General features: G+C 71.3%; 41 protein-coding genes. 23 read left to right on the forward strand and 18 right to left on the reverse strand.

What is annotated here, in order from left to right; genetic code table 11:
- The 3 genes from HV824_RS16180 to HV824_RS16190 form a co-directional block, all read left to right on the forward strand.
- On the forward strand, nucleotides 1-886 hold an 886-nt coding region (locus HV824_RS16180), incomplete at its 5' end, for a fatty acid desaturase (protein WP_176423673.1).
- A gap of 80 nt (nucleotides 887-966) precedes the next feature.
- Entirely contained in the window at nucleotides 967-1,740 is a 774-nt protein-coding gene (locus HV824_RS16185) for a helix-turn-helix transcriptional regulator (protein ID WP_176418060.1), read from the forward strand.
- A gap of 312 nt (nucleotides 1,741-2,052) precedes the next feature.
- Nucleotides 2,053-2,709, forward strand: a complete 657-nt coding sequence (locus HV824_RS16190) for an ABC transporter ATP-binding protein (protein WP_176418055.1) — start codon at nucleotides 2,053-2,055, stop codon at nucleotides 2,707-2,709.
- A 4-nt stretch (nucleotides 2,710-2,713) separates the two neighbouring features.
- Here the strand turns inward: HV824_RS16190 and HV824_RS16195 are convergent, their stop codons facing one another.
- The gene (locus HV824_RS16195; protein ID WP_176418054.1) at nucleotides 2,714-4,045 is read right to left on the reverse strand and encodes an ATP-binding protein; all 1,332 of its coding nucleotides are present in this window, start codon (nucleotides 4,043-4,045) and stop codon (nucleotides 2,714-2,716) included.
- Between the two features lie 135 nt (nucleotides 4,046-4,180).
- Nucleotides 4,181-4,813, reverse strand: coding sequence for a phospholipase D-like domain-containing protein (locus HV824_RS16200; RefSeq protein ID WP_176418053.1), 633 nt, complete (start codon nucleotides 4,811-4,813; stop codon nucleotides 4,181-4,183).
- 98 nt (nucleotides 4,814-4,911) lie between these two features.
- On the opposite strand from HV824_RS16200, the gene HV824_RS16205 reads away from it, so the two are divergent.
- The 6 genes from HV824_RS16205 (at nucleotide 4,912) to HV824_RS16230 (ending at nucleotide 11,467) form a co-directional block, all read left to right on the forward strand.
- Complete coding sequence (locus tag HV824_RS16205) at nucleotides 4,912-5,595, forward strand: TetR/AcrR family transcriptional regulator (protein ID WP_176423674.1); 684 nt, start codon at nucleotides 4,912-4,914, stop codon at nucleotides 5,593-5,595.
- Nucleotides 5,596-5,623: 28 nt separating this feature from the next.
- On the forward strand, nucleotides 5,624-7,075 hold the full coding sequence (locus tag HV824_RS16210) for an aldehyde dehydrogenase family protein (RefSeq protein WP_176423675.1): 1,452 nt from the start codon (nucleotides 5,624-5,626) through the stop codon (nucleotides 7,073-7,075).
- Between the two features lie 38 nt (nucleotides 7,076-7,113).
- Entirely contained in the window at nucleotides 7,114-8,553 is a 1,440-nt protein-coding gene (locus HV824_RS16215) for an aldehyde dehydrogenase family protein (RefSeq protein ID WP_176423676.1), read from the forward strand.
- A gap of 50 nt (nucleotides 8,554-8,603) precedes the next feature.
- On the forward strand, nucleotides 8,604-10,007 hold the full coding sequence (locus HV824_RS16220) for a hypothetical protein (protein WP_176423677.1): 1,404 nt from the start codon (nucleotides 8,604-8,606) through the stop codon (nucleotides 10,005-10,007).
- A 124-nt stretch (nucleotides 10,008-10,131) separates the two neighbouring features.
- Nucleotides 10,132-10,713: a PH domain-containing protein gene (locus HV824_RS16225; RefSeq protein WP_176423678.1), complete on the forward strand. Its 582-nt coding sequence runs from the start codon at nucleotides 10,132-10,134 to the stop codon at nucleotides 10,711-10,713.
- On the forward strand, nucleotides 10,706-11,467 hold the full coding sequence (locus tag HV824_RS16230) for a PH domain-containing protein (protein WP_176418047.1): 762 nt from the start codon (nucleotides 10,706-10,708) through the stop codon (nucleotides 11,465-11,467). The genes HV824_RS16225 and HV824_RS16230 overlap by 8 nt, the downstream gene beginning before the upstream one ends.
- Nucleotides 11,468-11,561: 94 nt before the next feature.
- On the opposite strand, the gene HV824_RS16235 is transcribed toward HV824_RS16230, so the two are convergent.
- The gene (locus HV824_RS16235; RefSeq protein WP_176423679.1) at nucleotides 11,562-13,184 is read right to left on the reverse strand and encodes an ABC-F family ATP-binding cassette domain-containing protein; all 1,623 of its coding nucleotides are present in this window, start codon (nucleotides 13,182-13,184) and stop codon (nucleotides 11,562-11,564) included.
- 185 nt (nucleotides 13,185-13,369) lie between these two features.
- On the opposite strand from HV824_RS16235, the gene HV824_RS16240 reads away from it, so the two are divergent.
- From HV824_RS16240 to HV824_RS16250, 3 genes are all read left to right on the forward strand, one after another.
- Nucleotides 13,370-13,996 carry a hypothetical protein gene (locus HV824_RS16240; protein ID WP_176418046.1) on the forward strand — a complete coding sequence of 209 codons (627 nt, stop codon included), beginning with the start codon at nucleotides 13,370-13,372 and terminating at the stop codon, nucleotides 13,994-13,996.
- A 50-nt stretch (nucleotides 13,997-14,046) separates the two neighbouring features.
- Nucleotides 14,047-14,826 (forward strand): YdiY family protein, encoded by a 780-nt coding sequence (locus HV824_RS16245; RefSeq protein WP_176418045.1) that lies wholly within the window; start codon nucleotides 14,047-14,049, stop codon nucleotides 14,824-14,826.
- 159 nt (nucleotides 14,827-14,985) lie between these two features.
- Nucleotides 14,986-15,324 carry a CBS domain-containing protein gene (locus HV824_RS16250; RefSeq protein WP_176418044.1) on the forward strand — a complete coding sequence of 113 codons (339 nt, stop codon included), beginning with the start codon at nucleotides 14,986-14,988 and terminating at the stop codon, nucleotides 15,322-15,324.
- A 24-nt stretch (nucleotides 15,325-15,348) separates the two neighbouring features.
- Here HV824_RS16250 and HV824_RS16255 read toward each other — a convergent pair whose 3' ends face one another.
- From HV824_RS16255 to HV824_RS16265, 3 genes are all read right to left on the reverse strand, one after another.
- Entirely contained in the window at nucleotides 15,349-17,049 is a 1,701-nt protein-coding gene (locus HV824_RS16255; RefSeq protein WP_176418043.1) for a dihydroxyacetone kinase family protein, read from the reverse strand.
- 14 nt (nucleotides 17,050-17,063) lie between these two features.
- Complete coding sequence (locus tag HV824_RS16260; RefSeq protein WP_176418042.1) at nucleotides 17,064-17,705, reverse strand: carbonic anhydrase; 642 nt, start codon at nucleotides 17,703-17,705, stop codon at nucleotides 17,064-17,066.
- Nucleotides 17,706-17,821: 116 nt separating this feature from the next.
- Nucleotides 17,822-18,310 carry a gluconokinase gene (locus HV824_RS16265; RefSeq protein ID WP_163783467.1) on the reverse strand — a complete coding sequence of 163 codons (489 nt, stop codon included), beginning with the start codon at nucleotides 18,308-18,310 and terminating at the stop codon, nucleotides 17,822-17,824.
- 170 nt (nucleotides 18,311-18,480) lie between these two features.
- Here HV824_RS16265 and HV824_RS16270 point away from each other — a divergent pair, with 170 nt between their 5' ends.
- Nucleotides 18,481-19,533 (forward strand): DNA ligase, encoded by a 1,053-nt coding sequence (locus tag HV824_RS16270; RefSeq protein ID WP_176423680.1) that lies wholly within the window; start codon nucleotides 18,481-18,483, stop codon nucleotides 19,531-19,533.
- A gap of 132 nt (nucleotides 19,534-19,665) precedes the next feature.
- Nucleotides 19,666-21,075 (forward strand): serine/threonine-protein kinase, encoded by a 1,410-nt coding sequence (locus HV824_RS16275; protein ID WP_176423681.1) that lies wholly within the window; start codon nucleotides 19,666-19,668, stop codon nucleotides 21,073-21,075.
- A 13-nt stretch (nucleotides 21,076-21,088) separates the two neighbouring features.
- Here the strand turns inward: HV824_RS16275 and HV824_RS16280 are convergent, their stop codons facing one another.
- From HV824_RS16280 to HV824_RS16305, 6 genes are all read right to left on the reverse strand, one after another.
- A complete protein-coding gene (locus HV824_RS16280; RefSeq protein WP_176418039.1) occupies nucleotides 21,089-23,155 on the reverse strand; it encodes a neutral/alkaline ceramidase in 2,067 nt (688 codons plus the stop codon).
- A gap of 145 nt (nucleotides 23,156-23,300) precedes the next feature.
- Nucleotides 23,301-25,472 (reverse strand): ATP-binding protein, encoded by a 2,172-nt coding sequence (locus tag HV824_RS16285; RefSeq protein WP_176423682.1) that lies wholly within the window; start codon nucleotides 25,470-25,472, stop codon nucleotides 23,301-23,303.
- 161 nt (nucleotides 25,473-25,633) lie between these two features.
- The gene (locus tag HV824_RS16290; RefSeq protein ID WP_163783462.1) at nucleotides 25,634-26,293 is read right to left on the reverse strand and encodes a DapH/DapD/GlmU-related protein; all 660 of its coding nucleotides are present in this window, start codon (nucleotides 26,291-26,293) and stop codon (nucleotides 25,634-25,636) included.
- A 12-nt stretch (nucleotides 26,294-26,305) separates the two neighbouring features.
- Nucleotides 26,306-28,066 (reverse strand): histone deacetylase, encoded by a 1,761-nt coding sequence (locus HV824_RS16295; RefSeq protein ID WP_176423683.1) that lies wholly within the window; start codon nucleotides 28,064-28,066, stop codon nucleotides 26,306-26,308.
- A gap of 182 nt (nucleotides 28,067-28,248) precedes the next feature.
- Nucleotides 28,249-28,953, reverse strand: coding sequence for a phosphatase PAP2 family protein (locus HV824_RS16300; protein WP_255208083.1), 705 nt, complete (start codon nucleotides 28,951-28,953; stop codon nucleotides 28,249-28,251).
- An 81-nt stretch (nucleotides 28,954-29,034) separates the two neighbouring features.
- Nucleotides 29,035-29,274 carry a hypothetical protein gene (locus tag HV824_RS16305; RefSeq protein WP_176418035.1) on the reverse strand — a complete coding sequence of 80 codons (240 nt, stop codon included), beginning with the start codon at nucleotides 29,272-29,274 and terminating at the stop codon, nucleotides 29,035-29,037.
- 142 nt (nucleotides 29,275-29,416) lie between these two features.
- On the opposite strand from HV824_RS16305, the gene HV824_RS16310 reads away from it, so the two are divergent.
- The 6 genes from HV824_RS16310 to HV824_RS16335 all read left to right on the forward strand — a co-directional run bounded on the left by HV824_RS16310 (nucleotide 29,417) and on the right by HV824_RS16335 (nucleotide 36,057).
- Complete coding sequence (locus tag HV824_RS16310; RefSeq protein ID WP_176423684.1) at nucleotides 29,417-30,832, forward strand: NAD-dependent succinate-semialdehyde dehydrogenase; 1,416 nt, start codon at nucleotides 29,417-29,419, stop codon at nucleotides 30,830-30,832.
- Nucleotides 30,833-31,111: 279 nt separating this feature from the next.
- Nucleotides 31,112-32,593: a DUF2380 domain-containing protein gene (locus HV824_RS16315; protein WP_255208084.1), complete on the forward strand. Its 1,482-nt coding sequence runs from the start codon at nucleotides 31,112-31,114 to the stop codon at nucleotides 32,591-32,593.
- The gene (locus HV824_RS16320) at nucleotides 32,590-33,060 is read left to right on the forward strand and encodes an NUDIX hydrolase (RefSeq protein WP_176423685.1); all 471 of its coding nucleotides are present in this window, start codon (nucleotides 32,590-32,592) and stop codon (nucleotides 33,058-33,060) included. The genes HV824_RS16315 and HV824_RS16320 overlap by 4 nt, the downstream gene beginning before the upstream one ends.
- A 38-nt stretch (nucleotides 33,061-33,098) precedes the next feature.
- Nucleotides 33,099-34,784: a mechanosensitive ion channel family protein gene (locus tag HV824_RS16325; RefSeq protein WP_176423686.1), complete on the forward strand. Its 1,686-nt coding sequence runs from the start codon at nucleotides 33,099-33,101 to the stop codon at nucleotides 34,782-34,784.
- A 157-nt stretch (nucleotides 34,785-34,941) separates the two neighbouring features.
- Nucleotides 34,942-35,526 (forward strand): hypothetical protein, encoded by a 585-nt coding sequence (locus HV824_RS16330; protein WP_176423687.1) that lies wholly within the window; start codon nucleotides 34,942-34,944, stop codon nucleotides 35,524-35,526.
- A gap of 3 nt (nucleotides 35,527-35,529) precedes the next feature.
- Entirely contained in the window at nucleotides 35,530-36,057 is a 528-nt protein-coding gene (locus HV824_RS16335; protein ID WP_176423688.1) for a hypothetical protein, read from the forward strand.
- A 16-nt stretch (nucleotides 36,058-36,073) separates the two neighbouring features.
- Here HV824_RS16335 and HV824_RS16340 read toward each other — a convergent pair whose 3' ends face one another.
- On the reverse strand, nucleotides 36,074-37,153 hold the full coding sequence (locus tag HV824_RS16340; protein ID WP_176423694.1) for a hypothetical protein: 1,080 nt from the start codon (nucleotides 37,151-37,153) through the stop codon (nucleotides 36,074-36,076).
- A 97-nt stretch (nucleotides 37,154-37,250) separates the two neighbouring features.
- On the opposite strand from HV824_RS16340, the gene HV824_RS16345 reads away from it, so the two are divergent.
- From HV824_RS16345 to HV824_RS16355, 3 genes are all read left to right on the forward strand, one after another.
- Nucleotides 37,251-40,184 carry a sigma-54 dependent transcriptional regulator gene (locus tag HV824_RS16345; protein ID WP_176423689.1) on the forward strand — a complete coding sequence of 978 codons (2,934 nt, stop codon included), beginning with the start codon at nucleotides 37,251-37,253 and terminating at the stop codon, nucleotides 40,182-40,184.
- A 456-nt stretch (nucleotides 40,185-40,640) separates the two neighbouring features.
- The gene (locus HV824_RS16350; protein ID WP_176418028.1) at nucleotides 40,641-41,612 is read left to right on the forward strand and encodes a COX15/CtaA family protein; all 972 of its coding nucleotides are present in this window, start codon (nucleotides 40,641-40,643) and stop codon (nucleotides 41,610-41,612) included.
- 384 nt (nucleotides 41,613-41,996) lie between these two features.
- Nucleotides 41,997-42,374: a DUSAM domain-containing protein gene (locus tag HV824_RS16355; RefSeq protein ID WP_176418027.1), complete on the forward strand. Its 378-nt coding sequence runs from the start codon at nucleotides 41,997-41,999 to the stop codon at nucleotides 42,372-42,374.
- A 19-nt stretch (nucleotides 42,375-42,393) separates the two neighbouring features.
- On the opposite strand, the gene HV824_RS16360 is transcribed toward HV824_RS16355, so the two are convergent.
- From HV824_RS16360 to HV824_RS16380, 5 genes are all read right to left on the reverse strand, one after another.
- A complete protein-coding gene (locus HV824_RS16360; RefSeq protein ID WP_176423690.1) occupies nucleotides 42,394-43,899 on the reverse strand; it encodes a glycine betaine ABC transporter substrate-binding protein in 1,506 nt (501 codons plus the stop codon).
- A complete protein-coding gene (locus HV824_RS16365) occupies nucleotides 43,896-44,654 on the reverse strand; it encodes an ATP-binding cassette domain-containing protein (protein ID WP_176423691.1) in 759 nt (252 codons plus the stop codon). Before HV824_RS16365 ends, HV824_RS16360 begins: the two co-directional genes overlap by 4 nt.
- Before the next feature lie 22 nt (nucleotides 44,655-44,676).
- Nucleotides 44,677-45,630 carry a hypothetical protein gene (locus HV824_RS16370; RefSeq protein WP_176423692.1) on the reverse strand — a complete coding sequence of 318 codons (954 nt, stop codon included), beginning with the start codon at nucleotides 45,628-45,630 and terminating at the stop codon, nucleotides 44,677-44,679.
- A 67-nt stretch (nucleotides 45,631-45,697) separates the two neighbouring features.
- A complete protein-coding gene (locus HV824_RS16375) occupies nucleotides 45,698-46,369 on the reverse strand; it encodes a DUF4142 domain-containing protein (RefSeq protein WP_176418023.1) in 672 nt (223 codons plus the stop codon).
- Between the two features lie 107 nt (nucleotides 46,370-46,476).
- On the reverse strand, nucleotides 46,477-47,585 hold a 1,109-nt coding region (locus tag HV824_RS16380), incomplete at its 5' end, for a mechanosensitive ion channel family protein (RefSeq protein WP_255208086.1).

A 47,585-nucleotide genomic window follows, 5' to 3' on the forward strand; every position in this document is an offset into this window, starting at 1 on the left:
CCCCTCGCCCCCTGCAGCCGACCTGCCGCAGCTCGCGGTTCATGCGTTGTGGTGGGGGTGGTTCCCAGCCTTCATCCTGAGCTGGGACGCGCTGCCCTGGGTGGGGCGGCTGGCCATGTGCCTGGTGGGCTGGGCCATCTGCTTCTGGAACTACGCCGTCCTGCACAACCACATGCACGTGTCCATTGCCCGGCCCCCCCTGGCGCAATGGGTGGTGTCCCGCTCACTGGGCATGGCGTGTGGGTTCCCCTACCGGGGCTACTTCATCCACCACTTCAACCACCACCGGTACGATGACGGCCCGGGCGACTGGGGCCGCCGCCGTCCCGGAGAGCGCGTCTTGCGCTACTGCCTGCGCTCGGCGCTGACGCCGTGGCTGTGGCCGTATGAGACGCTGGGCCAGGTCTGGCAGTGGGCGAAGAAGAAGCACCAGCGGCTGGAGCTGGCGGTGGACTTCCTGGTGGTGGACGGCGTGCTGCTGGCGCTCATCGTGTGGAAGCCCGCGCTGGGCCTGGCCTGGTGGGGGGTGCTGCTGGTGACGCAGTGCTGCATCCACTGGCTCAACCTGGCGGCCCACTTCGAGACGGACTCCGAGCAGAAGGACGCCCTGGGCACCACGTCCTACTCCGCCTTCTACAACCGGTGGTTCTTCAACGCCGGCTACCACCAGGCCCACCACCTGAAGCCGCAGGTGCCCTGGCACGAGCTTCCGGCCCTCACCGAGGAGCTCGCTCGGACGTCCAGGCTCCGCCCAGAGCTGACTACCGGGCTCTCCCCCATCAATCCGTTCTGGGTCCTCAGGGTGGCGAAGCGCTATTCTGCCAAACCGTGCGATCGGCAGATGGAGTCGAAGATTACCGCCGGGACCCCCACGGCCGTTACCTAGTCGGGGAGGGCTTCCTCCACTGGTACGCCTCGCCGGACCTGTGCGGCTTCGTCCTCTGGGGACGTCCCGGAGAGGCCGAGGTGCGCCGGCTCGTCCAGGTGCTGGACGTGGAGTTGTCCCCCGCCAAGCCACATGCCTCGCTGGTGGACGCGCGCCGGCTGGAGGCCGCGGACCCCATGGCGTTCGCCGCCCTGGTCAAATACATGCAGCCCCGCGAGAAGGACTTCAGCACCTCCGTGTTGAAGCAGGCGCTGGTGCGGCCTGAAGGCGTGGTGGGCGCGGTGGTGGGCGGCTTCTACACGCTGCTGTCCGGGGCCTACCCCAGCCGGGCCTTCACCGCCCCCGACACCGCCCTCCAGTGGTTGGGGCAGCCGGAGGCCGCGGCCGCGGCGCTGGTGGCGGAGCTCAACGGCCTGGTCGCGGAGGCCACCGGGCAGTCGCCCCTGCTGCGCGAGCTGCACCAGGTGATGCGGGGCCGGCTGCCGGAAGTGAACCTGTCGGACGTGGCCCGGGAGATGGGCATGTCCGAACGGACGCTGCAGCGCCGGCTGAAGGAGGCCAGCACGTCCTTCCAGGCGGAGCTCAACGCGGTGCAGGTGCGCATGGCGCAGTCGCTGCTGCGTGAGTCGAACATGAAGCTCACCGCGGTGGCGGTGGAGGTGGGCTGCGCCTCGCTCCAGCACTTCAGCAGCCTCTTCCGCAAGCTGGTGGGCGAGTCCCCCAGCGCGTGGCGAGACAGGCAGAAGCAGCCGCGGGGCAACGGCACGCCGCCACCCGCCGAGGCCCTGGTGGAGGAGGCGGCCGGAGCGCCCGGCAAGGTCCCCGTCCCGGCCACGTCCGACGTCCCCGAGTAGTCACGCTCCGGAGCCGGGAAGCCGCTGGCTCCCGGCAATCCCTGCCAGCCAGCACAGGCGCTCAACATTCCCATACATTGTCAGGTGGGACCGGGCGCCGCAGCGGGTGACGCGCAAGTCTTTGACAGCTCGTGGGTCCGACACCTGGCGCGCGGGACTCCGGGAGTTCCGACTCTCAGCTGACTTTCAGACTGATTCCCGCACTCCGCGGCGAATTGACAATAATTATCCATAGACACTACAAAATCAAAGAACGCGACGCCCACTTCACCGGCGCTTCCCGCCCTCGCATGGAGAAAGGAGCGCAGCGCCATGATTCAAGCCAGGAACCTGGGCGCCGGCTACGGCCCTCGCGCGGTGCTGGCGAAGCTCTCCTTCGATTTGCCCTGGCGGCGCGCCAGCGTGGTGCTGGGCCCGGGTGGCAGTGGCAAGAGCACCCTGCTGCGGACCCTCGTCAACGACCGGCTCGGAGGCGGCGCGGACTTCTGGGTGCGGGGCCAGCTCACCCTCCCCGTGTCGGCGCAGGCGGTGGTGCCCCAATCCCGGCCCGCGGAGTCGCGCCCCCTGGGCGAGCTGCTCGGCGCCCAGGCGCGCCAGACGCTGGAGTCCGTCTGGGCTTGCGCGCCCGCGGCGGCGGTGCGGCTGGACCGCCTGCGCGAGCGGCCCATCGCGCTGCTGCCCGAAGGGCTGTGGCGGCTGGCGCTGCTCACCGTCGCCATCGCGAACAAGGCGCCCCTGGTCCTCCTGGACGAGCCCGAAGTCGGGCTCACGGCGGACGGCGTCCGCTGGCTGGCGCGGCGGCTGATGATGCTGCGCGCCGAACGCACCGTGGTGCTCGTCACGCAGCACCTCCCGCTGGCGCGCATGGTGGCCGACCACGTGCTGCTCATCGATGACGGGATGCTCGTGGACCAGGCCTCGCCCCGGGACTTCTTCGACGAGCCCGGGCTCCGTCGCCCCACCGGCTGACGCGTCAGACGGGCGCGTGCAGCGGCGCCGGCTGCAGGTTGAGGACGAAGCGGGTACCCCCGTCGGGACGGTGCTCCGCGGACAACGTCCCCCCGACGCTCTCCACCTGGTCGCGGCACACCGACAGCGCCAGCCCCGCGGCCTTGGCGCGAGGCACGGTGGAGAAGGGCTCGAAGAGGCGGGGAAGCACGGAATCGGGGATGCCCGCGCCGTTGTCCTCCACCTCCAGCCGCACCCCCTCCTGGAACGTCCGCGCGCGCAGGACGATGCGGCCCGGGCGCCGGGGCTGCGCGGCGTCCACGGCCTGGGCCGCGTTGAGCAACAGCTTCACCAACACCTCCACCAGCCGCCCCAGGCCCATGCGCACCCGGGGCAGGTCCGGCGCCACGTCCTCCACCACCTCGGTCAGGCCACGCAGCTCCGCGGACGCCAGCCAGCGCGCCTTCGCCAGGGCCTCCGCCACCGCGCAGGCCTCTTCGTCCTGGGCGTTGGCGCGAGAGAAGTCGCGCAGCTCCGTGACGATTTGCTGGATGCGCAGCACGCCCTGCTGCGTCTCATCCACCACGCGGCGCAGCTCCTCCACGTCCGGCGACGGCTCGCCCAGCTCCTCGTCCAGGTAGCCCAGGTTGGACTTCACGTAGGACAGCGGGTTGTTCACCTGGTGCGCCACGCCCGCGGCCAGCTGCCCCACCAGCGCCAGCCGCTCCATCTCCGCGCGGTGCAGGTCCGCCTGGGCGCGCAGCCGCTCGCTCTCCGCCAGGCGCTCCAGCGCCACCATCCGCTCCGCGTCCGCTTCCCGCTCCGCGTCCCGCAGGCGGCGGAACGTCTGCGAGCCGAGCACGGACACCCACGCCACGAACGCGAAGGACAGGCCCTGCGACACCGCCACCTGCAGCGACGCGCCCGAGGCCCAGCACGTCACCAGCAGACACACCCACGTGAGCGCGCAGGCCAGCTGCGTGGGACGGCGGTGCTCCGGTGTGAAGACGCAGATGATGAGCGGCACCGCGTACAGCGAAGGGAAGAAGGGGCTGTAGATGCCCCCCGTGAAGTGGATGTCCAGCGTGAGCCCCACCAGGCTGACGACGGCGGCGGCCAGGCCGATGGAGCGCGGCGACATCCACCGGGCCCCCACCGCCACGCCCAGGAAGATGAAGGCGGCGCACCAGCCCAGGTGGACCCAGAGCACCTGCGTGACGACCTGCCCCAGCGTCAGCGGATGCATCACCAGCGACAGCGCGAGCCCCGCGGCGCACAGGAGGAAGTTGCGGCGCCGCAGCTTGAGCTGCGACTCCAGCTCGGGAGGAGAGGTGGCGGAGAGGGTGGCCGGGCGCACGGGGAGGCTTCCTGATGCGGGACGAGCAGCGCGCGAGTAACGGCGGAACGCTACAGCGGAAGGGCCGCGATTTCAGCCCGAGTCACGGACGCCTCCCATCCGTGCCGGGCGCATCCGACGCGCGGTGTGGCCAACCTAGCGTGTCGCGGCCTTCACGCCCCGCTGGAGACGGCGCGCCTTGCCCAGGCGGGGGGCATCCGCGCGAGGACGGCGCGGCGCGGGCGCTCGCTTGCTCGCGGGCAGGATGGGGTCGGGGCACACCGCGCGGAGCTTGCATGCCTTGCACTCGGCGCCGCTCCACACCGCTTCGTAGAGCGCCGTCACCCGGTCAATGACGTCGAAGTCCTCGGTGACGAAGCCCAGCTCGAAGTTGCGCGCGGAGTCGCCCTTGGCGCCCAGCCCCGCGCCGGTGAGGTTGGCGCTGCCCAGGTACGCCCAGGCGCCATCCACCACCACCGCCTTGAAGTGCACGCGCGGGCAGACCTTGAGCGACAAGCCACCCGCCACCAGCCGCGCGCGCCGGTCAAAGGCGGCGCGAAAGGGCCGGCTCGGCAGTTCCGCGTGCAACAGCCGCAGCGCCACCCCACGCGCCGCCAGCGTGTCCAGCACGTCCACCAGCGGGACGAAGCGGCCGCCGTGCTCCACGAACATCGCCTTCACGTTGGCCGTGGCCATCCACACCGACTCCCGGGCGTGGAGCAGCTTCTCCAACACCACCTCCCGATACAGCGCGCTGCCCGACAGGAGCTCCGCCTCGATGGGACGCATGGGACTCACTCCACCACACATGCCCTCACCTGGCCATCCAGTGGACAAATGACCTTCAGTCACTTGACGAATGACCACGGGTCATTCATCCATGCGTCATGGTCAGCCCCCCGGCGGCGAAGGCGAAGCGGGCGCTGCCCCAGCGAGCCCGCAAGGACGAGGACAAGGAAGCGCGGCGACGGCTCATCCTGGATGAGGCCCTGGCCCTGTATCAGGCGACGTCCTACGCCGAGGTGAAGATGGCGGACGTGGCCGGCCGGGCGCTGTTGGCCAAGGGCACGGTGTTCCTCTACTTCCCCACCAAGGAGGCGCTGTTCCTGGCGCTGCTGGAGGACCTGCTCTTCGCGTGGTTCGACCGGCTGGACGGGCTGCTGGCGGAGGACACCGCCGCCTGGACGAGCCCCCGGTTGGCGCGCACGGTGGCCGAGTCGCTGGAGGGCGAGGAGACCCTGACGCGGCTCCTGGCGCTCCTCCAGACGGTGCTGGAGCAGAACGTGACGGCCGAGCAGCTCCGCCCGTTCAAGGAGCGGCTGCTGGCGGCGCTGCTCCGCGCGGGGACGCGGGTGGAGCAGCGGTTGTCGTTCCTTCAAGCCGGAGACGGCCCGCGCTTCTTCATCCACCTGCACGCGCTGGTGACGGGCCTGCGGCAGATGTCGGACGTGGCCCCGGTGGCGCGCGAGGTGCTGGAGGCGCTGCCCCACCTGGCGCCGCTGCGCGTCGACTTCACCGCCGAGCTGACGGCGGCCCTCAGCACCCTTCTTCGCGGGCTGGAGTCCCGCTGAGTCCCCTTTCCCACCCCTGGAGAACCCCATGCTCGAAGCGACTGCTCAAGCCAACACGCAGCCCACCGCCGACACCGAGCGCATCCGCGCGGTGTTCGAGGCCCAGCGCGCGCACCGCTGGACGATGTCCCGCACCACGGCCGCCGAACGCATCGCCCGGCTGAAGCGGCTGCGCGAGGCCATCATCGCCCGCCGCGCGGAGCTGGCGGACGCCATCCACGCGGACTTCCGCAAGCCCGCGGTGGAGGTGGACCTGACGGAGCTGCACCCCACGCTGGAGGAGCTGAACCACACGGTGCGGCACCTCAAGTCGTGGATGAAGCCCAGGCGGGTGGGCACGCCGATGCTGCTGGCGGGCTCGTCCAGCCACGTGCGCTACGAGGCGCGCGGCACGGCGCTGCTGCTGTCGCCGTGGAACTACCCCTTCAACCTGCTGGTGTCGCCGCTGGTGGCCGCCATCGCCGCGGGCAACACCGTCATCTGCAAGCCCAGCGAGAAGACGCCGCACACCTCGCGCTTCCTGGCGCAGCTGGTGAAGGACGTGTTTCCGGAGAACGAGGTGGCGCTGTTCGAAGGCGGCGCGGAGACGGCGGAGGCGCTGCTGGAGCTGCCCTTCGACCACATCTTCTTCACCGGCAACACGCGCATCGGCCGCAAGGTGATGGAGGCCGCGGCGAAGCACCTGGCCAGCGTGACGCTGGAGCTGGGTGGCAAGTCGCCCGTCATCATCGATGAAACGGCGGACGTCGCCGTGGCGGCGGAGCGCCTGTGCTGGGGCAAGTTCGTCAACGGCGGCCAGACGTGCGTGGCGCCGGACTACGTCTTCGTGCACGCGTCGAAGGAGCGGGCGTTCCTGGAGGCGCTCAAGGCGGCCATCACCCGCTTCTACGGCGGCACGGAGCAGGAGCGGCAGGCGAGCCCTGACCTGTCGCGGCTGGTGGACCCGGTGGCGTGGCGGCGGGTGAAGGACCTGCTCGACCGCTCGGTGGCCGCGGGAGCGAAGCTGGAGGTGGGCGGGGAGGCGGACGGGGCCTCGCGCTACATCGCGCCCACCGTGCTGTCCGGCGTGACGGCCCAGAGCCCGGTGATGGAGGGCGAGATTTTCGGCCCCGTGCTGCCGGTGCTCACCTACCAGTCCCGTGAAGAGGTCTACGCGCACATCCGCGCGGGCGGGAAGCCCTTGGCCCTCTATGTGTTCAGCCAGGACAAGCGGGCGGTGGAGGACATCTTCCAGAACACCACGTCGGGTGGCGCGGTGGTGAACAACGTGCTCGTCCACCTCGCGAACCCCAACCTCCCGTTTGGAGGGGTGGGCACCAGTGGCCTGGGGAACTACCACGGCCACTTCGGCTTCAAGACGTTCAGCCATGAGCGGGCTGTGATGGTTCAGTGGATGAAGTCGCTGGCTTCGGTGTTCTTCCCGCCGTATCGCGGGAAGGCGCAGGAACTGGCCTCCCGCGCGACCCGGCTGATGGAGTAGGCACCCCAGGCCGGGGCACCTCCGGAAGGAGCCAGGCGATGCGCGTGGTGAAGCTGGAAGAAGCACGGATGCCGGACGGCGTGCAGGAGGCGTTCGACCGCCTCCATGCGCATCGCTGGGAGGTGGCGCGCCGCGGCATGAAGGAACGGCTGGCCCGACTTGAGCAGCTCAAGGCGCTGCTCGTCGCCCGGCGCGAAGCCCTGGCCGAGGCGCTCCACGCCGACTTCCGCAAGCCGCGCGCGGAGGTGGAGGCCACCGAGGTCCTCCCCGTCCTGATGGAGCTGGCCTCCATCCAGAAGCACCTCAAGACGTGGATGAAGCCTCGGAAGGTCTCCACGCCCCTGCTGCTCACCGGCACGTCCAGCCTGGTGCGGTACGAGCCCCGGGGGGTGGTGCTGGTGATGGCCCCGTGGAACCAACCCTTCCACCTGTTGGTGGCGCCGCTGGTGGCCGCGGTGGCCGCGGGCAACGCCGTGCTGTGCAAGCCCAGTGAGAAGGCGCCCCACACGGCGCGCTTCATCGCGGGGCTGGTGAAGGACGTCTTTCCCCCAGAGGAAGTCACCGTGGTGGAGGGCGGCCCGGAGGTGGGCGAGGCGCTGCTGCGGCTGCCCTTCGACCACTTCTTCTTCACCGGTGGAGCCCGTGTGGGCCGGCGGGTGATGGAAGCGGCGGCGAAGCACCTGGCCAGCGTGACGCTGGAGCTGGGTGGCAAGTCGCCCGTCATCGTCGATGAAACAGCGGATGTGGAGGCCGCCGCCGAGCGCGTGGTGTGGGGCAAGTTCCTCAACGGCGGGCAGACGTGCATCGCCCCCGACCACGTCTGGGTCCATGCGTCGAAGGAAGAGGCGCTGCTCGAAGCGGTGAAGGACACCCTGGAGCGCTTCTACGGCCGCACCGAGGAGGCGCGCCGCGCGAGCCTGGACCTGTGCCGCATGGTGGATGACGGCGCCTTCACGCGGGTGCGCCAGTTGATGGACCGCACCGTAGAGGCCGGCGCGCGCGTGGTGGCGGGCGGCGGCGTGGACGCGGAGTCGCGTTACATCGCGCCCACGGTGCTCGCGGACGTGACGCCGGACACGCCCATCATGGCCGAGGAGATTTTCGGGCCGGTGCTGCCCGTGCTGCGCTTCGAGTCCCTGGACGAGGTGGTGTCGCACGTGCGCGAGGACGGCAAGCCCCTGGCGCTCTACGTGTTCAGCAATGACGAGGCCACGGTGGAGCGGCTGCTGCGGGAGACGCGCTCGGGCGGCGCATGCATCAACACCGTGGTGCTGCACCATGTGAATCCGAACCTGCCCTTCGGCGGCGTGGGCGCCAGCGGCGTGGGCGCGTATCACGGCGAGACGGGCTTCCGGACCTTCAGCCACGAGCGCGCGGTGCTGCGCCAGGGGCGCACGTCCCTGCTCCACCTGTTCTTCCCGCCCTTCACCGGCAAGGCGCGGAAGCTGACGCGGCTGGCGGGGCGGCTGTTCGAGTAGGGCCGGGCCGCCCTGGCACAAGTCTCCCGTTTTCCGGGATAACTGTGCCCATGACCAAGAACGGACGACGGTTCGCTGGGCTCTGGCTGGGAATGACGCTGGCCCTGGGGGCCTGCGACAGCGACTCAGGAGATGGACCGGAGGACGCTGGCGTCACGGACGGAGGCAGCGGCGACAGCGGAACGCCGGATGCGGGTGCTCCGGACGCCGGCCCCGAGCCCACCTCCGAGCAGGGCGACGGCGTCTCTCGCGAGACGACCACGGTGGCGGGAGTCCCCGTGGACCGCTACGCCTGGACGGACGCCCAGGGCCGCCCGCGCACGGTGTCCCTCAAGCGGCAGTCTCCCGCTGGCAACGGCGGCTACGCGGTGCAGATGACGTATCAGGTGCCCGCTGGCGCGGAGTGGCGCACGGTGACGGTGGATGGCACGGCGGGCGGCGAGGCGGGCTTCGGCTACTTCGTGGCCCACGAGCTGTACCGCACCTTCGACAACGGCACGTCCGGCACCATCGCGGGTCGGCATGGCGAGGACGACTCGCCGCTGGGGCTGGGCTTCCCGGTGGAGGCCTCGCGCTCGGAGATAACGCCAGCGTCCACCTCCGCCAGCCACCGCTTCACGCTGCGGTACCCCAAGTGGGGCACGCGCGCCGCCATGGCCAACGTGACGGAGGCGACGGCGGCGGCGGACGCCGCGCACCAGAAGTTCATGGTGCCCGTCACCATCCACTGGGTCTTCCAGAAGGGCACGGACTTCCCGCGCATCGACACGCGGATGGACCTGAGCGAAGCCACCGCGGGCCAGTTGTCCTTCGACATGCGCGGCCCTTACGGGGTCGTCGAGTTCGCGGACGCCACCGCCAGCGCCACGCTCAACAACGTGCAGTGGGGCGACTCCCTCCACCACTTCACGACTGGAGTGGCCGCCGCGGGCGCGCTCACCACCGAGGCGAACTGGACGTGGAACGAGCCCATCGGCAACACACGCAAGTACCACGCGCTGCTGGCGCGGCACCCTGCCTCCGGCGTGCTGTATGAGCTGGGGCTCGTCGAGCTGAAGCTCGGCCAGGACACCGGGCTGGTGTACGGCGGCTACAGCCTCAACACCGGGACGACGCGGGCGGCCTCGGGGCGGGCGCTGCTCAGCGGGGGCTTCTCCGCGGGCGAGTGGCCCTTCCAGTCCGCGCAGTACAGCGGGCTGTCGGCCGCGACGCCGGTGACGGGCAAGAAGTTCGCCTGGGGCAGCAGCCCGTTCTATGGCTCCGCGCTGGGCTCCGTGTACTTCAACGCCGGCGCCTCGCTCCCCATCACCGCGTTCCCCGCGAGCCGCGCGCTCGTGTACCGGACGTGCCTGGTGCTCGGCGTTTCGCCGTACACGGACGCGGCCCCGAAGTCGCTCGCTCGGCTGACCGCGGAGAGCGCCACGCCCAGCTGCGCGACGGACGCCCCGCTCTGATTCACCGGGAGCGGTGACGCCTGGGAGAGGTGGCTTGCGCCCTCGCCTGGGCGCAGAATCGCGGATGGGCCGGTGCAATCGCGCCAGCGCCCGTCCGTAGCACCACCACCCCGCACGACCGCCCATGACCGAATCGCCTAACGCCCTCACAGCCGCGCCCCGCGACGGGGGCTTCCTGTCGCGCCTGCCCACGGTGCTGCAGCCGCACCGGAGCCTGCTCACCTACTACCTCGCCAGCGCGCTGCTGGCCGGGCCCGGCTTCCCCATCCTCGGGCTCATCCGCTACTTCAAGTTCCAGACGCTGCGCTACACGCTGGACGACGAGGGCATCACCGTCCGCTGGGGCATCCTCTTCCGGCGGGAGGTGTCCCTCACCTACGCGCGCATCCAGGACATCCACCTGTCCAGCAACCTGCTGGAGCGCTGGCTGGGGCTGGCGCGCATCCAAATCCAGACGGCGAGCGGCAACTCACAGGCGGAGATCACCATCGAGGGCGTTCCCGCCTACGCGGCCATGCGGGACTTCCTCTATTCGCGGATGCGCGGGAGCCGGGAGCGGCCCACCCCCACGCAGGAGAGAGCGCGCGCCGTGCCCGAGGGTGACCCTGACGCGCTGGCGGTCACGCTCCGTGAGATTGCCGAGGAGGTGCGCGCCCTGCGGCTCAGCCTGGACAGCGGCGCCACGCGGGAGAAGCAGGATGTCTGACACGCGACACGCCTGGCTGCTGCGCCTGCTCAAGGTCCCGCCCGCGCCACACATCCCTGAAGGGAGAATGGTGCGCGTCTTCCGCGCCGCGCCCCGGCATCGCCAGTACCAGTTGCTTCACTGGGCACTGAAGCAGGTGGGGCTGACGGTGAGCTTGCTCTTCGGCTGGGTGGCGCTGAGGCGGTTCGTCCCGCACCTGCCCTTCCGCTGGGCAGAAGAGGTCGTGTGGGTCGTCGAGGCCTTCGCCTGGCTCGCCTTCATCGTGCAGCTTCCCATCAGCTTCCTGGTGGCGTGGCTCGACTACGAGTTCCGCTGGTACATCCTCTCCGACCGGAGCCTGCGCATCCGGGAAGGGCTCGTCTCCCTCCAGGAGAAGACGATGACCTTCGCCAACATCCAGCAGGTCTCCATCCGGCAGAACCCGCTCCAGCGGGTGCTCGGCATCGCCAACGTGAAGGTGGAGACGGCGGGAGGCGGCGGCCGCGGCTCGCAGGAGGCGGACGCCGCGCACACCGAGGGCCTGCACGAGGCCCACTTCCGAGGCGTGAACAACCCGGAGGAGATTCGCGACGTCATCATGACGCGCGTGCGCATGCACCGGGACGCGGGGCTGGGCGAGCCGCAGCCTCCCGAGCCGGCCCTCCCTCCGTCGGCTCCACCCTCGGCCACCACGCACGCCGCCGCCCAGGAGCTGCTGGCCGAGGTCCGTGCGCTCCGAAGCACCTGGTCCAAGCAGGGCCCAGCGGAGTCCTGAGCCCGCGGCCCCGTCCCCAGCAGCCGCGAGGCGCGCACGGCGAGGTGTCCGCGGCAGGCACGGCGCTGCCCTGGGGGCAGCGCCGCTCCGCGCCTCAGCTCCGCAGGCCGGGCGCTTCCTGGCCGGTGCGGGCCACGTACTCGGTGTAGCCGCCGCCGTACTGGTGGATGCCCTCGGGCGTCAGCTCCAGCACGCGGTTGGACAGCGCGGCCAGGAAGTGACGGTCGTGGGAGACGAACAGCATCGTCCCCTCGTAGCGGGAGAGCGCCGTAATCAGCATCTCCTTCGTGGCCATGTCCAGGTGGTTGGTGGGCTCGTCCAGCACCAGGAAGTTCGGCGGGTCGAAGAGCATCTTCGCCATGACGAGCCGGGCCTTCTCACCGCCGGACAGCACGCGGCACTTCTTCTCCACCTCGTCACCGGAGAAGCCGAAGCAGCCGGCCAGCGCCCGCAGCGAGCCCTGCCCCGCGCGGGGGAAGGCGTCCTCCAGCGCCTGGAACACCGTCCGCTCGCCGTCCAGCAGGTCCATGGCGTGCTGCGCGAAGTATCCCAACTTCACGCTGCCACCCAGCGCCACGTTGCCCGTGTCCGGCTGCGTGGCGCCCGTCACCAGCTTCAGCAGCGTGGACTTGCCCGCGCCGTTGACGCCCATGACGGCCCAGCGCTCCGTGCGGCGCACCAGGAAGTCCAGCCGCTCGTAGATGGTGCGGCTGCCGTAGGCCTTGTTCACGTTCTTCAGGCTCACCACGTCGTCGCCCGAGCGCGGCGCCGGCTGGAATTCGAAGAGCACCGTCTGGCGCCGCTTGGGCGGCTCCACGCGCTCAATCTTCTCCAGCTTCTTCACCCGGCTCTGCACCTGCGCGGCGTGCGAGGCGCGCGCCTTGAAGCGCTCGATGAACTTCAGCTCCTTGGCGAGCATGGCCTGCTGGCGCTCGAACTGCGCCTGCTGCTGCTTCTCGTTCATCGCCCGCTGCTGCTCGTAGAACTCGTAGTCGCCGGTGTAAGTCGACAGCGAGCCGCCGTCGATTTCGACCACCTTGTTCACGATGCGGTTCATGAACTCGCGGTCGTGCGACGTCATCAGCAGCGCGCCGTCGTAGTTCTTGAGGAACTCCTCCAGCCAGATGAGGCTCTCGATGTCCAGGTGGTTGCTCGGCTCGTCGAGCAGCATCGCGTCCGGGCGCATCAGGAGGATGCGGGCCAGCGCCACGCGCATCTTCCAGCCGCCCGACAGCGCGCCCACGTCGCCGTCCATCATCTCCTGGGTGAAGCCCAGGCCCGCCAGAATCTCCCGCGCGCGGCCCTCCAGCGCGTAGCCGCCCAGCTCCTCGAAGCGCCCCTGGACCAGGCCGTAGCGCTCCACGAGCTTGTCCATGTTGTCCGCCTGGTCCGGGTCGGCCATGGCCGCCTCCAGCTCCTTCAGCTCGGCGGCCACCGTGCTCACCGGGCCCGCGCCGTCCATCACCTCGGCGGCGGCGCTGCGGCCCTCCATCTCACCCACGTCCTGGCTGAAGTAGCCAATGGTGACGCCCCGGTCGACCGCGACCTGGCCCTCGTCGGGGTGCTCCTGGCTGGTAATCATCCGGAACAGCGTCGTCTTGCCGGCCCCGTTGGGACCGACGAGGCCCACCTTCTCCCCCTTGTGGAGCGCCGCGGAGGCCTCGATGAAGAGAATCTGCTGGCCGTTCTGCTTGCTGATGTTGTCGAGACGAATCATGTGCGTGCGGGGGGCCCGGAAGCGGGTGCGGCGCCCTTATGCCACGTAGCGCGCCCCGGGAAGAATGTTCCGAACCCGTAGAAGGCGACTTCTCTTGCATGGGAGCGGACAGGCAGGGAAGCCCCCGGCCCCAGGCTGGAAGTGGGACCTGCCCCTACGGGCGCGGTGACATAGAGTGCAGCGCCGTGCTGACCGTCGACGCCCACCCCTCCCTGGACACCCTGACCTTCACCACCACCTTCCCCGGGCCGCTGGGCGGGCTGCCCTCCCCGGAGTGGCTGGTGGCGCTGCTGAGGCCCGGCGCCACCGCGCCCCTGTCCAGCGACGACACCGTGCGCGGCGCCATCCGCGACATGCTCCGCCACGGTGGCTACAAGCCCACCGGGCGTGGCAAGCCCGCGTCGGAGTACCTGGTGCGCGCCTCGGGTGACGGCTCGCTGGGCGCCATCAACCTGGCCGTGGATGCCTGCAACGCGGTGTCCCTGCACAGCGGCCTGCCCATCAGCGTGGTGGACCTGGAGCGGGCCACCGCCCCCTTCCGCGTGGGCGTGGCGCCGGAGGGCGCGCAGTACGTCTTCAACGCGTCCGGGCAGAGCATCGACCTGGGGGGCCTGCTGTGCCTCTTCGACGCGGCGGGGCCCTGCGCCAACGCCGTCAAGGACGCGCAGCGCACCAAGACGACCGCGGACACCCGCCGCACCCTCACCGTGCTCTGGGGCGCCAAGGCCCTGGGAGCGCGCACCGCCCAGGCCTTCGACTGGTACCGGGAGCTGCTGGCGCGCGCGGGGGCCACGGTGGAGCGCCTGCCCTGAGCCGCGCCGTCGCCCTTGAAACATGCCGGCCGACGGTGCAGACCCGGGGCATGGCGGGACTGAAATCCAGCAGGTGGGCGCTGCTGCTGCTCGCGTGGCTTCATGCGACAACGGCGGCGGCGCAAATCATCAACGTCCAGGGGTTGTTCGACGAGAACACGGGCCCGGGGCGCTCGGCCGCCGTGGATTTGGGCGCGGACTGGCGCACGGGCAGCATCGACCTCTTCAGCTTGCGCGGCGCCCTGGTGGGCCAGTGGCGCACGGAGAATCACACCTGGATGGGCGTCGTCCGGGGGGAGTACGCCTTCGCCGCCGATGAGGTCATCGTCAGCAAGGTGCTGGAGCACGTCCGCTACCGCTACCAGTTCACGGAGCGGCTCTCCGGCGAGGCGTTCCTCCAGCACGAGTTCGACGAGTTCCGCCGCATCCAGTTCCGGGCCCTGCTGGGCGCCGGGCCCCGGGTGAAGCTGCTGACGGACAAGAAGGCCACGCTGGTGGTGGGGCTCGCCCTGATGCTGGAGCACGAGCGCATCCGCCGGGACGCCGAACCCGACGCCGGGACGTTCCGCACCGACCCGCGCCTGTCCAGCTACATCCTGGGGCGGCTGGAGCTCATGGAGAACGTCGCCCTGGTGCAGACGCTCTACGCCCAGCCCCGCGTGACGAACTTCGCCGACGTCCGCCTGCTCAACGACACCATCTTCGAGGTGAAGCCCAACGAGCGGCTCACCGTCAGCATCGGCTTCAACCTCGCCTTCGACAACTCCCCGCCCCTGGCCGTCCCCAAGCTCGACACCCAGCTGCGGACCTCGGTGGGCATCCGGCTGTAGCGCCCCCGGCGGGCCCGGCGCCGCCCGGGGGAGATTGTCACCCGGGCGACAGCAGCCAGCGCTCGCCCGCCTCCCCGCCCCTGCCCGGCGGCGCCCGGTTGTTGGCAACCGTCTTGCTACCGTGCCTCGCAGGGCAACAACAGGGTGGCGAGGCCGGCGATGACGGAACTGTATGTGGAGTGCAAGGACACGGTGGCGAAGGCAGTGACCCTCTTCCCGAAGGACACGGTGGTGAGGGCGCTGTCACTGATGCAGCGGTATGGCTTGAGCCGACTGCCGGTGGTGGACGACGTGCACGGTGAGCTCATCGGCGACGTGACGGCCGACGACCTCACCCGGGTCTGGGAGCACGCGCCGCTGGCCTGTATGTCGGAAATTCTTTCACTGAAATCCCTGCGGGATGAGGACCTGGAGGACGCCACCCGCTGGGGGCCGCGCATCACCCTGGTCTCCCCGCTGGTGGACGTGTACCAGACCAGCAAGCGTTGGGTGCAGTAGGCGCGGAGGTACGGATGAAGGCGCTCAGCCGAGCACGGGCGTGAGCGCCTTCATCCACACCACCACGGCGGCGGCGCCCGCGTCCGGTACACCGACGGCGCGCGCGCCCAGGTAGCTGGCGCGGCCCAGGCGCGGCTGCATCCGGGACGTCGCCTCCTCTCCCGCCTCGGCCGCCTGCACCGCCGAGGCCCAGGCCTCGCGAGCCCCCTGCCCGCCGCGCACCGCCTTCGCGAACGCATCCGCGGCGGGCCGAAGCGCATCGAGCATGGTGCGATCTCCAGGCCGCGCACCGCCCAGCTCCGCCACGGCGCTGACGGCCAGGTCGAAGGCCTCGGCCCACGCGGAGGCATCCGCGGGCCCCTCCGCCAGCCGGCGCGCGGCACGCAGCAGCGCCGTCGCATAGAAGGGCCCCGAGCTGCCGCCGATGCTGCGCCGGAGCGCGTTGCCGAGCGCCGTCAGCGCGCGCTCGGGGCGGGTCCACGCGTCCTCCGGCAGGGCGCGAATCGCCTCGGCGCCACGCACCAGACTGAGCCCCAGGTCACCATCGCCCGCGGCGCTGTCGAGCGCTGTCAGCCGAGATTCGGACAGCTCGAACGCCTCCGCCACCCGCAGGACTGCCTTCCGGAAGCGGTCCATCCCTGGCAGCGGCGCCTCCGCCGGGGGTGATGCCGACGTCGAAGCAACTGAAGGCCGGTACACCCCCGGCTCCTTCGGCAGCCGTCCCGCGCCGGGCCACGCGGGCGCATCCACCGCCGCATCCAGGCGGGCCAGCCGCGCGTCGTCCACCTTCAGCAGCGTCAGCGAGCAGCCGGGCATCTCCAGCGCGGAGAGGAACGTCCCGCTCCACGCGCGCTCCACGCGGATGCCGCCCTGGCGCAGAACGGCCAGCGCGTGCCGGGCGACGATGGCCAGCTCCATGGGCGGCGTGCCGCCCAGTCCGTTGACGAGCAGCACCACCCGGTCTCCCGAGCCGATGCGCCGGTCCTCGACGATGGTGGTGAGCAGCGTGTCCACCAGGCTGTCCGCCGTCTGCATCGGCGCGCGGCGCACGCCCTGCTCGCCGTGGATGCCCAGGCCCAGCTCGATTTCGTCCTCCTCCAGCGTGAAGCCCGGCTTGCCCGCCGCGGGCACGGTGCAGGGCCCAAGGGCCACGCCCATGGTGCCCAGCGCCTCCGCCGCCGCGGTGGCCTCGCGGAGGACGTCCCGCAGCGACGCGCCCGAGGCCGCCGCCGCGCCCGCGACCTTGTGGACCAGCACCGTGCCAGCGATGCCCCGGCGCCGCGCGGGCTCCACCGTGTCGTGCAGGGACACGTCGTCCGCCACCACCACCAGCTCCACGGGGATGCCCTCGGCGCGCGCCAGCTCGGCGGCCAGCCCGAAGTTGAGCCGGTCCCCGGTGTAGTTCTTCACGACGAGCAGCGCGCCCGCGGGCCCCGCGACGGCGCGGATGGCGGCCAGCACGGCATCGGTGCTCGGCGAGGTGAAGACGTCACCCGCCACCGCCGCGTCCAGCATGCCCGCGCCCACGTAGCCCGCGTGCGCCGGCTCATGGCCACTGCCACCACCGGAGAGGACGGCCACCTTGCGCGCGCGGACGTCGGACGGCGTGTCGGCGCGGAGCACCACCAGCTCCCCTTCCAGCAGCACCTGTCCGGGGGCGAGCGAGACCAGGCCCTCCAGCAGCTCCCGCACCACCGCGCGAGGGGCGTTGACCAGCTTCTTCATGAACGTGTCCTCTCTCAGACGCCGTTGAAGAAGTCGACGACGCCCGTCTCCAGCGAGTACTCGGCGCCGACGATGCGCATGCCTTCCTCCCGGCACAGCCGCTCCAGCAGGCGGCTGCCATGGCGGAGATGGTCGCAGGAGTTGCGGATGTTGGCGCGGACGGACTCCTTCAGCAGGAACTCCGGGTCCGCCTTCGGCCCGGCGGCGCTCACCACCGTCGTCACCGGCTCGCGGCAGCGCTCCACGATGTCGCGGATGTTGTCGGACGCCGCGCCCGTGCCGTTGCGCACGGAGTCCAGCGTGGCCTTGATGGCGCCGCAGTGCGAGTGCCCCATCACCACCGCCAGCCGCGTGCCGAACTCCGCCGCCGCGAACTCCACGCTGCCCACCAGCGACGGCGCGACGACGTTGCCCGCCACGCGGATGACGAACAGGTCACCAAGCCCCTGGTCGAAGATGTACTCCGACGGCGCGCGCGAATCGGAGCACGAGAGGATGATGGCGAAGGGACTCTGCCCCGCCACCAGCGCCTGCCGGGCGGAGCGGCCGAGCGGGTTCTCCACGCTGCGTACGTTCATGACGAACCGCTGGTTGCCCTCCCGAAGCTGCGCGAGGGCGTCCTGGGCGGACAGGGGTGGCGTCGGAGCGGTGGGCATGGCGCGGGTCCTCGCGGGCGGGTGAAGGAAAAGGTGGCAACCCAGCGGAGCGCTATACACCAGCCAGGCGGCCAGGGGGCGGGCCGTCCCACCGCTTCAACACGGGAGTTCGGCTGTCAGACACCGAGCGCGTCGCGGATGTGCTTCACGATGTCCGCTGGCGGCGGCGTCACGTCCACGCTGAGCGCGCGCGAGGGCAGCTCCATGGTCGCCATCTGACTCTCCAGCAGGGACGCGGGCATGAAGTGCCCCTGGCGCTGCGACATCCGGCGGGCGAGCACCTCATGCGGCGCGTGCAGGAACACCCACCTCACGTGCGCGGGGTCCAGCTCCTCCAGCAGCGTGCGGTAGGCCTGCTTGAGGCCGGAGAACGCCATCACCACGTCCTCGCCCCGCGCCAGCGCCCGCGCCACTTCATCGCGCAGCTTGCGCAGCCAGGGGGCGCGGTCCTCGTCCGTCAGCGGCGCGCCCGCGGCCATCTTCATCACGTTGGAGCGCGGGTGCAGGTCATCCGCGTCGACGAAGCGCCAGCCCAGCTCGGCCGCCAGGGTGCGGCCCACCGTCGTCTTCCCCGCTCCGGACACCCCCATGATGATGACGACCATTGACGCGACTCCTCCTGGCTCCGGGGCCCTCTGACACATCGTGGGGTTCCCAGCGGCCTCGCGCCACCCCTTCCGAGGCGGAATGCCCACCGCATCACGTCCCGGAACGTCGGACCCAGGGGGTATGCTTCATCCCATCGCCGCCCGGGATGCGGCGCGGAGGGTCGGTCATGGCGGACATCGCGGACGGGGAGCAGGTCTCGGTTCAGGGCTCGGGCTCCAAGCCCTACATCCTCAAGAACACCGGCGGTGTGTATTCGTGCTCGTGTCCCGCCTGGCGCAACCAGTCGGTGGCCATCGAGCGGCGCACCTGCAAGCACCTGCGGCGCGTGCGCGGAGACGACGCGGAGAACGCGCGCCTCGGCGGTGACGCGTCCGGCGCTCCCGCGGTCCCCGCTCGCCCGGCGAGGAGCACGTCATCCGGCGACGACACCCAGGCCCCGCCCCTGCTGCTGGCCCAGTCGTGGGAGAACGACGTGGACCTCACCGGCTGGTGGATGAGCGAGAAGCTGGACGGCGTGCGCGCGTACTGGGACGGGAAGCAGTTCTGGTCGCGGCTGGGCAACGCGTTCCTCGCGCCGGAGTGGTTCACCGCGGGGCTGCCGGACTTCCCGCTCGACGGTGAGCTGTTCGGCGGGCGCAAGCGCTTCCAGCGCACGGTGAGCGTCGTCCGCCGGCAGGACCGCAGCGACGACTGGAAGGAGCTGGCCTTCGTCGCCTTCGACGCGCCCGGCGTGGAGGGCACCTTCGAGGCGCGGCTGGAGCGCTGCCGGCAGTGGATGGAGGAGGCGAAGCCCCCGTATGCGCAGTGGCACGCCCATGCGCGCTGTGACGGCACGCCGCACCTGCGCGCGGAGCTGGCGCGCGTGGAGGCGCTGGGTGGAGAGGGCCTCATGCTGCGCCAGCCCGGCTCGCGCTACGAGGCGGGCCGCTCCCACACGCTGCTCAAGGTCAAGAGCTTCAAGGACGACGAAGCGCGCGTGGTGGGACACGTCGCGGGCGCGGGTCGCCACAAGGGCCGCCTGGGCGCGCTGGAGGTGGAGCTGCGAAACGGCACGCGCTTCAGCGTGGGCACGGGCCTGTCGGACGCGGAGCGCGCATCGCCGCCCCCCGTGGGTGCCATCATCACCTTCCGCTACCAGGAGCTGTCCAACGACGGCGTGCCACGCTTCCCGTCGTACGTGGGTGTGCGCGTCGACGCCGCCCCCTTCGCCGCGCGCTGAGGCCAGCCGTCCCACGGCAGGAGTCACCGGTCCGCTGGTCGACGGAGCGGCGCCGCATTGCCACCTGACAGACGGTGCGTGCCCGGGGTGATGCGCGCCCGGGCGCCACCCTGGTGTCTGCTTCAGGGAACCATGCACTGCGAGCTCTGTCTGACCGAGCATCCCTACGAGGTGGCGTGTGGCGGCGAGCCCTGGACGCAGGTGTACCTGTCCACGGGCGACGAGGAGGCCCCTCCCGTGGACCTCACGGGCCAGACGTTGGGGAGTTACCGGCTGGTCCGCCGGCTGGGCGCTGGAGGGATGGGCACCGTCTACCTGGGCGAGCAGACGCGCATTGGCGCGCGGGTGGCGGTGAAGGTGCTGCACCCCCACCTGGGCCGGGACGAAAGCCTGCGCGCGCGCTTCTACGCGGAGGCACGCACGGTCAACGTGGTGGGCCATCCGAACATCGTCCACATCTTCGACATCAATGAGGCGCCCGGCGGCCTCCACTACTTCGTCATGGAGTACCTGGAGGGCGTGCCCATGTCGCACCTGCCCCGGCCCATGGTACCCGCGGCGTTGGTGTCGCTGCTGGCGCAGGCGTGTGACGCGCTGGACGCGGCGCACCGGTGCGGCGTGGTGCACCGGGACTTGAAGCCAGACAACCTCTTCGTGGTGCGGCACGCGGGGGAGCCGCCGTCGCTGCGCGTGCTGGACTTCGGCGTGGCCAAGGCGCGCCGTCCCCACCCGGGCGAGGATGAGACGGCGGCGGGCATCGTCCTGGGCACGCCAGCGTACATGGCGCCCGAGCAGTCCGCGGGGCAGCCGGTGGACGGACGCGCGGACATCTACGCGCTGGCGGTGACGGCCTACTACCTGTCCACGGGGCAGCTCCCCTTCGAGCGGGGGCAGATGGTGGAGCTGGCGCTGGGCACGGGCCCGGTGGGCGCGCCGCCGCCGCACCTGCTGGTGCCCGGGGTGCCGCCCGCGCTGTCGGAGGTGCTGCTGCGCGCGCTGTCGCGCCGCTGCGAGGACCGCTACGCCACCGCGCTGGAGTTCAAGGAGGCCCTGCTGCTGGCCGCCGCCCAGCCGCTGGCGGACGCCCTGTCACCCCAGACGCCGCCGCCGCGCAGCCACACGCCGGTGCCGTCCCTGGCGTGGCTGGACTCCGAAGGCCCCGCGACGGAGCCCAACATGCTCACCCCGCCCCTGACGTGGGTGGCGCGCGTGCGGCGCCGCTCCGGCGCGGGCGACGTGGAGGTGCTGTGCACCGAGCTGAGCCGGGGCGGGCTCTTCCTGTGCTGCGCGGACCCCTTCCCGCGCCTGTTCAACCGGCTGGAGTTCACCCTGCTGCTGGCCGGCGAGCTGGTGGAGTGCGCGGGCGAGGTGGTGCGGCACGTGGACGCCGCCCAGGCCCAGACGTGGGGCATGTTGTCCACGGGCGTGGGCGTGCAGTTCATCAACCCGTCCGCCCGGCTGTGCGAGCTCATCCGCCGCGTGCAACCCCACCGGCTGACCACGCCCGCGTCCACGTTGATGCGGGCGGAGGTGGTGCTCTGACGCGGGCCAGGCGTCACTTCACCGTGAAGGTCCGCGACGCGCCGGAGTAGGGCCGCACGTTGCCGTCCCAGCCCGACTTCCAGTGGCCTTCGTGGACCAGCCGGTAGGTGCCCGGCGCCGCGTCCTCCGGGATGTCCCACGTCACGGTGACGTGGGAGCACGCCAGCGTGGGCACGCAGTTCTCGCGCTTCCATTGGTAGCGCGTGGCCGGGTCCGCGTCGGTGGCCACGTCCGTCCAGGCGCCGTCCGGCTCGCGCCGCTGCACGCGCAGGAAGGTGTCCTCCAGGCGCAGGTCATTCTTGGGGTGCCCCCCCCAGAAGGTGGCGCGCGCCGTGTCGCCGAGCGAGTACGCGGGCTGTGCGTCGGTGACGACCTCGCCGAAGTCCACCCACAGGAGCTTGTCGTCGAACACCACGCCGGGCTGCAGGCTGAGCTGCTCCTCGCGCAAGTCCCTGGGCGTGGGCCCGGGCGGCACACCGGCCCCGTCCCGCAGCGAGGTGGCCAGCAGGTGGAAGTGCTGCTGGAGGGCCGCCAGCGTCCACGGGCCGAAGTGCGTGGAGGCGCCTTCATAGTCCTGGCGCGCGTACTCCTCGCGGGTGGCCACGTAGCCCGAGTAGGCATTGGACAGGCCCGCGATGACGACGTCCGTCACCCCCGTGGGCGCCAGCGCCCTCTCCACGGTGTCGCGCAGGCGGCGTCCCGCCATGGTCGTCAATTCGAAGGGCACCGCCACCAACGCCAGGTTGCCAATGGTGACCAACTGCAGGGGCAGCACCTCCGGTGTCCATGGATAAGGCCGCATGCCGCCCGTCTCCAGGACGATGGGCTTCTCCGCCTGACACGGCGTGGTGGTGAGCGAGCAGCTGAATTGCCCCCAGGCATTCTGACCGGCGGCGCAGGTGACGCCCTCCACGCCGACGCCCGGCCCGTCCTCCGCTCCCGCCAGCATGGACACGCCGATGGCGGCCGGGCAGGTGGCTCGGGGCGCGCCGTCCGCGAAGGAGGGCGCCACGTCCACCGCGTCCATCTTCACGTAGACGTGTCGGTAGTCCACGCCGCCCGTGAGCGGCGTCTTCGCCTCCGCCCACAGCTTCGCGGCGAAGTCGTACTGCTTGCGACCGGAGAGGTCCGTGTCCTCGAAGTCATCGGCGCCGCCGCCGTGGGTGCCGCCCAGGATGTTGGGCGTCACGTCGCCCTCGTTGGCGTTGGCGAAGGCGGCGACGAAGGCGCCACTGTCTCCGTCCCCCTGCGCCTGCTCGGCGAGGTACGAGGCCAGGCCCTTGTTGTCGCCACTGATGAGGGTGTTGCCATTACCCATGGACGTGGCGTGCACGGCGAACCAGTTGATGAGCCCCACGTCTGCGCCATCCGCGCGGGTGAGGCGCAGCAGCGTCATCCGCGTGTCCACGTCGTGCGCGTAGCGGGCGCGCTCATCGGCCGGGTTGAGCAGGTAGGCGTTGGGAGAGCGGTTGCGGCTGGCCCCGAGCAGCTCCCCGGAGGCCACGCGCAGCGAGCCCCCGGCGAGCCGCTCATGCGCCTGGACGATGGAGGCGACGATGCCGGCGACGATGGCCTCGAAGTTCCGTGGCGAGAAGCCCAGCGTGGTGAGGTTGTAGAAGGTGTAGTGCGAATAGCCCCCCGGCCCGGAGTGGGTGTGGGTGGCGCTCAGCAGCACGTTGTCATCGGTGTACAGGTCGCCGTAGCGCGCGCGCAGCCGCTCCACGACCTGCTGCTTCACCGCCTGGAACACCATGCCCAGGTCCGCGCTGACGAAGGCCACCCGCTTGCCGTTGCAGGGCGAGGCGATGACGAACGCGCGCGAGCGCAGCCGCTGGTGGATGCCGGTGGTCTGCTGCTCCACCATGCCGTAGCCCATCATCCCCACCTCGGCGGCGGGGCCGGTGATGTCGGCGCTGCCCGCGCCCAGCAGGAAGTCCCGCGCGTCCTCGCACGCGCCCGTCAGGCCGGACGCGGAGGACTCGGGGTGCGGAGAGGTCCGCCAGGGCTGGTGAGCCGCCTGGGCGCCCGTCGCGAGCACGAGCAAGAGCGCCAGCAGGTGCCGGACGAAGTAGGTGCGCATGGCCTGCCTCCAAGGCGCCAGGGGACATACCCCCGGAGTGGAAGTGGATAACGCTTCAGGGCGGACGCGCAGTACCGGAAGAAAGAGCCGTCGAGCGGGCTACAGTCCGCGCGAGGGCCGGAGGTGACGCCGGCCCCCCCAGCGCTCACGCGCCCGGCCGGTTCGCCGGGGTCTTGGACGGCGCGGCGCTGAGCGCCACGCGGAAGGTGGTGCCCGCGCCCACCGACGACTCCACGGAGATGTGGCCGCCCAGCGCAGTCACAATCGTGTCGCAGATGGACAGGCCCAGGCCGGTGCCCAGGCCGGAGGACTTGGTCGTGAAGAAGGGGTCGAAGATGCGGCGCAGATGCTCCGGGGGAATGCCCTGGCCCGTGTCGCTCACCACCACCAGCACCCGGCCGCCCACCTCCGCGCGGGTGGTGAGGCGGATTTCGTTCGTCTCCGAGTTGCCCTCTTCGATGGCGTGCGCGGCGTTGATGAGGAGGTTGAGGAACACCTGGAACAGCTTGCCCTCGTTGCCACGCACGAGCGGCACCTCGCCGTAGTCCTTCACCAGCCGGGCGCGGGCGCGCACCACGCTGGCGGCCATCTGCGACACGGATTCGAGCACCGCGTGGACATCCACCGACTCTTCCTTGCCGTCCTCCACGCGGGAGAAGACGCGCAGCTGGCGGACAATCTGGCGCATGCGCTCGGCGCCCTCCCGGGCGTCGTCGAGCACCTGCCGCAGCTCCACCAAATCCTCCGGAGAGAGCATCCGGGGGCGCACGCCGCCCACGGCGCTGTGCAGGTAGTCCAGGTTGGACAGCACGTAGGCCAGGGGGTTGTTCAGCTCGTGGGCGATGCCGGCGGCGAGCAGGCCCATGGAGGCCATGCGGTCGGTCAGCATCAGCTGCGCCTGGGTGCGCTTGCGCTCGGTGAAGTCGCGCGCCACGGTGATGCGCGCGGGCGAGCCGTCCAGCACCACGGCCAGCGTCACCAGGTCCGCCACCACCACCTCGCCGTCGCTGCGCACCAGCGGCATCTCCACCACGCGCGCAGCGCTCTTGCCCTCCAGCGCCTGACTCAGGTGGAGCTGCGCGGCGCCCCGGTCCTCGGGACGGACCAGGTCCAGCATGTGGCGGCCCACCAGCTCCGTGGCGTCGCGGAAGCCCAGGTATTGCACCAGCGCCGGGTTGACGGAGAGCAGCACGCCGTCGCCCACGTGCACCAGCACCGGGTCCGGGAAGGCCTCGATGAGCAGGTGGACGCCGGCCTCGGTGCGCCGCAGCGTCGTCTCCGTGCGCATGCGCAGCGCGTTGGCCGTGCGCTGCTCCAGCGCCAGGGACAGCGCGCCCGACGCGCCCGACAGCAGGTTCACCTCCATGGGGCCCCAGGACTGGGGCTCGCGGCAGTTGTCGAAGCCGATGACGCCGAAGAGCTGCCCGTGGACGTGCAGGGGCAAGAGCAGCACGGAGCGGACGCCCTGCGCCTCCAGCATGGGCGCCAGCAGCTCCGTGAAGTCGCGCGGCTGGCCCTGCACCGGCTCGCCGCGCCGCAGTTGTTCGGACTGGTCGGGCCGCAGGGCCTCGTTGAAGGGCAGGCCGTGCATGTTGGGGTCCTCCAGGTTGGGAGGAATCCCCGGCGCGCACCACTCCGCGCGCTGCGACGCCAGCAGCGCGCCGTCCTCGGCGGAGTGCAGCTCGAAGATGTAGACGCGGCTGGCGGCGGAGACGTGGCCCAGCGGCTCGACGACGGCGCCGTACAGGTCGTCCGGCAGCTCGTGCCCCATCATCCGCCGCTGCACCTGCACCATGGCGTCCAGGTAGCGCTCGCGGGTGGTGACGGCCTCCTCGGCGGTGCGCCGCGACGTCACGTCCAGGAGCGTCCCAATCACCTCGCCCGGCACGGTGGCCAGGGCCCGGGCGGACAGCTCCACCCAGCGGACACCCTGGCCGCCGCCGGCATCCACGCGCAGCTCCTGACGCGAAACGGGGGTGCCGGGCACGTACGCCAGCAACGCCTGGGCGCGCTCGCGGTCCTCCAGGTGGATGGCGTCCAGCAGCGCACGGCCCCGCCACGCGGCCACCGGCGCCCCGGTGAGGCGCTCCCAGGCGCCGCCCAGCACCGTGAGCCGCCCCTGGGCGTCGAGCTGGAACACCACCTCGTGCAGCAGCTCGGACAGGTGCTGGAAGCGCTCGGACTCCACCTGGCTCCCGGCGTGCGCCGCCCGCGCCTTCATGGGAGGGAGCAGGTCACACGCCACGTCTGCGGGGACCGTCCCTGAAGCCTCCCCGGGAGCGTCGATGACGGCCGCGTCCCGTTGCTCGTCTGCCACGTGCTGGCCTCCCTTGCGCCTCATCGGGGAGGGGCCGGGGCCCTGACGGCACCAACGGCTGCCGGGAGCGAATCCAGACCCTGCGGTTCCCCTCCCGTGGCGACATCGACCCGAAGCATATCGGGTCTCAAGAACTGGAAGTCAATGAAGGCGGGAGAAGTTCACGCTCCGTCTTCGGGCTCCCATCCACCCGGAGCACCTGAGCGGGGCCGCTGCCGCCGGTCCCCCACGACGCGGGCCGGCACGCCCGCGACAATGGCCCACTCCGGCACGTCCCGGGTGACGACGGCGCCCATGGCCACCACGGCGTGGTCCCCCACGGTGACACCGTCGGTGATGCCGGCGTTGGCGCCCACCCACACGTCCGCGCCAATGACGAGCCCTCGCGAGGTGACGGGCTGCTCGCGCACGGGCCGGTCCGGGGCGAGGCCGTGGTCGAAGGCGTAGAGGGTGGCCCCGGTGGCGATGCGGGTGCCCTCGCCGATGCGGATGCCCGCGGCGCCGCCGTCCAGGCTCGCCCGGGCGTTGATGCTCACCCGGGGCCCGAGCGTCACGGGGCCATGCAGGAAGACCTCCGCGGCGATGCCGCACCCCGGGCCGATGGAGACGGTGCGTCCGGGCTCGGCGAAGATGCGCGCCTCCGGGGCGATGAAGCACCCCTCCGCGATGTCCACCGTCTCCAGCTCGCGCAGCAGCGCCTGCACCTCGCGCTGCCACGCCTCCGCCCAGCCGCGGTGGCGGGGCTTGAGGACGAAGTAGAGCCACGGCATCCAGGAGAGCCGGCGCTTGTGCTGCTCACGGCGAAGCGCGTCCAGGTCCACGCCCATTCCCTATCATGCTCCGGTCGCCCGCCGGGTGGGTTCCCAGGTGAAGCGGCAGCGCTCGCGCTCCAGGGCAATGGCCTCCACGTCTCCGGCCGCGGGCTCCAGGCGCGACACCATGTCGCTCGCCTCCCACGCGTAGGGCTGAGCGTTGAGCAGGACGTGGCCGTCCACCACCGCCTGGGAGACCTCCAGGACGGGCAACTGCCCCAGGTCGCGCAGCAGCGCCTCGAAGCGCCCCTGCCGCGCCGGGTCCAGGAAGCGGAAGCGCGCGCGCGCCAGCGCCGCCAGGTGGAACCACATGGGCCGGAAGGCCACGCCCGCCAGGACGAGGCGCCGGGCCATCACGAGCAGCATCTCCGTCGACTCGCGCGCCAGGCCCAGGCCCGGCACGTCCTGGCCGGGGAGCCGCGCGCGCCCCTCGCTGAAGCGCGCGCGAGGGTGACGCAGGCTGAGCCAGTTGACGAAGAGGAAGGGCTCCCCCGCCAGCACGCGGCGCTCCACGACGCAGTCCACCAGCAGGTGCTCCTGGCCCGCCGCGCAGCCGTGCACCTCCATCCGGTCTCCCTCTCCCACGGAGCCCACCTCCACGCGCAGCCGGCTGTAGCCGAGCCGCTCCACGTAGGAGAGGAGGCCGTAGCGGAAGAAGGCGTACTCGAGCGCCTGCGCCGTGTAGTAGCCGAGGATGCGCGGCTGGCGCTGGCCGCCGCTCAAGCCCAGGGAGCCCTCCAGGTCCTCCTGGGTGATGGGCTCGTCCAATGGCGTCACGCCCTCGCGCGTCAGGGAGCGGGCGATGCGCTGATAGCGCGCGCTCAGCGGGTCATAGCGCGCCTTGATGCGGCGGCCCCCCTGCCCCGCCAGGACGAGCACGGTGCCCGCGAACACCTTCCACGCGTCGCGGTGATAGCCCCCGCCCGGCAGCCAGACGCTGGGGATGCCCCGCAGCGCGCGCGCCAGGGCTCTATCTCTCCGGCGGGCGCCTCTCAGGGACAGGCCCACGCGGCCAAAGCGGTCTCCCGCGAGCACGTCGCTGCCCGCGATGACGAAGGCCACGTCCGGCCGGGGCATGCGCTCCAGGAGTCCGTCGAGCAGGGACAGGTAGGTCCTGTCGTCCGTGTCCTCGGGGACGCGCGTCTCGTCCACCTCGGGCGACAGCGCGCCCCAGTCGCTGCCGGACAGCGAGCCAATCCAGGCCCGCTGCTGGCCCGCCAGACACTCCGCCGTGCCATCCGGTGGGTGGGCATCCAAATCCAACACCACGGCCTGTCCGTCGAAGCCGTCCGCGTGGAGGGCGGCGAGCGCTATCGCGATGTCGTTCACCGCGCAGAAGCCGCCGCCGCGCGCCGGGCCGGCGTGGTGGAAGCCGCCCGCCATGTTCACCACCGGGCCCTTGCGCGCCACCGCGAGCCGCGCCGCGCCCAGCGTGCCGCCGCACACCCGCCGCAGGTTGGACAGCAGCGCGTCCACCGGCACGTCGGCGGGGTCGGTGGCGAAGATGCGCGCCAGCGTCTCCGGCTGGCCCAGCGACTCCAGGTAGGCGGCGTCATGCACGCGCGACAGCTCGGCGAGGCTCACCGGCCGCGGGTGGTGCACGTCCTGGGAGCGCAGCGCGCGGGCCTCCAGGAGGTACCAGGTGGTGAAGTCCACGCCGCGCGGCTCGATGCCCACGGAGGACTCGATGCCGGTGAGGGGCAGCCGGTAGGACTCGTCGTAGAAGGCGGGCACCGGCGCGCCGCCCCCGCTCCATCGCGACAGCCAGTCCCACAGGCTCATGGGCCCACGTCTCTCACGGCGCCAGGGCTGGGACCAGGGGCCAACGGGAGGCCCAGGCACCACGGCACAGCGGAGCTTCGCGCAGTGAACGGCGCCGTGGGCGCAGACGGGCATGACGCGGGCCGCCAGAGGCCTGGCGGGTGGGGCTGGGCCTTCGCGCAAGGCGCACCGCTCGCCGCGCTTCACTCCACCGGGCGCCGGGCCTCCGCGCGCAGCGCGGGGCTCCGTCGGCGGAGCATCCGCGCGCAGACCGCCATGAGCAGCGCCCACGCCAGCCCGGCCACCCAGCCGCCCAGCACGTCCGTGGGGTAGTGCACGCCCAGATAGACACGCGTCAGGCCCACGAGGAACGGCAGCAGCAGCGCCACGGTGAGGACATAGAGCTTGAGCCGCTTGCGCTCGGCGAGCTGGGCCAGCAGCGCGCCGAGCGTGAGATACACCGTGGCCGACAGCATGGCGTGGCCGCTGGGGAAGCTCTGGCTGACCACCTCCGTGAGGTGCGGCACCACGGAAGGCCGAGGCCGGGCGAAGAGCTGCTTCAGCAAGACATTGAGGCCCGCGCCGCCCAGCGTCGCGCCCAGCACGAGCAGCAGCGTCCAGTAGCGCCGCACCAGCAGGAGGAAGCCGCACACCGCCACGGTGGCGAGCGTCAGCACGGGGATGCCGCCCAGCGCCGTCACGTCCTCCGCCGCGCGCCGCAGCCACCAGGGCCCCCAGGGCCGCGCCGGGTCCTCGGGGTCGCGCAGCGCCAACAGCATGCGTTCATCGAGCTGCTGCGTCTCGCCCTCGGCCACCTCGTCCGACAGGGCGATGAAGCCCAGACAGCAGACCAGCAGCAGCAGGAGCAGCCCCAACAGCCGCGTGACCGCCACATCCCATCCCGACATCCACTGCCAGAGCCTCCGCCACATGGCGGTGACTGTATGCACTCTGGCGCCTGGCGGGACGTCTCCCGCGCGGAACGTCGGCTATCCGGGCAGACGGATGCGGTCGCTGCCCGCGCTGCCGAAGGCCGCGCCGAGGATGCAGAAGCAGTGCAGGACGATGCCTGGAATGATGAAGAACCAGTAGCCGGCCCCCACCATCAGGAACCACAGGACGGCGCGCAGGAACTGGCCCTTGTAGAGCTGCCCCAGCCCCGGAATGACGAGGGACAGCACCCCAGCGATGAGGAAGTTGAAGCGGCGCTCGCGGATGAGGTCGGCCATGGCAGTCTCCAGTCCTGACCCCCATATAAAGGAGGGGCCGGGGCAGTGAAAGCCCTGGAGTGAATGGCTGGACGCTCGGGCCACGAGCGGCACGGTCTCCCCGCGCCTGGCTGCTATCACAGGGCCCCAAGGAGGCACTCCCATGGCCATCTCCACCATCGACCCGGCGACCGGCAAGACGCTGCGCACCTTCACGCCCCTCTCCGCCGAGGAGCTGGAGGGCAAGCTGCGGACGGCCGCCGACACGTTCCGCGCCTACCGTGAGACGACCTTCGCCGACCGCGTCACCTGGCTGCGGCGCGCGGCCGACCTGCTGGAGGCCGAGGCCGACCGCTACGGCCGCATCATGACGCAGGAGATGGGCAAGCCCTTCGAGGCCGCCAAGGCCGAGGCGAAGAAGTGCGCCACGGCCTGCCGCTACTACGTGGACCAGGGCGAAGCGCTGCTGCGCGACAGGCTCGTCGACATGGGCACCGGCCGCGCCTTCGTGCGCTACCAGCCCCTGGGGCCCGTGCTGGCCATCATGCCGTGGAACTTCCCCTTCTGGCAGGTGGTCCGCTTCGCCGCGCCCGCGCTGATGGCGGGGAACGTGGGCCTGCTCAAGCACGCCCACAACGTGCCCCAGTGCGCGCTGGCCCTGGAGGAACTGTTCCTTCAGGCGGGGTTTCCGCGCGGCGCCTTCCAGGCGCTGCTCATCGAGACCGCCGACGTCAATCGCGTCATCGAGGACCGCCGCGTGCGCGCGGTGACGCTCACCGGCAGCGAGGGCGCGGGCCGGGCCGTGGGCGCCGCCGCGGGCAAGGCCATCAAGAAGGTGGTGCTGGAGCTGGGCGGCAGCGACCCATTCATCGTCATGCCCAGCGCGGACCTGGAGCAGGCGGTGGAGACGGCCGTGTCGGCGCGGCTCATCAACAACGGTCAGTCCTGCATCGCCGCCAAGCGCTTCATCGTCGCCGACGCCATCTACCCCGAGTTCGAGCGCCGCTTCGTGGAGCGGATGAAGCGCGTCACCGTGGGCGACCCCATGGACGCGAAGACGGACCTGGGCCCCCTGGCGACGCGCGGCATCCGCGACGGGCTGCACGCCCAGGTGGAGGCGAGCGTGAAGGCTGGCGCGAAGCTGCTCCTGGGCGGCGAGCCCCTGGAGGGTCCGGGGAACTTCTACCCGGCCACCGTCCTGGCCGAGCCGCCGCCCCAGGCCCCCGCCTTCCACGACGAGCTCTTCGGCCCGGTGGCCACGCTGCTGCGCGCGCGCGACGTGGACCACGCCCTGGAGCTGGCGAACGCGACGCCGTTCGGCCTGGGCGCGAGCGTGTGGACGCGAGACGAGGCCGAGCAGCGGCGCTTCATTGACGGCATCGAAGCGGGCATGGTGTTCGTCAACGCGCTGGTGGCGTCGGACGCCAGGCTCCCGTTTGGCGGCGTGAAGCACTCCGGCCACGGGCGCGAGCTGGCGGACGTGGGCATCCACGAGTTCGTCAACATCAAGGCCGTCCGCATCGCCGCGGCGGAGGACACGGCGCGGCAGCCTCCGCCCCGCGGCGCCATCAGCGAGTAGCGACGGGGGACTCACAGGTCCGGGGTGAGGGGTGTGCTCAGGCGCTCTCGCGCCTTGTGTGCGCGCCCTCGGAAGCGCGGGCAGACGCAGCAGTGCGCCATGAGAGCCACTCCCCCTGGGAAGTCCGAACTTCAAGACGGACACTCTTGACGAGTCCTAGGCGGGAAGCTCCACGCGAGGGCACGCTAATCTCCGCCACGGAGGAAGCGACGCTGCGGCCGGGCGCCTTCGCCTCCGTGGGCCTGAGGGTGGACACTGCGCGCGGATGCCCTGCTGTGGATGGTGGCGGTGCTGGCCACGGGATGCGCTTCTGTGCCGGAAGCGCCCGGGCCTGGTGGAGCGCTGCGCTACACGTCGCGCGAGGCAACGTCCCCCGCACCACCCGGACGCTCGCCGTCCGCTATTTCAGGGTCCGAGGTGCACCAACGGCGATTGCGTCGCCAGGGGCCACGTCACGACGTAACGGAAGCCGGGCCTGGCGCCGTGTCTGGAGCTGCCGGGGGAGGCGCGCGGAGCGGCGCAGCGGAGCGGCAGGCAGTCCTCGACGCCATCGACGAGGTGAAGCGCGCCTTGGCGGGCAGCGAGGCCGCGCGCGCTCGACTCGCGTCGCGTCCGCCCTCCTTCGGTGGCCGGGGACTCCATGGGGCGTTCACGCGCTACCTCGACCACGGCGACAGGCAACGGGTGTGGCTCCGAGGCGCGCTGGGGCGTGCCACCGCGCTGGTGGGCGTGGCGTCACAGGTGGGGGACTCCGACATGGAGCGGGGCCTCCTCCGCATGTCGGGGCCTCGCCTCCAGGCCGCGATGTTCGGAACGCTGTTGCTGTCCGCGTGGGTAGACTTCCTTCAACTCGCTGACGCCGTGCTTCGACAGTGCCCCGCCTATAGCGTTGAGAAGCTGTTCGCGGACCTGAATCGAGTTCAAGGCTTGATGGCTCCGACGCTGGCCGACCTCGCCTCGGGGGACTCGGAGCGCGTCGAAGAGGCGGCGACCGCGATGCCCGAGTTGATGGGGAAGCTGACCCACGAGTTCGACGCGATTCATCGAGGCGCCCGCGCGGCCATGGAGAACGGCGCCAAGCTCATGGTGGCGGCGCAGGTGGTGGAGATGTTCACCATGGTTTCCACGATGAAGCTGTCACTCCCCCGGTTGCCTCCGGCTGGACCCGCGACGCTCGGCGTGGGGCTGGTGATGAGTCCGGGTGGCGTCATGGTGGGCTCGCGAATCGTCGTCTCCGCGGAGTGGGTGGAGATGATGCGAAGGCTGGTGCAGGCGGGAGTCCTCTCCGTTCCGGCTGTGAGCGCGGCCATCCGCATTCACGGCGGACAGGTGATGATGGCCCAGGCGCACCAGGACTTGCCCAAGGGCGTGCGCGACGCGCTGGGGGACAGCCCCGAAGTGCGCGGCATGCGGGTGACGGGCAGAGCGGGCGCGAGCCTGTCCGACGCACCGAAGCACCACGTGTTACCCAAGGAGCACCGCGAGTGGTTCGAGCAGCGCGGCTTCAAGGGCGACATGGACATCGACCAGTTCTGCGTGCGGCTGGAGCAGGCCCACCACGAGGCGATTCACGGTGGGGGGAACTGGAAGCTGGGGCGCACGTGGCCTGGAGAGTGGAACCGGATGATCATGAAGGTGCTACGCGACGCAGAGGCCGAAACTGGCCGGAGGCTGAAACGGAACGAGGTCTTGAAGCTCGTCGCGAGCTATTTGAAGGAGTACGACATCCCGATGAAGTTCACCATGGGGAGGAGCCGATGACCGACGGACGTTCATGGCTGGGGAACTGGAAGGCCCGACTGTATGAGCGAGTCCGCAAGCACGGTTACGACTCGCTCACCGCCTTTGCCGAGGCACGCCCTACCGCCTCGCTGGTTGAACTAGCCGAGGAACTTGGCAAGGACGATGTTGCCGGCGTCCAGGTGTTTGGTGGGTTGGTGGCCGAGGCGGAGCGGAGCAAGCAACTGACTCGTCTGGTGCGCGGGCAACTCGTGCGCGAACTGCACGCATATCTCCCCAATGGATGGCCGCCCGTAGAGGACGACACAAACCGCTTCGATATCGCACAAGCGCTCGCCCGCTGGAGCAGCTACACCCCAGAGACGCATGAGGAGCGCGTGAAGCAGGTGAGAGCTGCGCTCCGCGCGAGACCTCCACCGCCCGGCTGGCGCCCGCTCGGGCCCGATGACGAGCTGCTCCGGACGCTCCTTCCCGATGAGGAAGCCTGACCTCAAGCGTGTCCGCCGACGTGATATTCCGCAGTTGCATGGAAATCTTCCAACTCGCGGATACGGTCGAATTGAACAACGCATGGCTCGTCGGCCTGAGCGTGACGTTGCTGCTGCTCGCGCTCTGGGCCGTTCTCGTGGTCTCCAGTGCGCTGCTGTACCAGGGCATCCGGCTGGTGGGGGTGAAGGCGCTGGAGCAGGCGGCCGACACCCTTCGCAAGCGCGCCCGGCTGAGCGCCGCCCTCCTGTCCTTCGTGGTGGTCATCGCTGGCATCGCCGTGCTGGGCGTTTCCCTGTGGGCGAAGAAGGACCTGGCCCCCCACTTCAATGCTTTGCTCGCGGGCGTGACGGTGGAAGGGCTGGCGGCCCTGGGGCGCGGAGCGGGGCTGTTGGTGCTGTTGATGATGGCCGTCCTGGTGCTGGAGCGAGCGGCGCGCCGGCTCCTGGTGCGGCTCGAACGCAGGTTGAACGCCTGGCAACTGCCTCCAGAGCACAAAGCACATGCGCAGAAGGCGATGGAGCAGGGGCCTGGCTTCATCAAGCTGCTGCTGGCCTACTTCGCGGTGGGCATGGCGGTCGCCTCGCTGCAACCCCCAGCCGCGTTCGCCTGGCTCATTGACACCGTCCTCTTCGTGCTGCTGGCCATCAGCGGCGGGCGCCTGACGGTGTCCCTGCTGCACCTGATGTCTGGGCGGCTGGTCGGGACCTGGTCGGAGAAGAGCACGGCCACGAAGTACGAGGAGTACTTCATGGCCCTCATCCGGCTGCTGCCGGTGGGGCAGAAGAGCCTGGAGGCCATCGTCTACATCTCCGTGGCGACCCTCATCATCCGCCGGTTCCAGGGCCTGGAGCTCTTCGCCCCATACGGGCCGGTGCTCATCCGCGTCATCGCCCTGTTCTTCGCCGCCAGCGTCGTCGTGGAGTTCGTCCGGCTGCTCATCGCCCGGGCCTTCAAGGTGGACGGCCTCGACCTGGATGATTCGGCCCGGCGCCGCAACACCTTCGTCGCGCTCATCCAGGGCGCCTCCAAGTACCTGGTCTACTTCCTGGTGGGGATGATGGTGCTCAGCGACCTTGGCGTGGACCCCACCCCCATCCTCGCGGGCGCGGGCATCGTCGGCCTCACCGTGGGCCTGGGCTCGCAGGCCATCGTCACGGACATGGTCAACGGCATCTTCCTGCTCTTCGAGGACCAGATATTGAACGGCGACTACATCCGCATCAACGATACGGAGGGCGTGGTGGAGGAGATAACGCCTCGCATCACCCGCATCCGCGACCGCTTCGGGCGCCTCCACATCCTCCGCAACGGCGAAGTCAAGAATGTCATCAACTACAGCCGCGGCTGGACGCTGGCCGTCGTGGACATGGCCGTGGCCTATGAATGCGACCTGAAGAAGGTGATGAATGTGATTGGCCAGGTCTGCGAGCAGGTGCCCATGCTGTCGCAGGGCAAGGTGACCGAGATGCCCAAGCTGCTGGGTATCGAGAGCATGGACGAGAGCTGGATGACCCTGCGCATTGAAGCCAAGGTGCGGCCGGGGACGCACTTCGACGTGAAGCGGCTGCTCAACCGGCTGCTGTTCGAGGCCTTCACCGCCAACGGCCTGGAAATCCCCTACCCCAAGTCGGTGGAATACGAAGGGGCCTCATTGCTGCCCGCCACCTCCGCGCCGCCGCAGGAGGAGCCGCAGGCGCTCGCCGCTTCGGACCGGCACCGGTAGCCGAGCCTGCGTCCCCATGGGCCCGGATGCCCCTGACGCCATCCGCCCCCTGACACGGAAGTCGCGGCTTCCTCCCAATGCGGCACGTCGCTCCCTCGGAGAGACCCCGGCACGAGGGTTGCTCTATTGCATCCGCAACCACTCCTCAGGGGGCTCCGTGCATTCCTCGCAGTCCGTCATCGCACCTGACTCAAGGCTCCGGCGCTGGTCCATCCGCGCGGCGTTGCTCCTCGCCTGCGTGGCGACCATGGCGACCTCCCAGGACAACACCGTGCGGGCCATCCAAGCCGGGGCCCCGTTCGCCCTCACCACCGAGCAATTGAAGACGACACGCCACGTCACGGTGCGCATCGCGCCCCAGCGCGACGAGTTCTCGACCAGCGTGTCCGTAACGACAGTCATGACGGCCCAATGGGTTCCCGACACCCCTGTCCCGGGGCAGCGGCCCACGCTCCAGGTGCAATGGCCTGTCGTGGAGCCCCACGGCAACACCCATCGCGAGCGCATCCTCCTGGCGGAGAACGACAGCGCCCCCGTTGAGGCAGCCGCATACTCCTATCACCACCTCGACTGCGACGCCCAGCAGGAGTGTGTCTGGGAGGGGGAGGTGGAGTTCAGCATCGACAGCGAAAACCCGGGCACCGTCGACATGCAAGCCTGGAGCGTGGAAATCTCAATCGACCCATACAGCGGCAAGACGCTCTCCGAGCGTGACCTCTCCGTCGTCATCTCGGAGCACTGACGCATGCCCCCCACCAGGCGCCCCTCGCCGGGCAGCGCGATGTTGCATCCCCTCACCCTGGCGGCGGTGGCCCTGCTCGTCCTCAACGACCATGTGCTCAAGGCGCAGTGGCCGTCCTGGTGGACAGGAAAGCTGTCGGACGTGGCGGGGCTCGCCATGTTCCCGCTGCTGCTCCAAGGGCTGTGGGAGCACCTCGGCGCGCGGGGCCGGGAGGACTTCGAGCCCTCCCGCGCGGTGCTCCACGGCTGCGTGCTGCTGACGGGGTTGTGCTTCTCCGCCATCCAGGTCTCCGAACTCGCGGGGGATGGCTGGCGCTGGGGACTGGGCCTGCTTCAATGGCTCCCGCGAGCAACGTGGGCCCTCCTCACGGACGCACCCCGACTTCCGCGCGTGCTCCCCGTCGCGCACGTCGCGGATGCAGAGGACCTCCTCGCGCTGCCCGCGCTGTGGGTGGCCTTGAAGGTGGGCGGGCAGCGGTGCGCACCTCGCGCCGCGCCCAACGCGGGCGCCCCGAGCAGCGCGCCCGCGTGACACACACTCCCGGCAGCTACCGCGTCCGCGTCCGGCCACCGCCGCCGGGCGCGCCGTGGACCTCCTCCAGCGCCTGCGTCACCGCCTCCACCTCCGCCCCGAGCTGCTCCACGCTCTGCCGCAGCCCCAGCCCGGCGAGGTCCTCGCCCGCGGTGTCCGCCGAGCGCACCCGCAGCACCTGCGCGTAGAGGCCCTCCAGGGTGTAGTAGAGGCGCATGTGCTCGGCCTCGAGCCGCGTCGCCGCGGTGGCCAGCTCCGCGCGCTGACGCCGCTGCGCCTCCAGCGCGGCCAGCGCCCCGGCCAGCCGCTCCCGCACCACCGCGTCCTCTTCCGAGGCCACTCGCGCCTCCAGCGCGTCCCGCTCGGCGTCCAGCCGCTGGGCCTCATCCGGTGGCGCCAGCGCCCGCAGCTCCCGCTCGCGGCGCACCAAGGCATGACAACCCTGCCGCAGGGCCTCCACCGTGCGCTCCGGCGCATGCACCAGCTCGCGCAGCACCGCGGGCCCCTCGCGCAGGGCCTCCATCAGCCGGTCGCAGAGTGCATCCACCTTCGCCACCCGGGCGTCCACCTCCAAGCCACCCCCGGGCGCCCGCTCCGGCGCTCCGGCGTCGCGCGCGCGGGCCTCGTCACGCCGGGGACGCTCCAGGTGCTTCAACGACGCCAGGAAGAAGCCCAGGGCCACGAAAATCAGCCACCACAGTCGGCGGGGCTGCGCCAGGGCAATCAACACACACGTCATCGACGCCGTGACATAGGCGGCGCCCCGCGCGGGGTTGCGCGAGCGGCTGGACAGCGCCTCCCGCTCGGCGCGGCGGGCGGCGCGCTTCGCCTCCCGCCGCCACTGCTTCTCCCACTTCCGGCGAACCTTCCGGGGCGGCATTTGCCCGGTGCGGCGCACCCAGGCCTCCACCGCCGCGTCCTCACGCGCGCGGCCCTCCGAGAGCGCGTCCTCCAACCTGAGCAGGCGTTCATGTTGGAGACCGGAGGGTGGGGAAACCGGAGGCTGGGAACGTCCGCGAGGCACGGGGTGACGATAACGACGACACGCCCCCTCAGGGAGGGGAAGCGCGCCATTCGTCGCCTGCTGCATATGCAGCGTGCAACAAACGGAAATGCTCAACCGTTTGCATTCGTCCTGGGAAACTCCGTAGAGAATGTGCCCTGGCGGGGGGGCGAAAAAGGGGGCAGGTGCCGTGGAGTTACCGGAGGAGAAGGCGGAGAGCGCCGGGTGGGAACCCGAGAGCATCCGCGCCCTGCGAGGTGAGCAGAGCCGCGCGGCGTTCGCCCGCCTGCTGGGCGTCACCCCTCTCACCGTCTACCGTTGGGAGCTGCCGAGCGAAGCCCCCCAGGCCCGACGTCCGCGAGGCCGCGTGGCCGTGGCGCTCCGCCAGCTCGCCGCGCGAGGCGGAGCCCCCACGCCCGCCGTCTCCGCGTCCCAGCGGCAGGAGCTGCACCCCGAGGAGCTGGCCCGCATCCTCTCCAGCGTCACCCACCTGACGCGGGCCGAGTGGCGGGCCGCGGAGGAAGAGCTGCTGTCGCTGCTGGCCTCGGGCCTGCTGCGCACCGCGGGCGCGCGGGCCATGGCCGCGGTGGGCCTGGCCTATCTCCAGCGCTGGGGCCGCGAGGACAGCCGGGGCGCCTTCACCACGCTGCTGCCCCACCTGGCCTTCGCCGACGCCGGCATCCTCCCGGAGGAGGTGGAGCTGCGCGTGCTCGCCATGGCGGCCACCCTCTACGCGTCCCCGGACGGGAAGCTGTTCGACGCGAACAAGTCCGCCGCGTACGTGGCGCGCGCGGAGGCGCTGCTGGCCAACCACGACGACCCGGAGGTGCGCTGCCAGCTGCGCATGGCCGAGGTCGCCTGCGGCTTCTACCTGGGCGAGGCGGAGCGCATCACCCACGGCTCGGGGCGGCTGGCGGATGCGCTCGTGGGGGTGAAGGACCCGGCCCTGCGGCTGCTCGCCGAGGACGCCTGCGCCCACGAGGCGGCCCTGCGCGGCGAGGCCACAATGGCCACGCGCCGCTTCCGCGAGGTGGCGCAAGGCGCGGCGCGGATGGGCTACGCCTTCCTGGAGGCGCGCAACCTGGCCTTCCTGGCCCAGCGCCGGCTGGACGAGGCCTGCGAGCCGTCCGAGGCGCTCCAGTTGGTGCGCCGCGCGCGGGAGGCCGCGTATGGCGGGCGCATGGTCCGCGGCTTCTCCTTCATCTTCGCCGCGCGCGCGGAGGCCGAGGCCCTGCTGCGGCTGGCGCGCTTCGCGGAAGCCGAGGCCGTGCTGGATGAAGGGGACGCGGTGGTGGAGGAGCTGCGCTGGACGCCGCTGTACCTGACGGTGACGCGCGCGCGGCTGTACCTGCTCAGCGGCCGGTACCCGGGCCTGCGCAAGCTGTCGCGGCACCTGACGGCCTACGACGGCACCATCCAGCGGGCCCTCACCGGGGCCTATGCCCAGTTCGCGGAGTCGCTGGCCGACCTCGCCGAGGGCGACGCGGCTCGCGCGGCGGAGGGCTTCGCCGCGGCCGGGCAGCGCGCCATGGAGCTGGGCGGCTGGCCCTACCTGCGCCGCGAGTGCCTGCTGTACGAGACATATGCGCGTGTCTACGCCTGCCAGCGCGACGAGGGCCGGGTGCTGCTGCGGCGGGCGCGCGCCTTCCTGGAGCGCATGCCGTCCGCGTGGCACTCCGCCCTGCTCCACCGCTTCGAGGCCTTGCTGCACGTCCTGGACGGGCGCACCGCGGAGGCCCGGTCGCTGCTGGAGGCCGCGCTGGGCACCTTCAGCCTCACTGGCGACTTGTGCATGACCGTCTACACGCGCCACCTGCTGGCGCTGCTGGCGCGGATGGAGGGCGACCCCGCCGCCGGCGAGCTGCTGGCCGCCAGCGAGGCGGAGCTGCACCGCGTGGGCATGGTGGTGCACCACCAGCACTTCGTGCACGACGCCGTCCGCGCGCCCCACGCCACCGCCCGCGAAGCCGAGGGCGCCCCCCGCCTGGGCGCGGAGGCCCTGGTGGTGCCCTTCGAGCGGCTGTCGGTGCGCGGCATGGGCGCGCCCCTCATCCAGCGTGAGCTGCTGGCCGTGGTGGAGGGGCTCTTCCCCCACGGCGCGCCCCGGCTGGAGGAGCTGGACTCGCAGGGTCGGGCCACGCCGCTATGCGGCGACGCCTCCGTGCCCGCCACCGAGGCCGTGGAGTTCGGGGACGGCTGTGGCCGGCGGCTCCGCCTGGGCGTCGCGGGTCACCTGCCCTCGGACGGCCGCGCGCTGCTGACGGCGCTGTCCCGGATGGGTGGCTTCGCGCTGGAGGTCGCCGCCCTGCGGGGCTTCGCCCAGGTGGACGTGCCCGCCCTGGCCAGTGACGACTCGGACGTGCGGGACGCGGACGTGCCCGGCTTCATCGCCGCGTCGTCCGCCATGCGGCGGCTGCGCTCGGAGCTGGCGAGCCTGTCCTCCAGCCGCGCCACCGTCATCGTCACGGGCGAGTCCGGCTCCGGCAAGGAGGTGGTGGCGAGGGCGCTGCACGCCTTGTCCGCGCGCTCGCAGCGGCCCTACGTGGCCTTCAACTGCGCCGCGGTGCCCCGGGACCTCTTCGAAGGGCAGCTCTTCGGCTACCGGCGCGGCGCGTACACCGGCGCGGCCACGGACCACCCGGGCGTCATCCGCGCCGCGCACGGCGGCACCCTGTTCCTGGACGAGATTGGCGAGCTCCCCCTGGAGGTGCAGCCCAAGCTGCTGCGCTTCCTGGAGAACGGCGAAGTCTTCCCGCTGGGGGAGATGCGGCCGGTGGAGGTGGACGTGCGGGTGGTGGCGGCCACGCACCGGGATTTGGGCCAGCTGGTGCGGGAGGGCCGCTTCCGCGAGGACCTCTACTACCGCCTCCAGGTGGTGCCGGTGCGCGTGCCCCCGCTGCGCGAGCGGCGCGAGGACGTGGTGGCGCTGGCCCGGCACTTCGTCCGGCAGCTCACGCCCCAGGGGCTGGAGCCGCCGCGGCTGGGGCCGGACGCCATCGCCGCGCTGATGTCACACCCGTGGCCCGGCAACGTGCGCGAGCTGCGGAACGTGATTGAGCGGTCCATGGCCTACGGGCCGTTCCCCGCGGTGCTGGGCGCGGAGCAGATGCGCATCGCGGGCTGAAGTCAGAGGAGTTTCCCCAGCCCGCGATGCGCTCCGCCCTGTTTCCCCACACCCCTGTGGGAAGCGGCTCCAGAGGTGCGTGCCCCTGGAAGAACACACCCACGGGTCGGAGAGGGGGGAAACTCCGGCCCGGGGTGCCGAGGCCACCGAAGCGGCCTCATGCGAAAGGTGCGTGTCTCCGGCGCCCACCGCGGCACCGGATGCACTGTCGGAGGTGTTAAGCACCCGGCGTGCCAATGCCCGGGAGGGTGATTGACTCAAATGGAAATCATCCGCGCGCCCGGACAGGGGGCGGGCATATCCAATGGATGCACCACGGCATCCATCTGAATCATTCCGGATACACTGGATGTCCAGCCGACCCGACAGCCGAGCAGCCTCGCTGATGGCCAGGGTGAGCGCTCCAGGGGCGTGTGGGACAGCGGCGGAGGTGGAAGTGGGTTAATGGGGAGCGCGATGACCCACGCTGCCTCGTCCCGCCGGTTCCAGGCCTTCAGCCTGGGGGTGCTTGCCTTCACGCTGGTCGTGATTCTGTGGGGTGCCTTCGTGCGCGCCACGGGCTCGGGTGCCGGATGTGGAGACCACTGGCCGGTGTGCAACGGCGAGGTCATCCCCCGAGCCCCCAGCGTCCAGACGCTCATTGAATACACGCACCGGCTGACGAGCGGCCTGGCGATGATTCTGGCGGTGGCGCTCTTCGTCTGGGCCCGGAGGGGGCACGCCCAGGGCCACCCGGTGCGGAGCGCGGCGGCCTGGGCCCTGTTCTTCATGATGACGGAGGCGCTCGTCGGCGCGGGAATCGTGCTGCTGAAGTACGTGGCGGACAACGCCTCCGTGGGCCGGGCCCTGTGGATGGGCGTGCACCTGGTGAACACCTTCCTGCTGGTGGGCGCGCAGACGCTGGTCATCTGGTTCTCCCGGGGGCGGGCCCCGTTGAGACTGAGGGGTCAGGGGCTGCCGGGCGCGCTGATGGGCCTGAGCCTCCTGGGGCTGCTGGTGCTGGGCGTGAGCGGCGCCATCGCGGCGCTGGGGGACACGCTATTCCCGTCCACCTCGCTGGCAGAGGGTTTGCGTCAGGATGTTTCGGAGACGGCGCACATCCTCATCAAGCTGCGGGTGCTGCACCCGCTGCTGGCGGTGAGCGTAGGCGCATTCCTGGTGCTGGCGTCGCGGTGGGTGGCGCGGGCGCGGCCGTCGGAGGACGTGCGCCGCGCGGCGTCCGCCATCACCGTGCTCTACGCGGTGCAGCTGGGCGCGGGCGTCACCAACCTGCTGCTGCTGGCGCCGGTGTGGATGCAGCTCGTGCACCTGCTGCTGGCGGACTTCGTGTGGATGGCGGTGGTGGTGCTGTGCGCGGGGGGACTGGCCGCGGATGCGCCGCGGGTGGTGGCGGAGACGTCGCCCGCTTCGAGCGCCGAGCCGGCTTGAGCAAACCACTCCCGTTCAAGAGGTCGGAGCAAGCACTGGTGGACAAGCGCGCGCAGGCTGCTCCAGCAGCGCCATTGGCAGCGGCACCCGCCGTGACACAGACCACCGCGACGCTTACGCCCTGGCGTCCTGCGCCGACGGCACCGCATCGGAAGCCGCCGTGTACGTCGGGGCCCTGGATGCCGCCATGGACCAAACCAGTACCACGGCTCAAGGAGACGCCGACGACGGCCGGCGTGAACACTGCCTGAACACATATGTCCAGTGCCGGCATCAAAAGAGCCGACATGGGACGGCGACTGATATGCCTGTTTCCGGTACTGCGAAGGGCAACGGCAGTGGCCCCATGAAGACTGCAGCCGCAGAAAGCGCAAGAGGCCTCCGATGCCGGTGCATCGCACTTGGCACGCCATCCGGGAGCTCAACCGCCGCGTCAACGACATGGGCGAACCGCTTGCGCTCACGGACGAACCCCGTGCGCGCCTGATTGACGCCGCATCCAACGTGGCCATCACACCCGACGCCGTCGCCCTGGCGTTCCAAAGCAACGCGAGCGCCTCTGAGCTGCTCGGAGAAGTCACAAAGCGGATCCGTGAAGGCTTATGGCGACTGTCGCGAGCGCTGACCGAAGCGACCAGACGACAGGAGGCGGGCGGCTTGGACGGAGCACGCGCGCCGCTCATCGAGTTGCTCGCCATTGAAGTCGTCTCGTTCTATCGAGAGCTCGCCCAAGCCCAGCTTGAAGCCCTCGGCGAGCCCTGACGACAAGCCCGCCCAGGCATCAACGCGAACGCGCCGCCGTGCCCAGCCGCAGCCCCCGCGGCACCACCACGCGCTCCACGACGTCGAACAGGCCACTGGCGACCAGCGCCAGCGCGGCGGCGGGGACCGCGCCCTCCAGGATGAGCCGCACGTCATCCAACCGGATGCCCGTGAGAATCGGCTGGCCGTAGCCCCCTGCGCCCACCAGCGCGCCCAGCGTGGCGGTGCCCACGTTGATGACCGCGGCCGTCTGGATGCCCGCCAGGATGGACGGCGCCGCCATGGGCAACTCAATGCGCCACAGCCGCGCCCCCGCGGGCAGACCCAGCGCCTCCGCGGACTCGCGAACCTCGAGCGGGATTCCCGCCAGGCCCGCCGCCGTGTTCCGGACAATGGGCAGCAAGCTGTAGAGGAACAACGCGGCGATCGCCGGACGCGAGCCAATCCCCAGCAGCGGAATCATCACCACCAGCAGCGCCAGCGACGGCACTGTCTGGATGACCCCCGTCAACCCCAACACGCCCCGCCCCAGCCGAGGCCGCCGCGCGGCCAGCACGCCCAACGGCACCGCGAGCGCCACCGCCGCCAGCAGCGACACCCCCACCAGGAACAGGTGCTCACGCGTCCGCTTCCACACCCGGGCGGCCAGCCCGTCCCCACGCACCTCCGAGCTGACACCCAGCGCCCTGGCGAGGAAGCCCGAGGCCACGCGCCCCTCCGACACACGCTCCAGCCGGGCCCGCGCGTTGAGCTTCACCATGGCCTCCTCGGACACGCGGCCCTCCAGACGCAGCATCGCGGCCAGGGCCTCGGGCGCCCGCGCCTCCAGGTCGTCGCGATACAGCAGCACCGCGTCGTACGCGGGGAAGTGGCGCAGGTCGTCCTCCAGCACGCGCAACCCGTAGGCTTCAATCTCCGCGTCGGTGGAGTACAGGTCCGTGAGCTGGAGCGACCCGCTCTCCAAGCCCCGGTACGCCAAATCATGGTCCAGCCCGCGCACCTCCCGCTGCGGCAACGCGTAGCTGTCTCGCAAGGCGGGCCAGCCGTCCGCGCGGTCCATGAACTCGTTGCTGAACCCCAGACGCAGCGAAGGATGGGCACGCAAATCGGAGATGCGCCGGATGCCCAGCCGCTCGGCCTCCGCTTCCTTCATGCCCAGCGCATACGTGTTGTTGAAGCCCAGCGGCTCGCTCATCCGCAGCCCCGCCTCGGCCAGGGCCTCACGCAGCGCCGCGTCGTCCGGCAGGTGGCGCCCGGACAGCAACTCCTGGCGCAGCGTGCCCGTGTACTCGGGATACACGTCGAGCTCTCCCCGGCGCAGCGCCTCCCAGAGCACGGCCGTGCCGCCCAACTCCCGCCGATGCGTGACACGCGCACCGGTGCTCCGCGCCAGCTGCGTCACCGCTTCTCCCAGGATGACGGACTCGGTGAACTTCTTGGAGCCCACGCGCACGCCGTCCCCAGACGAGGACGCCCCGCCACACGCGCACACCAGCAGCGACACCAGGAGCCACGCGCCCCTCACGCCTCGCCTCCCGCCCCGCCGCTGGGGAGGGGCCGCTGCGCCTGGATGAACCGGGTGACGAATGCGTCCGCGGGCCGCGCCTCCAAATCCGCGAGCCGCCCCTGCTGCACCACGCGGCCCTCCCGCATGAGCAGGATGCTGTCCCCCAGGAAGCCCGCCTCCGCCAGGTCATGCGTCACCAGCACCACCGTCTTGCGCAGCCGGGCGAAGATGCCGCGCAGGTCACCTTGCAGCTCGTGACGGACCAGGGGGTCCAGCGCGCCCAGGGGCTCGTCCAGCAGCAACACGTCCGGGTCCATCATCAACGCGCGCATCAGCGCCACCCGCTGACGCTGCCCACCGGAGAGCTGCGAGGGGTAGCGCGCCAGCGCGTCCGTGGGGAAGCGCGTCAACTCCACCAGCGCCTCCAGCCGCGCGCGCGTCTTCGCCGCGGGCCAGCGCAGGTGGCTCGCCATGAGGGTGACGTTCTCCTCGCCCGTGAGGTGCGGAAAGAGGCCGCCCCCCTGGAGCGCGTACCCCACGCGGTGGCGCACCGCGAGCAGCGCCTCGCCTCCCGCGGGCAGCGGCTCGCCATCGAAGAGGACGCGTCCGGTGTCACACGGCAGCAGCCCGTTGAGCAGCCGCAGCAGCGTGGACTTGCCACAGCCGCTGGGCCCCAGCAGCACCGTGGTGCGCCCTGTCGGCAGGCTCAAGCTGAGCGGATGCAAGGCCTGCAAGGCCCCGTAGCATTTGGAGACGTCCTGGAGCTCGTACACGAGGTGTCGTCCTTCGCGGGCATCAAGGCAGGGTGAACGCGCCGTTGCAGACGGCGGGATACGGCGGCTCGGAGGCCAGGTGGCTGCACGCGGCGAAGAGCGCCCGGTCCTCCCACGTCACGGCCGCGGCCCACACGCGCAGCGGCCCTTCGGGAGAGGGTACCGTGAAGCGCGCGCAGCGCGTGTCCAGGTTCTCCAGCCGGCAGGGCACCTCCTCCACGGGCCCCGCGCCCGGCAGCGCATCCACCAGCTCCGCCACGCTCCGCGAGCGCCAGCGCTCCGTCACCTGGGCCTGGGCCGGCTCATGGAGGCTCCACGACAGCGCTGCCCTTTCGCAGCGGATGCGTCCCGCGCGCGCCGTGGACGCGGCGAGCTGACAACCGTCCGGCACGGCCAGGGCCCGCCACGGCAGGCGCGGCGGGACGAGCAGCGCCTCGCGTCCCAGCGCCTCACCTTCAGGGCTGCCCTTCGAGGCGAGGGACTCGAGCAGCTCCAGGCAGCGCGCCAGCAGGGGCCGCACGGGCGCGCCGACGACGCACCCGAGCTGCCGCACCCGCCCCAGCGCCCCGGTGACCGCGGAGGCATACCCGGCGGCGCGACAGGCCTCCGCCTCGCACGCCTCCCCCCGGACCGAGGGCCACGGACGTCCCGCCAGCGGCAGCGCTTCCTCCACCACCGTGGCACCGGGCCCCAGTCGTTCGGTGATTCGAGCCCGGGCCTCCCGCAGGGCCTGCTCGGGCGTCATGCCCTCCCGCTCGGTCAGCCACACCGTCACGCCGTCGCAGCGGTAGCGCCGCGAGTCGGCCCGGTCCGGCACCAGCGTGCAGCCCTCGAACAAGGCGCGGGCTTCGGGAAGAAAGGGCCCCACGGGCGTCGCGCCCTCGGGGGCCACGGGCGACACACGAGACGCGGGCGCGGCGCACGAGCACAAGGCTCCAGCCAGATACAGCCACAGCAGCCTCGCGGCGGTCCTCATGCCGCCGGAGTTAGGCGTCCCCGCTTCGTCACGTCAACCCGGCAAGTCAGTCGCCGGGACGGCGCGTTCACTCGAAGGACTCTTCCAGTCCCCGAGCCCGCTGCAGATGACGGTCCGCGAGGTTGCCTGTCCTGTCGAGCATGAGGGTGAAGGCCGCATCGCCCTTGTACGTCGCGTGGGCCTGCTTCACGAGCCGCAGGCCGCCCTCCTGGTCATCGACGACGCGCTTCAGGAAGGCCTCGTCGAAGTCCCGGCCCTGCGCCTCGCGGAGCACCTCCAGGTGCTGCTGGGCATACGCCACGGCCTGCACCAGGCGGGCGTCCGCGCGCTGCATGGACAGACTCGGCCCCGGGATGAGCCCCCCGTCCTTGCTCCCCGAGCCGCCCATCCCCGCCGTGTCCCGGGGCTGCGTGAGGTCCGCCACCACCATGTCCATGGACGGCGAGCCACCCCACGCCTTCAAGGCCTGGAGGTGCCGGCGGTGGTCCTCCACCAGCCGCAGCGCGAACTGCCGCACTTGCGGGTTGGCCGACTTCTCCAGCGCCAGGTTGCCCGCCGCGATGGCCGTCGCGTCGAAGAGGGCGAGCCGCGCCAGGAGCAGGTCCCGCTCCGACAGGGACTCGCGCGCCTGCCCGGCCTGGGCCGCCTGGGCCCGGCCAGTGAGCCCCACCAGGGGGCCCGTGCCCCACAGGGCCGCCAGGAGCGCCGCGCCGCCTGCTCTGCCAAGCCTTCCAACCATGTCCACCTCCCGACGAAGCGATGTCCGAAGGTGGGCCTCACATGGCGCTCACGGCAAACACGGCCTGCCCGGCGGGGCCTCCCCGTGGGGCCCCGTGGACACGACGCTCAGTCCTGGCGCCTGGCCGGCGCCACGACGTTGGCACCGGCGGGGCTGCTCTGCGGCACCACGCCCAGCGTGACGGCGGCGCCGTCCTGGACGTTCGCGTGGGTGGCCTCGGCGCGCAGCAGCGGCAGGCCATGCGGCTGCTTCTGGAGGAACTCGATGAGCTTCTCGCGGACGAGGCACCGCAGGTCCCACTGCTTGCCCGAATCCGCCGCGCTCACCAGCGCGCGCAGCTTCATGGTCCGCTCGGTGCAGTCCGTCACCTGGAGCCCCGACACCTTGCCATCCCAGAGCGCGGCGCCGTCCGTCTCGCAGATGCGCCGCAGCTCGGCGCGCACGGCCGGCACGTCCGTCCGGAAGTCCGCGAAGATTTCCGCCGTGCCCAGGATGTCCGGCGACACCTTGCTCCAGTTCTGGAAGGGCTTGTCCAGGAAGTGGCTCATCGGCACCACCAGCCGGCGCAAGTCCCACACCTTCACGACGATGTACGTGAGGGTGATTTCCTCCACCCAGCCCCACTCGTTCTCCACGATGACGGTGTCGCCAATGCGCACCGGCTGGGTGATGGAGAGCTGGATGCCCGCCAGCAGCGTGGAGATGGACTTCTGCGCGGCCAGGCCCAGCACCAGGCCGGCGATGCCCGCGGAGGCCAGCAGCGACACGCCCACGTTGCGCACCGCCTCGAACTGGAGCAGCAGCAGCGAGCCCGCCACCAGCACCACGGTGGACTCGATGACCCGGCGCATGACGGCCAGCTGCGTGCGCAGGCCGCGCACGCGCGCCACGTCCGAGCCCTCCGCGCCCACGCGGTGCTCCAGGAAGCCCGCCGCCAGCCGCACGAAGCGCATGAGGAACCACGCCAGCGACGCGATGACGAGCGAGCGCGCCACCAGGTCCACCAGGTGCTGCGCGGGCGGAGGGAGCAGCAGCATCCGCGTGCCGGAGGCCACCACCACCGCCGCCACCGGGTGCCGCAAGGGCCCCTTCCCCGCCGCCACCAGCTGGTCGTCCCAGCCTGACTGCGTGATGCCCGTCGCCCGCGAACGCGCTGCAGTGTGCCGCCGCCAGCGGGATGCTGGCGGCGGATGAGACTGTCTATGACCTCCCCAAC

The organism is Myxococcus sp. AM009 (genome assembly GCF_013372605.1).
GTDB classification, from domain to species: domain Bacteria; phylum Myxococcota; class Myxococcia; order Myxococcales; family Myxococcaceae; genus Myxococcus; species Myxococcus vastator.

What these genes read in the sequence shown, in the direction of transcription:
- HV824_RS16260 (WP_176418042.1), bottom strand. Translation starts at nt 17,705, where the DNA reads ATGCCCACCGCTCCGACGCCACCCCTGTCCGCCCAGGACGCCCTCGCG.
- HV824_RS16305 (WP_176418035.1), bottom strand. Translation starts at nt 29,274, where the DNA reads ATGGCCGACCTCATCCGCGAGCGCCGCTTCAACTTCCTCATCGCTGGG.
- HV824_RS16270 (WP_176423680.1), top strand. Translation starts at nt 18,481, where the DNA reads ATGGCGGACATCGCGGACGGGGAGCAGGTCTCGGTTCAGGGCTCGGGC.
- HV824_RS16370 (WP_176423692.1), bottom strand. Translation starts at nt 45,630, where the DNA reads ATGAGGACCGCCGCGAGGCTGCTGTGGCTGTATCTGGCTGGAGCCTTG.
- HV824_RS16315 (WP_255208084.1), top strand. Translation starts at nt 31,112, where the DNA reads ATGGTGGCGGTGCTGGCCACGGGATGCGCTTCTGTGCCGGAAGCGCCC.
- HV824_RS16375 (WP_176418023.1), bottom strand. Translation starts at nt 46,369, where the DNA reads ATGGTTGGAAGGCTTGGCAGAGCAGGCGGCGCGGCGCTCCTGGCGGCC.
- HV824_RS16280 (WP_176418039.1), bottom strand. Translation starts at nt 23,155, where the DNA reads ATGCGCACCTACTTCGTCCGGCACCTGCTGGCGCTCTTGCTCGTGCTC.
- HV824_RS16210 (WP_176423675.1), top strand. Translation starts at nt 5,624, where the DNA reads ATGCTCGAAGCGACTGCTCAAGCCAACACGCAGCCCACCGCCGACACC.
- HV824_RS16295 (WP_176423683.1), bottom strand. Translation starts at nt 28,066, where the DNA reads ATGAGCCTGTGGGACTGGCTGTCGCGATGGAGCGGGGGCGGCGCGCCG.
- HV824_RS16355 (WP_176418027.1), top strand. Translation starts at nt 41,997, where the DNA reads ATGCCGGTGCATCGCACTTGGCACGCCATCCGGGAGCTCAACCGCCGC.
- HV824_RS16225 (WP_176423678.1), top strand. Translation starts at nt 10,132, where the DNA reads ATGACCGAATCGCCTAACGCCCTCACAGCCGCGCCCCGCGACGGGGGC.
- HV824_RS16250 (WP_176418044.1), top strand. Translation starts at nt 14,986, where the DNA reads ATGACGGAACTGTATGTGGAGTGCAAGGACACGGTGGCGAAGGCAGTG.
- HV824_RS16310 (WP_176423684.1), top strand. Translation starts at nt 29,417, where the DNA reads ATGGCCATCTCCACCATCGACCCGGCGACCGGCAAGACGCTGCGCACC.
- HV824_RS16215 (WP_176423676.1), top strand. Translation starts at nt 7,114, where the DNA reads ATGCGCGTGGTGAAGCTGGAAGAAGCACGGATGCCGGACGGCGTGCAG.
- HV824_RS16200 (WP_176418053.1), bottom strand. Translation starts at nt 4,813, where the DNA reads ATGCGTCCCATCGAGGCGGAGCTCCTGTCGGGCAGCGCGCTGTATCGG.
- HV824_RS16350 (WP_176418028.1), top strand. Translation starts at nt 40,641, where the DNA reads ATGACCCACGCTGCCTCGTCCCGCCGGTTCCAGGCCTTCAGCCTGGGG.
- HV824_RS16230 (WP_176418047.1), top strand. Translation starts at nt 10,706, where the DNA reads ATGTCTGACACGCGACACGCCTGGCTGCTGCGCCTGCTCAAGGTCCCG.
- HV824_RS16220 (WP_176423677.1), top strand. Translation starts at nt 8,604, where the DNA reads ATGACCAAGAACGGACGACGGTTCGCTGGGCTCTGGCTGGGAATGACG.
- HV824_RS16325 (WP_176423686.1), top strand. Translation starts at nt 33,099, where the DNA reads ATGGAAATCTTCCAACTCGCGGATACGGTCGAATTGAACAACGCATGG.
- HV824_RS16190 (WP_176418055.1), top strand. Translation starts at nt 2,053, where the DNA reads ATGATTCAAGCCAGGAACCTGGGCGCCGGCTACGGCCCTCGCGCGGTG.
- HV824_RS16320 (WP_176423685.1), top strand. Translation starts at nt 32,590, where the DNA reads ATGACCGACGGACGTTCATGGCTGGGGAACTGGAAGGCCCGACTGTAT.
- HV824_RS16300 (WP_255208083.1), bottom strand. Translation starts at nt 28,953, where the DNA reads ATGTCGGGATGGGATGTGGCGGTCACGCGGCTGTTGGGGCTGCTCCTG.
- HV824_RS16235 (WP_176423679.1), bottom strand. Translation starts at nt 13,184, where the DNA reads ATGATTCGTCTCGACAACATCAGCAAGCAGAACGGCCAGCAGATTCTC.
- HV824_RS16265 (WP_163783467.1), bottom strand. Translation starts at nt 18,310, where the DNA reads ATGGTCGTCATCATCATGGGGGTGTCCGGAGCGGGGAAGACGACGGTG.
- HV824_RS16335 (WP_176423688.1), top strand. Translation starts at nt 35,530, where the DNA reads ATGCCCCCCACCAGGCGCCCCTCGCCGGGCAGCGCGATGTTGCATCCC.
- HV824_RS16245 (WP_176418045.1), top strand. Translation starts at nt 14,047, where the DNA reads ATGGCGGGACTGAAATCCAGCAGGTGGGCGCTGCTGCTGCTCGCGTGG.
- HV824_RS16205 (WP_176423674.1), top strand. Translation starts at nt 4,912, where the DNA reads ATGGTCAGCCCCCCGGCGGCGAAGGCGAAGCGGGCGCTGCCCCAGCGA.
- HV824_RS16255 (WP_176418043.1), bottom strand. Translation starts at nt 17,049, where the DNA reads ATGAAGAAGCTGGTCAACGCCCCTCGCGCGGTGGTGCGGGAGCTGCTG.
- HV824_RS16275 (WP_176423681.1), top strand. Translation starts at nt 19,666, where the DNA reads ATGCACTGCGAGCTCTGTCTGACCGAGCATCCCTACGAGGTGGCGTGT.